Below are 57,671 nucleotides of genomic sequence, written 5' to 3'. Positions count from 1 at the left end.
TTAACGCTTTTATCCCATCTTCTTGACCGACAATATCATCAAACGTTTTTGGACGCACTTTTTCAGCAAGCGGCTCTGTTAATGAAATGGAACGCATTTTCCGAAGTTGCTCCATCTCTTTTCTCGCTTCTTTATCGATCGAAATTTTTTGTGTTCGTTGGCTTTTTAATAAATTTAAAAAGTATAGGCCGATCACGATCCCGAAAAACAACTGAATCATTAATGCGATATTCGTCCAATTCATGCTCGTTCCTCCTGCGTATGTATTGTACGCATAGTATCTCCGAACAAAAACAGAAATAAACAAAAAAACCGCCTTTCTCATCGAAAGGCGATTTTAAACTTAAGCGGACGTTTTTCTTTCATACTCGACGACCGTTCCATCTTGTAAAATGAGAAGCGGCGCTTTTTCTCCGCGTACCGTTTGTGCAGTAATGACACATTTTTTCACATCTTCACGCGACGGTAATTCAAACATAACATCGAGCATAATGCCTTCAATAATTGAACGCAATCCGCGTGCCCCTGTTTTCCGCTCAATCGCGCGTTTGGCAATTTCACGAAGCGCTTCTTCTTCAAATTCAAGTTCAACATCGTCAAGCTCAAGCATTTTTTCATACTGCTTCACGAGCGCATTTTTCGGCTTCACTAAAATATCAACAAGCGCGTCTTCATCAAGCGGCTGCAAGCTTGTAATCACCGGAAGACGACCAACAAACTCTGGAATTAACCCGAACTTTAATAAGTCTTCTGGCAACACTTTCGATAATAAATCTTTTTCTTCAACTTCAGCTTGCACATCAGAGCTAAAACCGATTACTTTTTTACCGAGTCGACGCTTAATAATTGGCTCTAAACCGTCAAACGCTCCCCCGCAAATGAACAAAATGTTTGTCGTGTCAATTTGGATAAACTCTTGATGCGGATGCTTGCGCCCCCCTTGTGGCGGCACACTCGCGATAGTACCTTCCAAAATTTTTAATAATGCTTGCTGTACCCCTTCACCAGATACGTCGCGCGTAATGGAAGGGTTTTCTGATTTCCGCGCAATTTTGTCAATTTCATCGATGTAAATAATTCCTTTTTCTGCTCGCTCAATATCATAATCTGCAGCTTGAATGAGCTTCAACAAAATATTTTCAACGTCTTCACCTACATACCCGGCTTCTGTTAGCGATGTCGCATCAGCGATCGCAAATGGCACATTTAAGATGCGTGCAAGCGTTTGAGCGAGCAACGTTTTTCCACTTCCTGTCGGTCCGATCATTAAAATGTTACTTTTTGCTAATTCAACATCGTCAATTTTACTGTTTGAATTAATGCGTTTGTAATGGTTGTATACTGCCACAGAAAGCGCTTTTTTCGCCTCATCTTGTCCGATGACGTACTCATCTAAAATTTCGCGAATTTCCTTCGGTTTCGGCACATCTTTAAATTCTACTTCTTCTTCCGATCCAAGCTCCTCCTGCACAATTTCAGTACACAATTCAATACATTCATCACATATGTATACGCCTGGGCCAGCAACAAGCTTGCGCACTTGTTCTTGCGTTTTGCCACAAAACGAGCATTTTAAATGCCCTTTTTCATCATTAAATTTAAACATGTTTTCACCCCTTATTCCTTTACGATCATATGTACATAAAAATGAAAAAACGTTATGTATTCGTCATTTTATCATAAATCTTTAAAAGTATGCCAATAAAAATGCAAATGTGCGTGAAAAGTTAGAAAACTTCCATAGTGATTTATATGTGGAAAGAACAAGGCACGTGTGGCACCTTGTTCTTTCTCCTCTCATTATGCAACAACTTTGCTGTTTTCAACAAGGAAATCGATCGCTTTGCGCATCTTCAAATCTTCTTTTAAGCCGTCTACTGTGCCTAAAAGCTCTTTTAACTTATCTACTGATAAGTTATATAAGTTAGCCATTTCTTGCAATTCTTTTTCTACTTCTTCTTCTGTGACGTCGATGTTTTCTGCTTTTACAATCGCTTCAAGCGTCAACGTTACACGAACACGTTTTTCTGCTTCTTCTTTCATTTGTTCACGAAGTGCTGCTTCATCTTGTCCAGAGAATTGGTAGTATAAATCAAGATTTAATCCTTGCATTTGTAAACGTTGTTCAAACTCGCGAATCATGCGATCTGTTTCATTTTTCACCATCACTTCTGGAATGTCCATTTGCGCATTTTCTGTCGCTTTTTGAACAACGGCATCGCGAAGTGCAGCTTCTGCTTCTTCTTTTTTCTCTTTTGTTAAGCGGTCTTTAATTTTTTCTTTTAGGGCATCTAATGTTTCTACTTCTTCATCTGCATCTTTCGCAAATTCATCGTCAAGTGCTGGAAGTTGTTTTGTTTTAATTTCATGCAATTTAATTTTGAACACCGCTGGTTTACCAGCTAATTGCTCTGCATGATATTCTTCTGGGAATGTTACTTCAATATCTTTTTCTTCTCCAGCAGCCATGCCAATTAATTGTTCTTCAAATCCTGGGATAAATGTGCCTGAACCGATGACAAGTGAATAGTTTTCTGCTTTTCCACCTTCAAACGGCTCACCATCAACGAATCCTTCGAAATCGATGACGACTGTATCACCGTTTTCTACCGTTCCTTCTTCTTTCACAACAAGCTCAGCATGACGCTCTTGCAGGCGTTTTAATTCTTGCTCCACATCTTCGTCTGTTACAGTATCGTCCAATTTTTCAACTTCAAGACCTTTATATTGGCCAAGTGTAACCTCTGGCTTCACAGTTACTTTTGCAGTGAAAATTAAGCTTTTTCCTTTTTCTATTTGCTCGATGTCGATTTCTGGACGATCGACTGGCTCGATGCCTGTTTCTTCAACAGCTTTTGCGTATGCCTCTGGCAATAAAATATCTAACGCATCTGCGTATAATGACTCAACGCCGAAACGTTTTTCAAATAGAGAGCGAGGAATTTTTCCTTTACGAAATCCTGGAATTTGTACTTTTTTCACTACTTTTTTAAACGCTTCATCTAATCCTTCATTCACTTTTTCAGCGTCTACTTCAACTGTAAGAACGCCTTGGTTACCTTCAAGTTTTTCCCATTTCGCCGACATGCTCATTTCCCTCCAACTTCAAAAATTCATGTAAATGAACTACATATATGTAGGCATACACGGTTTTATGTGTAATACAACCACTATATTATACCATACAATCATATACTTTCAACAGAAAGCCACAATTTTTCTACCTCATAAAGTTTGGCAACAAGCGGATGTGTACATATCATTTCGCCATTTTCACATTGTTGAACATATATATGTAGGGCATCTGCCCATTGTTGTACCGGCTGTTCTGGTAGAAATGGATATATCATAAACATGTAGCGAATCCATATTTGCTTGCTCCACTCGTACATCGTCGGATTTTGCTTTGCCCACGTTTGATCGACGATGTGAAGCACTTGCTCTGAAAATTGTTCTTGTTTTCGCTCATCGAGATAAGCTGGAACAACAGTCATCGTTTGGCCAAATTTTTTAACAGTCATTTGCTTCGTCACTTGTTCTTTTTTTAACGTCTGCAATATTGTCGTTTTTACAGCGGGATGGTTCGTTTCATCGCGCAAATAGCGAACAAACATAGGAACAAGATGCAACACAACATTCCGCTCCAGTTGCTGAAGGACGTGAAGTTGGGCTGTCCATTGATCGCTTTCGAAAATGGCTTCGTACTGTTTTTTCTTTTGTTCCTGATGTGAGCGAACCATTTTTTCACTAAAATGCAAAAGCGGTAACAATGAGGTGCAGTCGATTCCTTTTTGTTGCAACGTTTGAATAACTGCAATCACTTCATCGTACTGCTGCAAATGGACGAGCATAGAAATGTATATTGTCCAATCCCCTGTTCCACGCGCCAACAGCTGTTCGCACTTTTCTTTCGCCTCTTTGATTCGTCCCATTTCAAACAGGCAAACGACGAGCGCCATGTCCACATCATCGTCGTTCAAATTGAACTGCTGCAATTGTGTAAAATACGTATATGCTTCCTTGTATCGTTTTCCTTTTAACGCATCCATTCCTTCAGCCAACAACCGCTCTTTAATATAGGGGTGCGGAATGACTTTTCGATTTTTCACTTGTACCCACCTTCATGTACATTTATTTTTCAGTTTAACAACATTTGCCTATAAACTCAATAAAAAACGCCCTTGACAACTTGTCAAGAGCGCGATTGTTCATAAGCAACGATATGCGGCTCATACACGAACGTTAAGTCGATTTCGTCCCAACCTTTTAAAAGAAGCTGTTTTCGATACGGGTCAATGTCAAATGCGCTTGTAAATCCTTCGTCATCAAAGACGACTTGCTGCTCAAGCGAAATGGTGAGCTCATAGTCTGACCGTTGCGCCTGTTTCAATAAATACGCAACGTCTTCTTTCGATAGCTTAATAGGGAGTAAGCTATTTTTTAAACAGTTGTTGTAAAAAATATCCGCAAATGAAGGAGCAATAACAGCACGAAAGCCGTAATCAGCAAGCGCCCACGGAGCATGTTCGCGCGATGAACCACAACCGAAATTTTCATTGGCGACTAAAATTGTCGCTCCTTCATTTTCAGGACGGTTTAATTCGAACTGTGGATTTGGCGTACCATCAGGGAGATAACGCCAATCGTAAAAAAGAAATTTACCAAATCCCGTTCGTTCAATTCGTTTTAAAAACTGCTTCGGAATGATTTGATCCGTATCCACGTTGGCACGATCTAACCCCGCTACTTTTCCTTTATGAACAACGAATGGTTCCACTTTTTCCACTCCTATCGTACCGTTTCTTTATATAGCGTACGCACATCGACAAAATGGCCGTAAATGGCCGCGGCTGCCGCCATCGCTGGACTCACTAAATGCGTACGTGCACCTTTTCCTTGACGTCCTTCAAAGTTTCGGTTTGACGTTGAAGCGCAATGCTCGCCTGCTGGTACAGTATCTGGATTCATTCCGAGACACATGCTACAGCCGGAATCACGCCATTCGAAGCCAGCATCAATAAAAATTTGAGCAATTCCTTCTTCCTCCGCCTGCTTTTTCACTTGCTGAGAACCTGGAACGACGAGCGCTCGAACACCTGGGGCAACTTTTTTTCCTTTTACAATTTGCGCCGCTTCCCGTAAATCGCTTAAGCGAGAGTTCGTACATGATCCGATAAATACATGCTGTACAGCAATATCTGTCATTTTTGTTCCCGGCTTTAACCCCATATATTGCAACGCTAACCGTACTGCTTTTTGCTCCGTTTCTGTCGCAAACTGTTCAGGATAAGGAACCGTCCCATCGATCGGAGCGCTCATCGCTGGTGTTGTACCCCATGTGACCGTTGGGGCAATTTCACTTCCATCTATATGAATGACGCGGTCATACACCGCCCCTTCATCTGTACATAACTGTTTCCATCGTTCAACCGCTTGTTCAAACGCCTCACCTTTTGGCGCGTATTTTCTTCCTCGCAAATAAGCAAACGTCACATCATCTGGCGCAATTAATCCCGCCCGTGCTCCCGCTTCGATCGACATATTGCAAATGGTCATTCGCTCTTCCATTGATAGACGACGAATGACGTCACCTGTAAATTCGAGTACATATCCTGTACCGAAATCAACACCGAACTTACCAATAATAGCTAAAATGACATCTTTCGCCGATACACCTGGTGCTAGCGTACCTGTAACATGAACTTGCATCGTTTTTGGACGGTGTTGCCATAGTGTTTGTGTCGCTAACACGTGCTCCACTTCGCTCGTTCCGATGCCAAACGCTAGCGCTCCAAAAGCGCCGTGTGTTGACGTATGGCTATCACCGCAAACGATCGTTTTTCCCGGTTGTGTTAATCCAAGTTCCGGGCCAATGACGTGCACAATCCCTTGCTCTGGGCTGTTTAAATCGGCAAGCGGAATGCCGAACTCACGACAATTTCGCTCTAGTGCTGTCATTTGATTTTTCGCCACTTCATCTTCAACAACAAACCGATTCACCGTCGGCACGTTATGATCCATCGTTGCAAATGTTAAATCTGGGCGGCGCACTTTTCTCCCTTTTTGCCGCAATCCTTCGAACGCTTGTGGAGACGTGACTTCATGAACGAGATGTAAGTCAATATATAATAAGTCCGGTTTTCCTTCTTCACGATACACAACGTGTTCATCCCAAATTTTTTCGATAATCGTCTTTGGCGCCACCACAATCTCCTCCTACACATATACTTGCATAATTCGTTCGATCGCTACATCGTCTAAAATCGCATCTTTTACTTTTTCAACCATTTCCGTCGTTGATAGTACACAATCGCCTTGTTGAGCGATGTCTGTCGTTCGATACCCTGCGTCTAGCACTTGCTTGACCGCCTGTTCAATGATACGCGCCTCTTCTGTCAATCCAAAAGATAAACGAAGCATCATTGCCGCTGACAAAATAGTTGCAAGCGGGTTCGCTTTATTTTGTCCTGCGATGTCCGGAGCAGAACCGTGAATCGGTTCGTATAATGCTGGCCCATTAACAGATAAGCTCGCTGAAGGAAGCATACCGAGAGAACCTGTTAACATGGACGCTTCATCACTTAAAATATCACCGAACATATTTTCTGTTACGATCACGTCGAATTGTTTTGGAGAGCGAACGAGTTGCATCGCTGCATTATCCACGAGCATATGTTCAAGTTGAACATCTGGGAAACGTTTAGCCACTTGTTCAGCCACCTCTCGCCACATGCGGCTTGACTCTAGCACGTTCGCTTTATCAACGGACGTTACTTTCTTTTTCCGCTTTTGCGCTAGTGCAAAAGCAAATGTAATAATCCGTTCGATTTCTTCCCTTTTATAAAACAGTGTATCAACGACCGCTTCCTCCCCTTTTTCGATCCGGCGTTCACTTGGCTTTCCAAAATATAAGCCTCCTGTTAATTCACGAACGATAACAAAATCAGCCCCTTCAATCACATGTGGTTTAAGCGGGGAAGCGCCAGATAGACTGTCATAAAACGTAACTGGTCGAACGTTCGCAAACAAATTCATCTCTTTTCGAATTTGCAACAATCCTTTTTCTGGACGGAGATATGGCGGATTGCTGTCCCATTTCGGCCCCCCGACCGCACCAAGCAATACCGCATCGCTCTGTTTACACATGTGAAGCGTTTGTTCTGGGAGCGGCGTTCCTTCACGGTCAATCGCTTCTCCGCCAATCAAGCCGTATGAAAAATGAAACGTATGCCCAAAACGATCACCAATTGCTTGTAAAACATTGACCGCCCCCTTTGTCACTTCTTTTCCGATACCATCTCCCGGCAAAACAGCGATACGATACATAAAACATCCCCCTTTGTTATTGCGCCGCAAGCGCTTGTTCTTCTCGCATTTTTTCGATGACGAACATGCGATTTACCGCATGAATATATGCTTTTGCAGATGCTTCTAGCACATCTTGTGCCGTCCCACGTCCGCTTGCTTCTTTCCCATCGAGCGATACTTTCACATACACTTGTGCTAAAGCATCCCTTCCGCTTCCTACAGATTCAATGCGATAATCAAGCAACGTAACAGGTAATTGCAGCGCTTTTTCTAATGCGTTATATAACGCCTCGACGCTGCCAGCTCCTGTCGCCGCTTCTTGAATGTCGTTTCCTTCCCCGTTTTTTAATACGACCACTGCTGTCGGAATTTGATTGGTTCCGTATTGTACTTGAATAGAACATAATTGATAAAAGTTTTTATACGTATCTAACTTTTCATCTAAAATGAGTGCAATTAAATCATCATCCGTAATATCTTTCTTTTTATCTGCTAAATCTTTAAAACGGCCAAACAAACGATTGACCTCTTCATCTGTTAATGAATACCCAAGCTCTTGAATGCGTGTTCGAAACGCATGGCGCCCTGAATGTTTCCCAAGTACCATCGCATTCGATTGCACTCCAACAAGTTGCGGAGATATAATTTCGTACGTCGTTTTTTCTTTTAACACACCATCTTGATGAATGCCTGACTCATGAGCAAAAGCGTTTTTACCGACGATCGCTTTATTTGGTGGGACAATCATTCCTGTCAACTTGCTTACTAAGTTGCTCGTACGTTTAATTTCTTGTAAGTTCAAGCGCGTCTCTGCTTGATAGTAATCTCTACGAATATAAAGCGCCACCGCAACTTCTTCAATCGCAGCGTTTCCGGCTCGCTCACCGATCCCGTTCACCGTCCCTTCAATTTGCGTCGCCCCTGCCTCAATGGCTGCGAGCGAGTTAGCAACAGCCATTCCTAAATCATCGTGACAATGCGCAGATAAACTAATTTTTTCAATATTCCGAACATTTTCTTTTAAAAAGGAGAATATGTCGCCATATTGTTTCGGGGTAATATAACCGACTGTATCTGGAATGTTAATGACGTTCGCCCCCGCTTCAATGACGCGTTCAACAATCGTCGCAAGGAACGGAAGATCGCTTCGACATGCATCTTCTGCTGACCATTGTACAATCGGAAAATATTTTTTCGCGTAACGAACAGATTCTACAGCTGTTTCGATGACTTGTTCTGGTGTCATTCGCAATTTATATTGCATATGAATGGGCGATGTCGCGATAAATACGTGTAATCGCGGTTCTGCCCCGTCTTTTAACGCCTCCCATGCCGCGTCAATGTCCGATTGAACAGAACGAGAAAGACCTGTCACTGAACAGTTGCGAACCGTTTGGGCGATCGCTTGAATGGCTTGGAAATCACCTTTCGATGCGGCAGGAAAGCCCGCCTCGATGATATCTACACCGAGGCGTTCTAACTGTCGAGCAATTTCGAGTTTTTCATGCAAGTTTAAGTTGACGCCTGCAGACTGCTCGCCATCACGCAACGTCGTATCAAAAATGTTAATTTTTCGCACCAACCGTCACCACATCTTTCTGTTTAGCGTTGACAAACGGCATCATTTTTCGTAATTCGCGCCCAACAACTTCAATTAAATGTTCGTTTTCCCGACGGTTGATCGCGTTAAACTCTGGACGATTCGCTTCGTTTTCTAAAATCCACCCTTTCGCAAACTTACCCGTTTGAATATCTTCAAGCACTTTTTTCATTTCCACTTTTACTGCATCGTTAATGATGCGTGGCCCTGTCACAAAGTCGCCCCATTGTGCTGTATCAGAGATTGAATAACGCATGCCTGCCAAACCACCTTCATACATTAAATCAACGATCAGCTTTAACTCGTGTAAACATTCAAAGTATGCAATTTCCGGCTGGTATCCAGCTTCAACAAGCGTCTCAAATCCTGCTTTGACAAGGGCAGTTAATCCACCGCAAAGAACGGCCTGTTCACCGAATAAATCTGTCTCTGTTTCTTCTTTAAACGTCGTTTCAATCACGCCCGCTCGGGCTGAACCGATCGCTTTCGCATACGCAAGCGCCGTTTCTTTCGCTTCACCGCTCACATCTTGATATACAGCGATCAATGCAGGTACACCTGCCCCTTCCGTATATGTGCGACGCACTAAATGACCAGGCCCTTTCGGCGCGACTAAAAATACATCCACATCGCTCGGCGGAACAATTTGATTGAAGTGAATATTAAATCCGTGCGCAAACACGAGCGCGTTTCCAGACTGCAAGTTTGGTGCAATTTCTTCTTTATATACTTTCGGTTGATGTTCATCTGGAAGTAAAATCATCACAACGTCAGCTTGTTTTGTCGCTTCACTGACAGGCAAGACGACAAAGCCATCTTGCTCTGCTTTTTCCCACGACTTCCCTTTTCGCAGCCCAATAATCACCTCAACACCGCTATCACGTAAGTTTTGTGCATGCGCATGGCCTTGAGAACCGTATCCGATAATTGCTACTTTTTTCCCTTGAATGTAAGCTTCGTTTGCATCGCCATTGTAATATACTTTTACCATAATAAAATCCTCTCCTTTAAATAATAAATAGTGATTTATTTGTTGATGATGCGCGTTGTGAGCCGCGCGGAAACGCTGTTGTTCCTGTTCTTGCGACTTCCTTTAACCCGTATGGCTTTAATAAGTCGATAAGCGCGTCAATTTTTTCTGGTTCACCTGTCACTTGAACAACGAGACTATCTCGTGCTACATCGACAATCGCTGCGCGAAACGGTTCAATGAGCGTATAAATTTCACCACGTGTCGCTGGGGTAACCGCCACTTTAATTAAAGCAAGCTCTCGAACAATAATCGCTTGATCAGTAATATCAACCACTTTTAATACGTCAATCTGTTTGTTCAGTTGTTTTGTAATTTGTTCAGCAATGCGTTCATCTTCTACATTGACGACGAACGTCATGCGTGAAACACCCTCTGATTCGGTATGACCAACTGTAATGCTTTCAATGTTATAATGCCGCTTCGTAAACAAACCTGTAATACGGTTTAATACGCCTGGACGATTGTTCACCGTCATTGTAATAATTCGTTTCACCATTTCACCCCCACCATTTCATGTAATCCTTTTCCTGGGGCAACCATCGGATATACGTTTTCACCTGGATGCACATGAAAATCAAGCAAAACTGGTGCATTCGTCGCAAATGCTTCTTTCAATACGTATTCCGCTTCTTCTTCGGTCGTTGCACGCATCGCTTTCATCCCATACGCTTCTGCTAAGCGAACGAAATCTGGTTGATTCGGAATGAGGGAATGAGAATATCGTTTTTCGTAAAAAATTTCTTGCCATTGACGAACCATACCAAGCGCCTGATTGTTGACAATGACAATTTTAATTGGCAAATTTAGCTCTTGAATGACAGATAGCTCTTGTAACGTCATTTGGAACCCACCGTCACCAACGATCGATACGACCGTTGCCTCTGGCTGTGCCAATTGCGCTCCGATTGCCGCTGGCAATCCAAATCCCATCGTACCTAGCCCGCCTGATGTAACCCAACGGTGCGGTCGTTTGAATTTATAATATTGAGCGACCCACATTTGATGTTGGCCTACATCTGTCGTTACAACCGCTTCGCCATTTGTATATTCATGAATGAGTTCAATAAGCCGTTGCGGTTTTAATACACCTGGTTCATGTTTGTACATAAGCGGATATTCTCGTTTCCATTCATTCAACTGTTTGAGCCATTCGGATACGTCTGGGCGCTTTCCGTTTTGCTCAATTAGTTGCATGAGCGCTTCTTTTGCATCACCGACAATCGGTATTTTTGTTGGTACATTTTTTCCGATTTCCGCTGGGTCGATATCGATATGAGCAACTGTTGCTTTCGGTGCAAAGTGCGCCAAGTTTCCGGTCACTCGGTCATCAAATCGTGCACCTATATTGATGAGAAGGTCGCATTCATACAACGCCATGTTCGCTGTGTACGTTCCATGCATACCTGCCATCCCAAGAAATAGCGGGTGATCGGCCGGAAAACCACCAAGTCCTAAAAGCGTATGGATAACCGGAATGTTTTGTTGTTCGGCATATTGTTTTAGCTGCTCATGCGCATTCGCGTGAAGAACACCAGCACCAGCCAAAATAACTGGCCGCTTCGCTTGGCTTACTGCCTCAACGAGCTTGCGAATTTGTAAATGATTTGGCTTTGTTGTCGGCTGATACCCTGGCAGCTGTACATCTTGTTCGTAATCAAACTCCGCTTCTGCGACAGACATATCTTTCGGAATATCAATTAACACAGGACCTGGTCGCCCAGTCGTTGCAATATGAAACGCTTCTTTAATAATTTTTGGCAGCTCTTGTACGTCGCGTACTTGGTAACTATGTTTTGTAATTGGCATTGTAATACCTAATACATCCGCTTCTTGAAAGGCATCAGATCCAATGACGCTAGAAGCTACCTGCCCTGTAAAAACAACGAGAGGGATAGAATCCATCATCGCATCCGTTAAACCTGTCACAATATTTGTCGCACCCGGCCCCGATGTAGCGATGACGACACCAGGCTTTCCTGAAATGCGAGCGTATCCTTCTGCCGCATGGATAGCCCCTTGTTCGTGTCGTGTCAATACGTGAAATACTCCCGATTCGTACAACTTGTCATAAATCGGTAATACAGCACCTCCTGGATACCCGAAAATGACTTTCACGTTTTCTGCTTTAAGCGCTTCAATTAACATGAGCGCCCCACATAACGTTTGCTTTTTTGCTACTTTTTCTTTCACTTTCATATTCGCTGCCATTTTTTCACCCCTAAAAAAATGTGAAATAAGAAAAGCCTTCTCGCCCCTCCATCGGTCCATGTAGACCAAAGGGGCGAAAAGGCTTGCATCCTTTCCGCGGTACCACCCTTCTTCGTGGCAAAAGCCACCTCAGGAGCACGCGACTAACATCGCAGCGCTCGTTTTAATAACGAGTGACACGCACCCGTCCGCCCCTACTGAAATGAATTGTTCAGGACGGCGCTCCGAGGGGAGTTCACAAACGGAGACACCACCGGTTTTCAGCTTCCCCGGCTCTCTGTGGATGCCTAACCCGTCAGCTACTTATCCTCTTCAACGCTTTTTCTTTATTGATTTGTTACCCAGCATTGACATTTTGTGAAGCATATACTTTTACACCTTCAGAAACAACACGTTTGCGAAATTCTTCTAACAGTCGTTTCGTATGTTCGCCTGGCACTCCGTCACCGATAACACGACCATCGACCTTAACGACCGCAATGACTTCTGCTGCGGTTCCCGTTAAAAACACTTCATCTGCTGTGTACACATCATGACGAGTAAACGGCTCTTCTTTGACGACATAGCCGAGATCTTTAGCGATGTCGATAATCGCATCGCGCGTAATGCCTTCAAGCGCCCCGACATATCCTGGCGGCGTATATAGCACGCCATTTTTGACGATAAACACGTTGTCGGCTGAGCCTTCTGCCACGTATCCTTGATCGTTGAGCATAAGCGCTTCGCTCACGTTTGCTAAATGTGCTTCAATTCGCACTAATACGTTATTTAAATAATTTAATGATTTGACTTTCGGGCTTAATACATCTGGACGATTTCGTCTCGTCGCTACTGTAACAACTTCGATACCTGTTTCATATAAATGTTTTGGGAAGATTGCTAACGGCTCGACGATGACAACAACTTGCGGTTTCTTGCATTTATATGGATCAAGGCCAAGGTCGCCGACGCCGCGTGACACAACAACACGAATATAAGCATCTTCAAATCCGTTTTTTTGCACCGTCTGGACGATAATATTTGTTAATTCTTCTTTTGTGTACGGAATGTTTAATAAAATGGATTTTGCTGAATTGTATAAACGGTCAATATGTTCTTTCATTCGAAACACGTTGCCGCTATATACTCGAATTCCTTCAAACACCCCATCCCCATAAAGAAAACCGTGATCGTATACAGAGATTTTTGCATTTTCTTTTGTCACAAATTCATCGTTTAGAAAAATCCACTGTTCACTCAATGCTTTTCCCCTCTTCCCCTGCTCGCCGTCTCTTGCCTCTTCTGTTGATTACGACTTTTGTTAGATTTATTTGAAAATTATCATACGCTCATTTACGAGAACAGTCAATACCATTTCATCGAATTTTTTGATTATTTCGATTAGTTAAAACGTTTTGTATCCGCTTACATAATTGATACATCAAGGAAAAGAGTGAAAATAAAAAATTTGAACATTTTTTGACTAAACAAAAAAATCCCCTTGCCTATGCAAGAGGATCGTCAGCGTCCCAGGAGAGATTCGAACTCCCGACCGACGGCTTAGAAGGCTTTGTCGTCCCGCACTCCGTTTCGTTTACTCAAGATGCGGTTCGTGCGGTACGCTGATGTGTATTCAATGAAGAACGCTCAAACATGCTCTATCCAGCTGAGCCATGACATATAAAAATGAAAATCCCCTTGCCTATGCAAGAGGATCGTTAACGTCCCAGGAGAGATTCGAACTCCCGACCGACGGCTTAGAAGGCCGTTGCTCTATCCAGCTGAGCTACTGGGACATATCGTGGTTTGGACAATTGTTATTGTAATGATGTTTATGAAAAATGTCAATAGGGGCGGTGGGATTTTCTTGCCCCTATTGTATTTTATATGTGGTTGTTAGGTCATCCAGCAGTTGTCCGTCTATATTGTAAAAATATACAGTTGTCGTGTTGTCGTTGATATGCAGCATGGCGTATGTTTTTTCGCGACGCATGCGCGGTAAGAAAATGCTTCCTGGATTAATGAAAAGAACGTCATCGATTTGTTCACACCCTGCAATATGGGAATGGCCGAAGCAAACGATGCGTGCCCCGACTTCTTTCGCTTTATAATACGCATTCATCATCGTCATTTTAACGTTATACAAGTGCCCATGTGTAATGAAAAAACGAACACCGTTTCGTTCTTCCACGAGATCGGTTGGGAAACGGCGTTCGTAATCGCAGTTTCCTCGCACAACAAGCATGCCTTGCAACGCCTCATGGTCGCTTGGTAACTCGGAATCACCGCAGTGAATGATTGCATCAACATGTTGTTTGTGACGTGAAACGATCGTCTGTAATTCTTTGGTTAATCCGTGGCTATCGCTTACAATTAATACGTTCACGACTCATTCTCCTTTTCAAACAGCTTGTCCCATATATGCAAAAGATGTTGTAGCGCTTTTGCCCGATGGCTAATTTCATTTTTCTCTTCTTTCGTCAATTGGGCCATTGTCCGTTGTTTTTCAGGAACAAAAAAAATCGGATCGTACCCAAAACCGTTTTCACCAACCGGTTCTTCTGTTATATATCCTTCACATACGCCATCTACTGTCGTCACATCTCCGTTTGGTTTGGCAACAGCGAGCGCACAATGAAAGCGCGCTGTTCGTTGTTCAAAAGGCACACCTTGTAACTTTGTCAGCACTTTTTCCATGTTTGCCTCGTCATTTTTTTCGGCGCCAGCATAGCGTGCCGAGTATACACCCGGCTCGCCATGCAACGCATCAACGATTAACCCAGAATCGTCTGCAATGACCGGTTCATGAAACATGTTCGCTATTGTCGTCGCTTTCAATATAGCGTTTTCTGCAAACGTCTTTCCTGTTTCCTCAACATCTGGCACGTCATCGTAGTCAAGAAGCGAACGAATTTCGACTCCCTTTTTGGCAAACAGTTGCTGAAACTCAGCGATTTTCCCTTTGTTTTTTGTGGCGATAATCATTCGTTTCACTTCGTTTCTTCTCCTTCCGAACGGTTTTGTACAATTTGTTCAGCGAGCGAGCCGAGCGCTTCTTTTTGCAAGGCGATAAGTTCATAAATGCCCTTTTCAGCAACAGTTAGTAAATCGAGCAACTGTTCATATGAAAATGTTGCTTCTTCCCCTGTTCCTTGAATTTCAACAAAGCGACCCGATCCAGTCATGACAATATTCATATCGACATGCGCTTTCGAATCTTCTATGTAGTTTAAATCTAAAATAATGCCATGTTCTTCATCAATGCCTACAGATGTGGCAGCTAAAAAGTCTGTAATAGGGAGCATCGGCAACTTTTTGTTTTCGACCATTTTTCCGAGCGCTAACGCCATCGCAACGAATGCACCAGTTATTGAAGCGGTACGCGTTCCACCATCCGCTTGAATGACATCACAATCAATCCAAATCGTTTTTTCACCTAATTTTTGCAAATCGACAACCGAGCGAAGCACGCGACCAATTAATCGTTGAATTTCCATCGTTCTTCCAGATAGTTTTCCTTTACTTGCTTCGCGAATGTTTCGCTGTTCTGTCGCACGTGGAATCATCGCATACTCCGCAGTAATCCACCCTTTCCCGCCTCCGCGCATAAACGGCGGAACTTTATCTTCAATGCTTGCTGCACAAATGACTTTCGTATCACCAACCGAAATAAGCACAGACCCTTCCGGATGTTTTAAATAGTTCGGTTCAATATGTACGGGACGAAGTTCGTCATTTGTTCTGCCATCTACTCTCACACAAAATCCTCCTCAATATATGATCACGAAATAAGAGGCAGGAACACTGCCTCTCGACGATGAATCTTTATATAGTATAGCAAAAAATTGGTTTCAAAAACTACCTGTGTTCACATTTTGCGGTCTTGTTACCGGTTCTGATAACGGTTTTCCACTTTCATCAACTAATTCTGCTTTTCCGTTTACTGTAATCGCGACGCTCTCTACCCCTGGCTGTTCTGTTAAAGATAAAACTAAACAATTAAGCACATGAGTCGACACAACATTTTTCTCCACGCTACCGTAAATTGCTTCGTTAAAGTTTAACGTCACTTTTCCATTTTCGTATTTCGGTGCTTCTAACAACTTCGCATCTGCTTGCAAATCACTTAACAGCCCTGAGCCGTAGCTTGGCCCTTTAATCAACTCATTCACAACAGCCGCTAACTCATCTTGCTCGCTATTTGGTACGCGGCGTGTAACTGGCACATAATACGTCTGTTTGCCGTCTTGTGCTAAAAAGTAGACGATGATCGGATGCGTATTTGTAATATCAACAACACCGTTCGTTTCAATGTTAATTCCATCGTCTCTGCTCAGTTCGTCGCTAATTGGTGTTCCGTTGACCGGCATAACATTTTGATCATGGCCGTTCATGCGAATTTTTACACGTTTTACATTATCAAATTGTGTTACTGTCCACGTAATAGCTTGTAAAATGCGCTTTTCATCTTCAGGACGATAATTCGCAAATTCTTTTGAAAAATCAACGACGAGCGTACCATCTTGTTTCAAATTGACGCTTAACACTTGCGTGTCAGCCGGTAACACTGCGCGAAACCCGTTCGGAAGCAACTGTGAAATCGGACCGTTTTCTACTAAATATTCGAGCACTTGTTTAGCTGCAGCATTCGTTTTTGGCAACGCAAATGTTTGCGGAACGACAAAACCGTTTTTATCAATCAAATATAATTCGCGTTGTACCGTCTCTGTCGCTTTTTCTTTTTCTGCCGTTTCTTGCTCTTGCAGCTCCTTCTCATCTTCTACGTATGTTACATCTTTTGGTGGATCAATTTCCTTTGTTGCTTTTTCACCTCCAAATAGCCCACATCCTGATAACATAAAGATAAACATTGTTACAATGACCCACGCACGGCGCATGGACTCCCCTCCTCACACGGTTTGTACTACTATGTATACGAGCCGTTCAAAAAAATAGAACAAAAAAGCCCTTCGCTATATGCGAAGGATTTTACGATAATTGGATCGTTTCGACATGTTCAATCGGATGACCAAACCATTTCGATGCAATGTGTTGAAACATTTCTTTTGGTCCGGTTGTTAAAAATATATGCTTTCGACGTTTATTTCCAGTGTACAACAAACCGCTATGATGCAAAATCGTGCTCACTTCCCGCGCCGTTTCATCGCCAGAACAAATGAGCTTCACGTCATCCCCCATATATTGTTGAATAAGTGGGCTGAGTAAAGGATAATGTGTGCACCCTAAAATAAGTGTATCAATTGGCCGATTTTTTAATGGCTCAAGCGATTGAGCAACAATTTGCTTCGCTTCCTCCCCTTCAAACTGTCCACTTTCAACCAAGGGGACGAATTTCGGGCACGCTAAACTCTCCACGTTTACATCGCTATTAATTGACTTTAATGCATGTTCGTATGCTCCGCTCTGTACTGTCCCGATCGTACCAATGACGCCGATATGATAATTTTTCGTCATTTTTAACGCGGTGCGAGCGCCGGGATGGACGACGCCAATGACAGGAATATGAAGCGCATCCCGAATTTCCTCAAGCACAACCGCCGTTGCTGTATTACAGGCGATCACAAGCATTTTGATGTCGTAGCGGAGCAAATAATTGGTCATTTCCCACGTAAACTGTCGAATTTCTTCGCGTGGTCTCGGACCGTACGGACAACGTGCCGTATCTCCTAAATATACAATTTGTTCTTTTGGTAGCTGGCGCATGATTTCACGCGCAACCGTTAATCCACCAACACCCGAATCAATCACTCCAATTGGTCTTTCCAATGTATTCGCCTCATTCTTTGTTGATGTATGACAAAACATTTTTCATTATAGCACACATCAAAGCAATAGAAAACCGGCTGCCTGAGACGACAAGGCAAGCCGGTTCTCGTTATAGTTCAAGCTCCCCCATTCGAAGCAATTCGACAACAGCTTGCGAGCGCCCCTTTACCCCAAGCTTTTGCATCGCATTCGAAATGTGGTTGCGAACTGTTTTTTCGCTAATGAATAGTTCACTAGCAATTTCTTTCGTTGTTTTGTCTTGCAGTAACAATTCAAATACTTCCCGTTCCCTTTTTGTGAGCAGCGGCTTCTGATTCAATTGGATAACCCTCCTTGCTTTTACCAGACCTAAACGGATGGGTATATATTTAGTCAACATATCGTATGCAAGAAAGGGTTGAACGGTTACATGTTTTCTATTAATCGCGCACGGGCACTTTCGTCCCAAGGCACCCCTTTACCTGTCGTTTTCGACATTTGAACCATCGTCCCACGACCTGTAAATGCGATTGCTCCATTTTGTTTTTTTCCAACATAATGTAAATCAACAGAAGAATTCCCAATATGAGCAACCTTCACCCCAATTTTTAGCTGCTCACCAAAGTATACTTGTTGTAAAAAATCACATTGTAAGTTGGCGACGACTGGAATAGCATCTTGTTCTTTTCCAACCCAGTCCCCCATAAAACCGAGATGCTCAAAAAACGCGATGCGCGCTTCTTCAAAATATACAAAAGGGATCGTATTGTTCAAATGACCAAACATATCCGTTTCTGAAAAACGGACACGCACCGGATGAAAAAAAGAAAAACGTTGTTCCCACTCGTTTATGTTATCAATATAAGATATTTTCAATTTTCCTCTCCCCCTCTATAAAAGCGATCGAGCTTATGAAACATAAGGCCGACTCTGTAAGAGCCGACCTTGTATTTACACTTCATCGCTGCCAAAGAAATTGCGGAACATTTGAATCGTTGCCGCCCGGTTTAATGCCGCAATAGATGTTGTAAGCGGAATACCTTTCGGACAAGATTGCACACAGTTTTGTGAATTTCCGCAATTCGCTAGTCCACCATCACCCATAATCGCTTCAAGACGCTCCGCTTTATGCATCGCTCCTGTCGGATGTGCGTTAAATAAGCGCACTTGCGAAAGCGGTGCTGGACCGATAAAATTTGATTTGCTGTTGACGTTTGGACAAGCTTCTAAACATACTCCGCACGTCATACATTTGGACAATTCGTATGCCCACTGGCGTTTACGCTCTGGCATGCGCGGCCCTGGGCCTAAATCGTACGTTCCGTCAATCGGAATCCACGCTTTCACTTTTTTCAACGAATCAAACATGCGGCTGCGATCCACTTGCAAGTCGCGAATGACTGGAAACGTGCGCATCGGTTCTAAGCGAATCGGCTGCTCAAGCTGATCAATAAGCGCTGTACACGACTGTCGCGGCTTCCCGTTAATAACCATCGAACACGCACCGCAAACCTCTTCTAAACAGTTCATTTCCCAAGCAACAGGTGTCGTTTTTTCACCTTTTGCATTGACCGGATTACGGCGAATTTCCATGAGCGCCGAAATGATGTTCATATTCGGACGATACGGAATAACAAATTCTTCGTCATAAGGGGCGGTATCCGGACGGTCTTGTCTTGTGACAATGATCCGAATCGTTTTATTTTCGCTCATGATTTCACTTCCCCTTTCTTTTTCGTATAATCGCGCTTGCGTGGTTTAATGAGTGACGTATCCACATCGCGATAATGGAACGATGGACCATCCGGCGTGAAACTTGCCATTGTTGTTTTTAACCATTCTTCGTCATTCCGCTCAGGAAACTCCGGCTTATAGTGCGCCCCGCGGCTTTCGTTGCGGTTGTACGCTCCAAGCGTAATGACGCGAGCTAACTGCAACATGTTATAAAGCTGGCGCGTAAATGACGCCCCTTGGTTGCTCCATTTGGCTGTGTCGTTAATGTTAATGTTTTTATACCGCTCAAGCAGCTCTTGAATTTTCTCATCTGTTTTTAATAGCTTGTCGTTGTAACGAACGACCGTTACGTTATCTGTCATCCATTCGCCAAGTTCTTTATGCAAGACGTAGGCGTTTTCTGTTCCATCCATCGCCATAATTTGAGCCCATTTTTCTTCTTCTTGTTTTAAGTAGCGATCGTATAAAGAAGAAGGCATCGCATCCGCTGACTTTTCAAGCCCCTTCATATATTCAACCGCTTTTGGCCCTGCGACCATACCGCCATAAATAGCGGAGAGCAACGAGTTGGCACCTAGACGGTTTGCTCCGTGCATGGAGAAGTCGCATTCCCCCGCGGCAAATAGTCCTTTAATATTCGTCATTTGATCATAGTCAACCCATAATCCACCCATCGAATAGTGGACGGCAGGGAAAATTTTCATTGGAACTTTTCTTGGATCTTCACCCATAAACTTTTCATAAATTTCAATAATGCCGCCTAACTTAATATCGAGTTCTTTCGGATCTTTGTGCGACAAGTCTAAATAAACCATGTTTTCGCCATTAATACCGAGCTTTAAGTCGACGCACACATGGAAAATTTCACGCGTTGCAATATCGCGCGGTACGAGATTTCCGTAAGCCGGATATTTTTCTTCTAAGAAATACCAAGGTTTTCCGTCTTTATACGTCCAAACTCGTCCGCCTTCTCCACGTGCCGATTCACTCATTAAGCGAAGCTTATCATCGCCCGGAATCGCTGTCGGGTGAATTTGAATAAATTCCCCGTTTGCATAATACGCACCTTGTTGATAAACGATAGAAGCGGCTGATCCTGTATTAATGATCGAGTTTGTGGACTTCCCAAAAATGATCCCCGGACCACCTGTTGCCATAATGACTGCATCGGCAGGGAACGCTTTAATCTCCATCGTCGTCAAGTTTTGCGCAACGATACCGCGACAAACTTGTTCATCATCTAAAACTGCGCCTAAAAACTCCCAACCCTCATATTTTGTCACAAGCCCAGCGACTTCATGACGACGCACTTGCTCATCGAGCGCATAAAGAAGCTGCTGTCCTGTCGTCGCCCCTGCATACGCTGTTCGGTGATGTTGCGTTCCGCCGAAGCGACGGAAATCAAGCAATCCTTCTGGCGTGCGGTTGAACATAACACCCATGCGATCAAGCAAATGGATAATGCCCGGTGCAGCTTCACACATCGCTTTCACCGGAGGCTGATCAGCTAAAAAGTCTCCCCCATACACCGTATCGTCAAAATGTTCCCACGGCGAGTCGCCTTCCCCTTTTGTGTTGACCGCACCGTTAATGCCACCTTGCGCACAAACAGAGTGAGATCGTTTAACGGGAACTAATGAAAACAAATCTACTTTCACGCCTGCTTCGGCAATTTTAATCGTTGCCATTAAGCCGGCAAGACCTCCACCAACAACAATAATTTTTCCTTTACTCATGTCTCCTCACTCCTCCAATGTTGTGGATTAAACGAATGCTAAAATCGCTCGTATACCGACGATCGAAAGCGCGACAAAAATCCCCATTGTCACGTATGTAGAGATTTGCTGTGAACGAGGAGTCACTGTAATGCCCCAGCTAACGAAAAACGACCATAGCCCGTTCGCAAAGTGAAATACTGCAGAAACAATTCCAACGATATAAAACGCAAGCATAAACGGGTTGGCAACGATGTTTGCCATCATGTCATAGTTTACTTCTGCACCAAATGCAGCTTGGACGCGCGTTTCCCATACATGCCAGACAACGAAAATAAGCGTAATAATCCCCGTTAAGCGTTGCAACATAAACATCCAGTTACGGAAATATCCGTAGCGACTTACATTGTTTTGTGCTGTAAATGCGATGTACAGCCCGTAGATGGCATGGAACAATAACGGAAGAAAAATAATGAAAATCTCCAAAAAATAACGAAACGGTAATTGCTCCATAAATGCTGCCGCTTTGTTGAACGCTTCTGCTCCTCTTGTTGCAAAATGGTTAACTACTAAATGCTGCGTTAAAAATAGCCCGACTGGAATGACTCCAAGCAACGAATGAAGTCGACGGTAAAAAAACTCTCGATTTTGTGCCATACATAACCCCCCTTAAAATGATCATCTTTCGTTTCTACGCGCTCCCATCCGCATTTACTAGACAATGATCAATAGAGGTGTAAACACTTCCATTTCCATTGATTATTGTCACATTCATTGTACTCCCACAATGTAGGAGCGTCAAGAAAAGGTGTTCACAAAATATTCAATCATTTCAAATTTTAAAACAACTATAATTCTAGTGAAATTCGAAATGAAAAAAAAGTCAATACTGTTTTTCACGTCATCATTCGATATAATGAAAAATAGAGAGGAGAATGATCGTGAGCGGATATGAACAATGGAAACAAACGAGCATTTCTGCTTTTAGCGACTTTTTATTTCGGCAGGAACTACTACCAAATTTGTTCGGAAAAGAGACTCCGTTTATTTTGTATTGGGCTGGAAAAGATTTAGCAAGGAAGTATCCGCTAGCTACAATGGATGACGTCATCGCCTTTTTTGAACATGCCGGTTGGGGAAACCTATCGCTGCTTGAGGAGAAAAAGGATAGCTGTGAGTTTCAATTAGATGGGTCGCTTGTCGCCATGCGTTTCGACTATAGTGGAGAATGCACGTTTCAACTCGAGGCTGGCTTTCTTGCTCAACAGTTTGAACAACAAAAAGGATATGTGACAGAAGCATTCGAACAACAAAAGCGACGCACAAAAACCGTTTTGTTTACTGTAAAATGGGATCGAAAAGATAAAAGCTGACCGATGATGGTCAGCTTTCATACGTTTGAAGCGTTTCGTAAATTTTTTGGGCAACATGTTTCGGAATGTTTGCTTCTTGCAATTGCTCCACCGTTGCTTCTTTCATTTTTTTGATTGATCCAAAATGTTGCAGCAACGCTTGTTTTCTTTTTGTTCCGACACCTGGAATTTGATCGAGAATCGAATAAAAGGCAGATTTCGATCGCACTTGACGATGAAATGTAATAGCGAAACGATGTACCTCTTCTTGAATACGTTGCAGCAAATAAAATTCTTGGCTATTTTTCTCTAGCGAAACAACGCCCGGGGGATCGCCAAATAACAAATGAGATGTTCGATGTTTCTCATCTTTCACTAAACCCGCAACAGGGATCGATAGTCCGAGTTCACACTCGAGCACTTCTTTTGCGGCTTGTATTTGCCCCTTCCCGCCATCGACAATGATTAATTGAGGAAGTGTCAACTGTTCGCGCAACACGCGGGTGTACCGTCGACGGATGACTTCGCGCATCGACTCATAATCATCAGCACCTTGGACGGTTTTTATTTTATATTTCCGATATTCTTTCTTTTCTGGCTTTCCGTCAATAAATGTGACCATAGCCGCTACAGCGTCTGTTCCTTGAATATTTGAGTTGTCAAACGCCTCGATTCGTTGCGGTGTTTGAATGCCTAGCACCTCACCTAAACGCTCAACCGCTCGAATCGTTCGTTGTTCATCTCGCTCAATTAAAAAGAACTTCTCTTGTAGCGCCATTTGTGCATTTTTACATGCTAAATCGACAAGCTCTTTCTTTTTTCCACTCTTCGGCTGCGTGACATGCACATGAAGCAAATTCATCGCCATCTCGCCATCAATTTCCCGCGGCAACACAACTTCACGCGGTTTTAAATGATAATCTTTACTGTAAAACTGTCCTAAAAACGTTAAAAATTCTTCCTCAGCCTCTTGGTATAACGGAAACATCGAAACATTTCGCTCAATCAGCTTTCCTTGGCGCACGAAAAATACTTGTACACACATCCATCCTTTATCGTAAGCATATCCAAAAATATCGCGGTCAACAAAATCGTGTAAAATCATTTTTTGTTTTTCCATTAACGATTCAATATACGCAATTTGATCGCGGTATTCTTTTGCTCGCTCAAACTGTAGCTGTTCCGCTGCCTCCATCATCTTTTCCGTCAATTGCTCTTTCACTTCTTTATATCCGCCATTTAAAAAGCGAGTGATCTGCTCGACGATTCGTTTATTTTCTTCGTCTGACACTTCATACTCACATGGCCCTAAACATTGCCCCATGTGATAATATAAACAAACTTTTTTCGGTATTTTTTCGCATTTTCGCAACGGATATAAACGATCGAGCAGTTTTTTCGTTTCGTGTGCCGCGTGGGCGTTCGGATACGGCCCAAAATATTTCCCTTTATCTTTTTTCACCGTACGCGTAATGATGAGGCGCGGATGTTTCTCCCCTGTAATTTTAATAAACGGGTAGCTTTTGTCATCTTTTAACATGACGTTATATTTCGGATCGTATTTTTTAATTAAATTCATTTCTAAAATGAGCGCCTCTAAATCGGAGGACGTCACGATATATTCGAAATCAGCAATTTCGTTCACTAAACGGAGCGTTTTTCCGTCATGTGTACCGGTAAAATACGAGCGAACACGGTTTTTCAACACTTTTGCCTTCCCGACGTAAATAACCGTTCCGTGAACATCTTTCATTAAATAACATCCTGGTTGATCAGGTAAAATCGCTAACTTTTCTTTTAAACGCTCATTCACGTTTTTCCTCCTCTCTCCAACTTGGCGAAAAACTGACGAATTTTTTCAAGGTCACTCATACATGTTATGAGATATATCTTTTTTAAACTATATAAACGATTTCTAACCTAAACTCTATAGAAAATTATATATTTTCTACAATTAATTGTATTATATACAAAAAAAGACCTCGGCATATGATCCGAGGTCGATAAATTATAAATGTTTGCTTAGAAGACCGATAAGCGATTCTTTCGGTTGGAAACCGACTGTTTTATCAACGACTTCACCGTTTTTAAAGACAAACAGTGTTGGAATGCTCATCACACCATATTTTCCTGCAGTTTCAGGGTTATCATCAACGTTTACTTTTACAATTTTTACTTTGTCACCGAGCTCACGATCCACTTCTTCTAATACAGGTGCAATCATTTTGCAAGGTCCGCACCATGGAGCCCAAAAGTCCACGAGCACAACACCATCTTTTACATCATTTACAAAAGTTGAGTCTGTTGCATTTACAATTGCCATTTGTTCATTCCTCCTCACATATTTCAATGCCATGCACATAGTATACCATTGAACGTATTCATCACGCCAATGATTTGCTTCGCTTCTACTATTTCCATCCCACGAAAAAATATGCCGCAAAGAAAAGGCAAAGCATGATGCTCTGCCTTATGCATGTACTTTTATTTTTTTAAATTCTTCAATTAAAAGCGGAACGACTTCGAATAAATCACCGACAATTCCGTAGTCTGCCACTTTAAAAATGTTAGCTTCTGGGTCTTTATTAATCGCTACAATGACTTTTGAGTTCGACATTCCTGCTAAATGTTGAATAGCTCCTGAAATGCCGCATGCGATATATAAATCTGGCGTAACGACTTTTCCTGTTTGACCAATTTGAAGCGAATAATCACAATATCCTGCATCACAAGCCCCACGTGATGCTCCAACCGCACCGCCAAGCACGTTCGCTAATTCTTTCAACGGCTCAAATCCTTCGGCACTTTTCACGCCGCGACCGCCGGCAACGATCACTTTCGCTTCAGATAAATCGACGCCTTCCGCTGTTTTTCTCACAATATCACGAACGATTGTGCGTAAGTCTTTAATGTCTACTTGCACATCGACAACCGCACCTGTGCGACTTTCATCTTTTTCAAGTGGAGCGATATTGTTCGGACGAACAGTCACAAACATAAGACCGTCTGTCACGATTTTCTTTTCAAACGCTTTACCAGAATAAATCGGTCTTGTAAAGACGATATTTCCACCTGTTGCTTCAACAGCGACAACATCAGACACAAGACCAGACTGCCATTTAGCCGCAAGTTTCGGAGATAAATCTTTGCCGAGTGCAGTATGTCCAAATACAATTCCTTCTGGCTTCTCTTGCTCGACAACAGCTTGCAATGCTTGGGCATAACCGTCTGGCGTATACGTCGCCAATTTTTCGTGTTCAACAACAATCACTCGATCCGCACCGTAAGCAATCAGCTCAGGAGCTAATGAGCGAACGCTCGCTCCGACAACGACAGCGACAACTTCCCCGCCTTCAGCGATCGTTTTTGCAGCGGAAATTGCTTCAAATGATACGTTACGCAACGCACCGTCACGCACTTCTGCTAATGTTAATACTTTTCTTGCCATGCTCCCCATCCCCCTATTAAATGACTTTTGCTTCTGTATGAAGAAGTGAAACGAGTTCTTTTACTTGATCGGCAATATCTCCTTGCAAAATTTTTCCCGCTTCTTTTTTCGGTGGTAAAAAGATTTCAATCGTTTTCGTCTTCGCCTCTACATCGTCTTCTTCCAAATCTAAATCATCGAGCTCTAACTCTTCAAGCGGCTTCTTTTTCGCCTTCATAATGCCCGGCAATGACGGATAACGCGGCTCATTTAACCCTTGTTGTGCTGTTACTAATAATGGTAAAGATGTTTCAATAACTTCCTCGTCACCTTCAACATCGCGCACAACTTTCACGTTTGTTCCGTCAATTTCTAACTTCGTAATTGTCGTGACATAAGGAATACCTAGCAATTCAGCAACGCGTGGTCCAACTTGTCCAGACCCGCCGTCAATCGCTACATTTCCAGCTAAAATTAAATCAGCTTCTTTATCTTTTAAATATTCCGCAAGCACTTTTGCTGTTGTATATTGATCGCGATGCTCTACGTCATCTTCAATGTTGATGAGCACTGCCTTATCTGCTCCCATCGCAAGCGCAGTACGAAGCTCTTTTTCCGCATCTTCGTTGCCAATTGTGACAACTGTTACTTCCCCACCATGTTGATCACGTACTTGAATTGCTTCTTCAATCGCATATTCATCGTACGGATTAATAATAAACTCCGCTCCTTCTTCATTTACTTTTCCGTTTTGAATGACAATTTTTTCTTCCGTATCAAATGTACGTTTCATTAATACGAAAATATTCATACGTCTCTCCTCCTTTTATTTTCCTCGGAACTGAGGTGTTCGTTTCTCAATAAATGCCGCAATACCTTCTTTTGCATCATCAGTCACAAACACTTGTCCAAACAGTTGCGCCTCTTTTTCAACACATTCATGGAACGTTTTTGTGCGAGCTTCATTCACAAGTTGCAACACCGCTTGAACAGAAATCGGGCTCTTTTGAGCAATTTTTTGTGCAAGTTGCTTCGCTGTATCAAGCAACTGTTCTTCTGGTACGGCTTTGTTTGCTAGTCCCCATTGAACAGCTTCTGTACCTGTGATCGGTTCGCTTGTCCACATCATTTCTAGCGCTTTTGCCATACCGACATGACGCAATAAGCGTTGTGTTCCTGCAAATCCCGGAATGATGCCGAGCTGCAATTCTGGTAAGCCAAGTTTGGCGTTTTCTGCTACGATGCGCAGATGGCAACTCATAGCTAACTCGAGCCCTCCGCCAAGTGCAGCACCGTGAATCGCTGCAATAATTGGTTTCGGAAACTGTTCAACTTTTTCCATTATTTGTTGACCGGCACGAGCAAGTTCCGCTGCTTGTTCGCTCGTTTCAATCGCTGTAAATTCTTTAATATCGGCGCCAGCGGAAAAAAATCTTCCTTCCCCATGAAGAATAATGACACGTACTTGATCATCTTCCTTAAAGGCATCAAGTCGTTCTGAAAGCTCTTTCAAAACAGAAGATGCTAAAGCGTTTGCTGGTGGACGGTGAAGTGCTAAAATCGCCACATACCCCTCTTGTTGAACGGAAAACATGTTCCCCCTCCTTCGTGTATATCGGAAGGTTGTCGTGTTTACACACAACAACCTTTCGTTAACAATTGATGAACCGGTTTCGCTAATGCAACGAGATCATATTTTTGCTCATTCATTACCCATGTTGTCACCATTTCGTCAATCGTTCCAAAAATCATTTGACGAGCGAGACGTACATCTAAATCTGAACGAAATTCCCCTTTGTCAATTCCTTCTTGCACAATGCGATCGACAACTTTTAAGTATCGTTTCAAAATTTCATTAATTTTCAGACGTAACGATTTATTCGATTGGCGAAGCTCCAATTGGGTAACGATCGCTAAATGTGGATCTGCCGCTAGCATTTCGAAATGCTTTTGAATCAACAAGAACAACTTCTCCGATGGGCTCGAAATTCCTTCTATTTCTTCTTTAATTTTTTCAATAAAGTAGCCCATTTTTTCTTGGAACAATGAGATTAAAATATCTTCTTTATTTTTAAAATACAAGTAAATTGTACCATCAGCTACACCTGCTTGCTTTGCGATTTTCGATACTTGCGCTTGATGGTAGCCGTTTTCAGCAATGACAATCACAGCTGCATCAATAATTTGCTTAAACTTTGGTTTGTCACGTTTCAACTTTGCATTCTCCCTTTCAAAAATATGAATGAATAATCATTCATATTTTTATTTTAAAGAGAGGCAAAAAGCATGTCAAGAAAAAAACAATCGCCGCTCATTTTTGTTTTTCTTTTTCTTCTTCCACAAGCGCACGGCGCAATATTTTACCAACTGCTGTTTTTGGCAATTCTTTTCTAAATTCATAAATGCGCGGCACTTTATAAGCAGCTAATTTACTTCTCATAAATTGGTCAAGTTCTTCTTCTGTACACTGTTCTCCTTCTTTAAGCACAATAAACGCTTTCACCGTCTCACCACGATAAACATCTGGTACACCAATGACGACTGCTTCTTGCACTTTCGGATGCTCATACAACACTTCTTCTACTTCGCGTGGATATACGTTATAACCGCTTGCGATAATCATATCTTTTTTTCGGTCGACGACAAAGAAATAACCTTCTTCATTCATATACCCTAAATCGCCCGTATACAACCAACCGTCACGAAGTGTCGCTGCTGTTTCTTCTGGTCGGTTCCAATATCCTTTCATTACTTGTGGACCACGTACAACGATTTCACCAATTTCATTTATGTTTGCTTTCTCTCCCGTTTCTAACGAGACGATCATCGCCTCTGTGTCTGGCCAAGGCACACCGATACTTCCTTTGATTCGTTTTCCGTCCCAAATAAAGTTGGAATGCGTCACAGGGGATGCTTCGGTTAAGCCGTAACCTTCAATAATCTTCCCACCTGTTACTGTTTCAAATTGTTCTTGCACTTCAACTGGAAGCGGAGCTGAACCGCTAATACATACTTTAATTGACGATAAATCATATTTTTTTAAATTCGGGTGGTTGAGCAGCGCAATATAAATCGTTGGAGCGCCTGGAAATAGCGTTGGTCGTTGTTTTTCAATTGTTTTTAACGTCGTTTCGACATCAAACTTCGGCAATAAAATCATTTTATATCCTTCCATAATGGATAAGTTCATGACAGCCGTCATCCCGTATACGTGGAAAAACGGAAGTACACCAAGAATCGATTCATTCCCGCGTCCACATTTATACATCCATTTCGTGCACATGAGCGTATTGGCTGTTAAATTATGATGTGTCAACATTGCGGCTTTCGGAAATCCAGTTGTTCCGCCTGTATATTGAAGAAGCGCAACGTCTTCTATCGGATCCACATCCGTCTCTTTCACTTTCCCACTCGCAAGCGATAAGGCTTTTGTGAATAAGTGGCAATCTCCCTCATGTTTGACGCGTACACTCATCCCTGTTTGCTTCTTTTGAACGAGCGGATACAATACATTTTTTGGAAAAGGTAAGTAATCCTTTATGCTCGTTATGATCATATGCTCAATTTTTGTATGCGCTTTCACCTTCATGATGCGCGGATAGAGCAAATCGAGAGCAATAATGATTTTTGCACCACTGTCATTTAACTGATATTCCAACTCTCGCTCCGTATATAACGGGTTCGTTTGAACAACGATGCCACCAGCAAACAAAATAGCGTAGTAACTGATGACAGCTTGCGGACAATTCGGCAACATAATGGATACACGATCCCCTTTTTGTAACCCGAGCTGTTGCAAATATGAGGCTAGCTTGATCGCTTGCTCATATATTTCTTTATATGTCAGCTCCTTCCCCAAAAAGTGAATAGCTGTTTTGTGCGGAAACTGTTCCACCGCTTCCCTCAAAAATTGTTGCAACGGCTTGCGCGGATAATCAATGGAATGAGGAACTTGTTGAGGATATAACGCTAGCCATGGCTTCTCCATATCGTTTCCCCCTTTGTTATAAGATTATTTATATTTTATAATATTTTCAGAAATTTTTGTATAAAAAATAAAGAAAGGATGCCTTTTGACACCCTTTTATGCGAAAAACATCAAGTATATGACACCAACAAGCAAAAATACACCGCACAATACGAACAATACTTTCGCTAATTTTTCCATTTTTTTCTCCTCTCAACGTATACTTGCCCCGATTACAAACGATAAACCGATCGAGATGATCATAGAAATAAATCCTACCGCTCGATTATCGTTAGCAATCTCCTCATCAACATTAAATTTCGGAGTTAAAAACTCGTAAATAAAATAGCCAATGAGCAGTAAGACGAAGCCGTAAACTCCCCATCCGATCATCGTTAAAAGCGAATCGTGATGGTCAATCGCGTAACGGAAAATATTTGCAATACCAAATATTTTCCCCCCGGTTGCCATCGCTACTGCCATATTTCCTTTTTTGATTTCTTCCCAATTTTTATATTTCGCCACAAGTTCAAAAATAGCTAAAAATAAAACTAAACATAAAATAACAACGCTAAAATTAGCGGCAATATGAATCATTTCATTTTCCCAAAAAGCGCCCATAGTTCCTCCTGTTATTTTAATTCGACGATGGTGACGCCTGTTCCCCCTTCAGTCGCCTCACCAAAACGAATGCTTTTTACTGAGCGATGGTTTTGTAAATATTGTTGTACCCCTTTCCGAAGCGCGCCTGTTCCCTTTCCGTGAATAATAGAGACGCGTGGATACCCAGCAAGGACCGCATCATCAATATACTTTTCGACACGAAGTAACGCATCTTCATATCGCTCACCTCGCAAATCCAACTCCAGCGGAACGTAGTGATCCCTTCCTTTAATCGTCGCTATCGGCTTCGTTTCGATCGGCGTTGGACTGCTTACGTACTGCAAGTTCTCTTCGTGCACTTTCATTTTTAAAATGCCGATTTGGACGATCCATTCTTTATCCGATACTTTTTCAATAAGCTGCCCTTTTTGATTCAGATGAATGACTTTCACTTCATCACCCGGATGTAAAGGATGGTTAAGTTTTTGCACGGTTTTTTTCTTTTTTGTGTTCAGTTGTGGAATCGCTTCTTCTAACTTTTTACGTGCATGAATAAGTTCGTGTTCTTTTAAGACAGCCGCTTGCTGTTTTTGCATATCGCGCAAATGTTGAATGACTTCGTCCGCTGTTTTCATCGCTTTTTTTACAATTTCTTCAGCTTGCTCTTTCGCTTTTTCCAACAAGCGATCGCGCTGTTCATTCAGCTCGTTCCACTGCCTTTCTAGTTCATTTCTCAATTGCTCTGCTTCGTGGCGGAGCCGCTCAGCCTTCTCCCATTCTTCCTCAGCCCGCTTCTTGCTCTGTTCTAGGGAAGCAATCATATTTTCAACTTCATTGCTTTCGGCGCTAATGTACGTACGGGCACGCGCAATAATATGCTCGTCTAATCCGAGGCGACGAGAAATGTCGAGCGCATTGCTTCGTCCTGGAATGCCGATCAATAGTTTATACGTTGGACTTAACGTTTCGATGTCAAATTCGACACTTGCATTCATCACACCTCGGCGATTGTAACCGTATGCTTTTAATTCTGGATAGTGCGTTGTCGCTACGACGCGCGCGCCTAAGTTGTGCACTTCGTCTAAAATGGCAATCGCTAACGCAGCACCTTCTTGCGGATCTGTTCCTGCTCCAAGCTCGTCAAACAAAACGAGGCTATGCTCATCCACTTGTTTTAAAATGTCGACGATATTGACCATATGTGACGAAAACGTACTTAAACTTTGTTCAATCGACTGTTCGTCTCCAATGTCAGCATATACGGAACGGAATACAGCCAATTGTGATCCGTCTAGCGCTGGAACGTGTAGCCCTGCTTGCGCCATAATCGTAAATAAGCCGATCGTTTTTAAAGTGACCGTTTTTCCCCCTGTATTCGGTCCTGTAATGACCATCGTCGTGTAATCGCTTCCTAGTTCAATATCATTTGGGACAACTTGATCAGGCGAAATGAGCGGATGGCGAGCTTGGATGAGACGAATATATCCGCGCTCGTTCATCGTCGGTTTTGTTGCTTTGATCGCCTTTGCATATTTTGCTTTCGCAAACAAAAAGTCAAGCTGCGCAAGCACTTCAACGTTTTCCATAATTGTTGTCGCTAACTCGCCAACAAAAGCTGACAATTCACTTAAAATTCGCTCCACTTCTTGTTTTTCTTTCATGCGCAATTGTTGGAGCTCGTTGTTTAATTCGACAACCGACTGCGGTTCGATAAACAATGTGGCCCCAGATGACGATTGATCATGTACAATGCCGCCGTACGTATGGCGATATTCTTGCTTTACTGGAATGACGTAGCGATCATTGCGAATAGTGATAATCGCATCCGATAATGTTTTTTGCGCAGATGATGAGCGAATAATGCTCTCTAGTTTATCGCGCACCCTTCCTTCAATCGCACGCAACTGTTGGCGCAATGAACGCAGGCGGTCGCTCGCCCCGTCAAGTATTTCCCCACCTTCATCAATACAGCGGTATATATGTTGCTCAAGCTCAATGAGCGGAACGATTTGCTCGGCATATGCCATCATATACGTAAGTTCTGCCTCTGTTCCTTCTACAAATTTTTTTAATTGTCTCGCCGCTCGCATCGTGCTTGCAACATCAAGTAATTCATGTGGGCTTAACACCCCTCCGATACGTGCGCGCTTCGTTTGTGGCCGCACATCAAATATGCCGCCGAGCGGCACGTGGCCACGTAAACGGAGAACGGTCGCCGCTTCGTCCGTTTCTTCTTGCCAACGCACTACTTCTTCAAAGCATGATGATGGCTTAAGCGCTTCGACTTTCTCTTTTCCTAACGAAGATGATACATGTGAAGCAAGCTGTGCTTTCACTTTATCAAACTCAACAATGTGTAACGTTTTTAAATGCACTGTCAACCCTCCAGCTGTTCATTTTCGCAAAAAAGACTTCAACTGTTCAATATCCCACGTATTAATAACTGTTTCTTTTCGAATCCAACCTTTGCGCGCAAATGCAACCCCGAGCTTCATATCATCGAGCATACGAACGTTGTGCGCATCCGTATTAATGGCGATTTTCACACCAAGCTGTTGAGCCTTTTGTAAATAGGCATACGTTAAATCGAGACGGTGTGGATTCGCATTCAGTTCTAGCACCGTATTTGTTTCTTTCGCAAGTTGAAGCAATTCGTCTATGTTTACATCGTATCCGCTACGTTCACCAATTAACCTCCCAGTTGGATGAGCAATCATGTGCACATACGGATTCAAAAGCGCCTCTTTTAATCGCTTCATAATCGTTTCTTGCGGCTGTGAAAAAGCAGAATGAATCGATGCGATAACAAAGTCTACAGTTTGTAGTACATCATTTGAAAAATCTAACGTACCGTCTGGCAAAATATCCATTTCAATACCAGATAAAATAACAAAGTCATCATATGTTTCGTTCAATCGAGCAATTTCTTCTTGCTGTCGCTTAAGTCGTTCAACAGTCAACCCATTCGCGACTTTCAAAAATTGCGAATGATCCGTAACTGCCATATAGCGGTATCCTTTTTTGCGGCATGCTTCCGCCATTTGTTGAATCGAAAACGCCCCATCGCTCCACGTCGTGTGCACATGCAAGTCTCCACGTATATCGGATAAGGAAATGAGCGGTGTTCCGTCGTACGCATCGACTTCTTTTCCGCTTTCCCGCATTTCTGGCGGAATAAACGGCAAATGAAAGTAAGCAAAAAATTGTTCTTCCGTTTCAAACGTTTTCACTTCACCTGTTTGCACGTTTTCTACGCCATACTCGCTAATTTTTCTCCCCCGCTCCTTCGCTAACTGGCGCATGCGAACGTTATGATCTTTCGAACCAGTAAAATAATGAAGTGTCGTCGCAAAATGTTGGGGCGAAACGAGGCGAAAATCAACGTTGACAATATAATCGTATTGCAGTTGTAGCGATACTTTCGTTTCACCGTTAGCGACAACGTCATGAATGCGTTCTAGCTGCAATAACTGCTTGCGAACGAGGGCATCATCTGTCGTGGCGATAATAAAATCTAAATCTTTTATCGTCTCGCATACACGCCGCAAGCTCCCTGCCCTTGAAAAGCGGACAATGCCATTCATGTTCTCGAGCTGTCGTTCGATATCGGAGGCGACTTCAAGCATAAAGGCAATCGGTAAACGTTCAGGGCGTGCGTCCATATGAGCGAGCGCCGCTAAAATGTTTTCTTCTGTTTTTGCACCAAAACCGCTTAATTGCCGCACACGTTGGGCTAAACAAGCTTCTTTTAACGCTTCTATATCGGTCACGCCTAGCTCATGATACAGTTTGGCAATTTTTTTGCCGCCCAATCCCGGCAATTTTAAAAGCGGAAATAGCCCTGCTGGAATTTCTTTTTTTAACTGTTCAAGCACATCGGACGTACCCGTTTGTAACCATTGTTGCAACACAGCAGCCGTTCCTTTCCCGATACCAGCAATGGACGTAAAATCATCAATGTCGGTCAAAGCACGTTCATCACGTTCTAGCGCTGAAGCTGCTTTACGAAAAGCTGACACTTTAAACGGGTTTTCCCCTTTAATTTCCATATATAAAGCGATTGTTTCAAGCAAACGAATCGCTTCTTTTTTGCTTTTTTCCATTTGATCCCCTTCCTTTTGACGAAAAAACTTCTCGCAAATGGAGAAGTTTTACGCCATATATTGCACGAGCATCTGCTTTACAAAATCCGATAAAATCGGTGTATGTTTGACGATTAAACTTGCGATGAATGAGTCGCGAAGCGGTTGTTGAATCGTAGAAACAGGGACGAGCGCACTGACATATAAAAGCACGAATACAAGCAAATATACTTCAACAAACCCAAGTGCTCCGCCAGCCCAACGGTTTACGCTTTTTAAAAGCGGCAGCTGAGCAACAAAATCTAGCATGGAACCGATAATTTGCATCACTATTTTCGTCACAAAAAACAGCATCGCGAACGCAATCGCACGATAGTATGCTTCATCTAAGTTAGTGCTTTCAATGAGCAATTTCATCGTTTCACCATCTCCAAAGCTTGGATATGGCACCCATAACTTCAGCCTTGGAGCTAGTTCGGCATAATATTTATATGCAACGATAAACGCAATCAAAAAGCCTGTCATATGAATGAATTGCAAAATAAATCCTCGTTTCAACCCGATCATTAGCCCCATAAGAAGGATGAAGCAAATGAGCAAATCAATCATCGCTGTCATCATCCTTTTCTTTATTCATTTTTCGCAAAAGACGTTCGTATTCATCTTTTAGTTTAATATATTCATGAACGATATTCACAGCCGTTAGTACAGCAAGCTTGCTCGTATCAAGCGTTGGATTTTTTGCGCTAATTTCACGCATTTTATCATCAACGATGGAAGCAACGAGCCGAATGTGACTAGAACTTTCTGTTCCAACAATCGAGTATTGCTGTCCGTATATGTCTACTGTGATACGTGTTTTATGCTGATCCTTCAAACCGTTTCCCCCATTCAGCCGATCTCCCGTTTCGGCAAAATTCTACCTTTTATCTTACCACGATTTGCAGATATATGAAAAGATATACGAAAATAAGAGCGGCATGATCCCGCTCTTATTTATAGCCATTCCTTTAATTGTTTGATCGTTCCGTCTTTTTCAGCTACATGTTCCATATATGTGAAATGCAATCGCTCTTTATGAAGAAGAAACATCCTTCTTGCCCATTCACAATCGGAGCTTGATTTCCAATGTACGCAAGCTCGCAAACGGTCTAGTATAATATCTTCAATTCCAATGACATAAACAGACAAACCATCTTCTAACATCAACTCAATTACTTTATCATCATCAGCATCTTCCAACATATCATTTGGAATTTCAACACTAACAAACAATTCATCATGATACCAGTGTCTCCCCGACGGAACAAAACCAAGTTGAGTGAGCAATTGCCCTGCTTTTTCACGATCACTAACAATTAAGTCAATGTCTACGGTCGTATAATCGCCGCGCGTATATATTTCCACAGCAAGCCCCCCAACAATAATCGGGCGTATGCGATACGGCTCTAACAGCTTAGTTAAAATGGCTGTAACTTGAACCATTTTTTCAAAAGATGTTTTCGTTCGAAGGAATTGTAGCTTTTCTTTCGCCTCTTTAATCGAATTCATAATACCACACTCGTTCGTTCAAATATCGAATTTTTCCTTCTTGTTCAGCTTTTTTCCATCGTTTTATGCATAGTTCATCTAATATACGCATTTCTTCTTTGTCGCGTGGGCGCAAACGCACACGTTGTTTTCTTCCGGCTGCTAATATTTCTCGCTCGACGCTTCCTTTGCGTGAAAAAATCCAATCGTTTAGTTCAGACATATTCATTTTTCTCACTTCGTTTCACTCCAACAACTATTTTTCACATTATATCACAAAAGAGCGGGCATGATCCCGCTCTTATTTTATAAATGGCCACCAGTTGGCCCGCCCAAACGTTTTCGCCATTATTGGAATAAATAACGGCAAAACGACAAGGGCGTATAAAAATAACCCTGTTAAAACAATCGTTGCAATTTGTAATAGCGACAAAACCCCGGACGGATACATCGCCGCAAACGTTCCTCCTAAAATGACAGCGGCAGAAATAATGACCGTTCCCATATGGCGCATCGCTTCAAGCATCGCTTCTTGCACCGTTTTGTCACGGTATTCGTTAAAGCGGTCCATTAAGAAAATGCTGTAGTCAATACCGAGCGCCATTAAAATGACGAATGCGAAAAACGGAACAGCCCAGTTTATCCCTTCGTATCCGAGCACATCGACAAACACAAGTTCAGTAAACGCCATCGATGTATAATATGTTAAAATTAGGGATAACATTAAATATACTGGCATAATAAACGAGCGAAGAAGAATGATTAAAATGACAGCAATGCCCGCAAGCATAAATACAGATGTTCGGGCATAATCAGCGGCAGAAATGTCGCGCAAATCGGAATAAATGCTCGTCACGCCACCAACGCCCACTTTCGCATGCTCAAGCTTCGTACCGTTCACCGCCCGAGCGATCGCTTCCTTCACTTGTGCGATTTTTTCCATCGTCGTCGTTTCATACGGATTGGATGAAAAAACAACATCAAACGTTATAACTTTTCCATCTTTCGACATATATTCTTCCTTCGCTTGGGCAAATTCCTTGCTCGTCAACAATTGTGGCGGCATATACCATCCCGCCATTTCTTCATCTGGTGCGTTCGCTAGTTCTGAAACGTACTGTTTCGCCGACTGTAATCCATTTTCTACTTGTTGTAAACCATCGACACTTTGGTTTAATCCCGAAATAAGTTGATCCATTTGGTTGTTCAGTTGCGAAAAGCCAGCTAATAGCTGCTGTTGACCCTCGTTCACCTTCGCTAATCCATTTGTCACTTCTGGCAATCGTTGCACGATTTGACCTTGACCATCCGCTGCTTGCTCTAATCCGTGACGAAGTTTTCCAAGTCCATCGATCAATTGATCCATTCCCGTAATAAGCGCCCGCTGTCCATTCGCTACTGTCGCAAACGATTCGTTTGCTTGCTGTAAGCCGCGTTGAATACGTTGCAGAGCGTCGTTCACTTGAACGAGCGCACTAGATAATGCGTTCATTTGTGTCCCCATTTGTTCAATCGCTTGCTTCACGCTCGCATATTCGGCATCTTCGCGCAAACCGGCATGACGGTCTTCAATGCGATTGAGCGACTGAGAAAGAAGCGGCAGCTGTTGGGAAATAGTGCGCAATCCCCCTTCGATTTGTTCGTATTGTTCGCTCAACTGACGTAGTCCACCAGTTGCTTGTTCATATCCTTTTCGCAACTCGTTTGCCCCATCATGCACTTTTTTCATATTCGCTTGTATCGTCTGTAACCCTTTTTCAAGATCAGCAGCTCCGATCGCTCCGCTTCGCACCCCATCTTCGAGCTGCTTCAATGCTTGCTGCAAGTCGCCCACTCCTGTTTTTAGCTTCATCGTCCCGTTAACAAGTTCGCGAATACCTCCGGTCGCTTGCTCTAGCTTCGGAGCTGACTTCGCCATTTCGCCGCTCGCTTCACTTAAACCAGAACGAATTTGCCCGATGCCGTCCGCTCCTTTTCCAAGTCCATCTTTTAACTGTTCCGCTTGCTTTGTCACAAACAATTGATCAATTGGCTCTCCAAGCGGGCGAGTTACTGAACGAACAGCTTCCACACCATCAATATTTGCCACTTCGCGACTAATTTTTTCAATTAAGTAGTAATATTGTTCATCATCCATCGCTTCATCATTTTTCATGACGATTTTCGTCGGCATCGCTTCCCCTTCACTAAAGTGGGCTGAAATGATGTTAAATGCTTTAACAGACGCGTAACGATCCCCGATTTCCGCCATCGAATTAAAAGAAAGCTTGCCGTCATACGTCAATAAAATCGGCAATGTCATAACTGCCACGATCGCAAGCGCCCATAGTGGACGAGCGAAAGAAAAACGACCTGCGATATCCCATAATTTGCTCGGCTTATGTTCAAGCGCCCCTTTCATCGGCCAAAAAAGTTTTTCACCAAGTGTAGCCATAAAAAATGGTACAAGCGTAATAAGGGCAACAAGCAATACGACGACACCGACTGCTACAGCTGATGCGGACTGATACAGTTTAAATGTTGACAGCCCAATTGATGCAAAGCCGATCATGACCGCCAGTCCGCTGAAAATAACCGTCTTTCCAGCCGTCTTATACGTGGCGATAATCGCTTCTGTTCGGTCTTCTCGTTTCGCTAATTCTTCTTTAAAGCGGCTTAACAATAAAATACAATAATCCGTTCCAATCCCGAACAAAACGGCAACTAAAAATGTTTGCGTAAACGTAGAAAGCGGAAAGTCCACTCGATCGACAAGAAAAGCAACAACAGATTGCGATACGATATACGTCAATCCAACCGTCAGCAACGGCACAAACGGAGCAACGAGCGAACGAAATACAAGAAATAAAACAATTAAAATAAACACGACCGTAATGCCTTCTGTTTTTTTCAATCCTTCTTGTGAACTTTGTACGACATCTTCGTCAATCATCCAGTTGCTCGTATAATAGTGCGGCACTTGAATATGTTTGATTGCATCATAAAGCGCTTTGCTCATTTCTTTTGCTGTCCGCCCATTTCGTTCTAATTGGAGCGAGACAAGGACAGTCGTCCCGTCTTTTGCAACGAGCTTTTCTTTCAATTGATCATTATCGAACGGCGACACAACTTGCGTCACTCCGATCGCCTTTTTGTTCGCTTGCAGCTGTTCAATCGCTTTCTCGATTTCTTTCCAATCTTTTTCTTGTAATCTTTCTTTCCGATGGAAAACGAGGACAGCGCTCATTTCTTCTTCTTTCTTTTCTTGCTTTTGCACTTCTTTTAGCAGTTCGCTTGCGAGCGAAGATGAATAGCCGTCTGGAACCGTAATTTGCCCTTTTTCACGCACAAGTTGCCCCATATTCGGAGCGGTCATCGCAAGCACGACAGCTACTATCATCCAAGCGAGCAAAACGACCCATCTCCCACGAACGATCGCTTTCATTTGTTTTCCTCCATTTCTTGCAAAATAATTGCTAACTTTTCATACGTTTGAATAAACTGCTCAATTTCCTCATACGAAAGCTTCGTCATCATCGTCTGAACAAGTTCGTACACTTTTTGTTCTGTTTCAATAAGCCATATCTTTCCTTTTTCTGTCAGTGTAAGAGAAATGACGCGACGATCGTCTCCATCTTTTCCTCGTTCAATCATTCCTTTTTCAACGAGGCGATTCGTCATCGCAGTAATCGCGCTTTTATTCACCGCAAACACGTCCGCTAATTCCGTCGATGTACACATCCCTCGTTTATATATGTAGCGCAATACATAATATTGATCGTGCGTCACATCGTCTAATTCACATTTCATTAGTGCAGCCCCTCGCTTATTTACGAGAAACGAAACGGATAAATAACGCTCAATAAATTGTTGTATGCTTCGCTCCATCGGTCAATGCCTCCTATCGAAATAGTTCAATTGTTTAACTATTTAGTAATATAACGATAAAACACGGAATGGTCAATGATGAAGTGAGGTGTGATATAATGGTGAAAAAAGTGAGGGATACGCGATGAAGCCAGAATCATCCAAACTGTATACGTATACCGATTATATTCAATGGGACGGGCGTTGGGAGCTCATTAACGGAAAGGCTTACAACATGAGCCCTTCTCCAACATGGGAGCATCAATTTGCTGTCATGGAACTATCGTTTGCGTTTCGTTCGTACTTCCAAAATAAAGATTGCTACGTTGCCATTGCTCCGTTTGATGTTCGTCTCTCTGACAGCGATGACTACATGCATGCAAAACATGTCGTACAACCAGATATTTCTGTTATTTGCAACAAAAACAGCTTAACAACAAACGGTTGTTTAGGCGCACCAACACTTATCGTCGAGGTTCTTTCTCCGTCTACAGCGTTAAAAGATCGAAACGAAAAATTTAAGCTATACGAACAGTTTCATGTGCAAGAGTATTGGATTGTTGATCCTTTGTATAGAACAGTTGAAGTATTTGGATTAGAGGATGGTTTTTTTAAAAAAAGAGAAGCATTTGGAGAAAATGACACGATTACATCTTTCCTATTTACGGATTTTTCTCTCGAAGCGAAGCGATTATTTTTTCAATAAAAAGGCAGCCAGTAACCGCATAACAAGCGAATTGGGCAGCCTTTTTCTTTTTATCGTTTAAGCCGCGACGTCGCGTTTTTGGAACATCCACCATGTCACCGCATTGAACACGACAAAATACACAAGCAGCACCGCAAGCGAAAAGGACATTGCCTCGTGGAGTTCATTTACAGCGCAGCGAAACAAAATATTCCCCTTGATACCGTGAAAAAACAGATCCACGTTGCATAAGGGGTGCCCTGTTTGTTCCTTTTTCAATTGGTAATTATTGTTATAAAAATACTTAACTACAGTAGTTTATTTAAACACGATTTAAATGCGTGTCTTTAAAATGTGTTGGATACTTTAATCCATAACCAATCATCCTATCCATTCCGATATGGGCAGACCATATTAAACCTATCTCTAAAACAACTTCGTTTGATAACAATACTCCTAAGATAACAACTCCAATTGGTAAACTATATGTATGAAATAAATTATAAAGCACTGCACCAACCTTATTATTGAATAAATAACCTATCATTGATATATCTGGAGCTAATAACAAAACGAAAAACAAAAGCCAACTAAATTGATTATAAGAGTAAAAATAAAGACTTAACAATAGGATAGCTACCCCTTCTAGGTGTAAAAGAATTTTATTCATAATACCCTCCTTTCATCTCCATTATATCCCTTCTCTCTTTCTTTTTCACCGCCAACATGGTGTCGAACCCCGCCATTTTTTTGTCGGATACCGACACGAAATGGCGGACTTCAAAAAGAAAATGCCCTCACCGATCCGGTGAAGGCATTCACAACATATGATGCTCTGGAATGAGCCCTAATTGTTTTGCTTTTTCCACTGCTTCTATTCGTGAAGATACGTGCAGCTTTGTGAAGATGCGCGATAAATGTCTTTCTATCGTTCGTTGGCTCGTGTGATGTTTTTCTGCAATATCTTTATTACATAAGCCGTTAGCAACTTCCATTAATAGTTCTTGCTCGAGAGAACTCAGCACAGCCAGTTGTCCGTTTTCATCCATATTTTCTTTTGCTCCACAACGGCACAGCTGACGCAGAACATGTACAGGAATGACCGCCTCATCTCGTAGCGCACAGCGAATCGCTGTCACCAATTGCTCGCTTGATGCGGTTTTACTGACAAAGCCTGTAATGCCTGATTCAATGAAATAATTTAAAAAAGGAACAATATCATATCCGGTATAGATGACAATTTTCGCAGTTGGCTGTTTTTCGAGAATTCGTTTACTCAATTCGATACCGCTCATATCCGACATACACCAGTCAAGTAAACATATATCATACGCACGTTGCTCGATCATTTGTTCTGCTTCGCTCGCAGATGTCGTAATGTCTACTTGAAAATCTCCTTCACGTTCAAGCACATTTCTCGTACCTTCGCAAACAAGGAGATGATCGTCGACGATTAAAATGTGAATCATTCCGTCAATTTCTCCTTTCCGTACGTTTATAATGGAATGGTTACCGTTATCTCTAATCCAGATCCATGCGATGACGCGATTTTGCATGTTCCACCTAATCCTTGCACACGCTCTTTTATTCCAAATAATCCTAAATTACCATGATGATCATTTGATTTTTCCATCTCTATTCCTACTCCATCGTCCACATAACGAAGTTGAACAGCCTCATCTTGTGCATCCAATACGAGGTGGATCGTTGATGCTTGAGAATGTTTTACGGCGTTGTTTAACAATTCTTGTATGATCCGATACATCGCCAGTTCCTGTTCTTCTCCTAATTTAGCTTGTATGTGAACATTCCACTTTACTTTTATATTCGTACGTAAATGAAATCGGTCAATAAGCTGCGAGATTGCTTGTTTTAGTCCCATCTGACTCAAAAACGGCGGTCTTAATTCATGGCATATTTCTCTTGTTACATCAATAACATTGAGGAGCTCCTCGTCGATATCGTTTAGCTGTTTTTGTATATCTTCTACGTACAGAGGTTGAACAAGCAAGTTTTCCACTTTTCTTCTTAACAAAATTAAATCTTGAAGCAATGTATCGTGCAAATCGATCGCCAGTTTTTTTCTTTCCCTTTCTGACCATTGGAACATCAACCGAGTAAACGAAATCGAATGTTCTTTCTCTTTTAATCGATCTAACTCTTTCAATAGATCCTCCACTTTTAACATGTTTTCGATCGTCATGCTCGTATAATAAACAATGGTAGATAGCCAATCTTTTTGCTCGGTGCGAAATGAAAGAGGATGTTTCTTTTTCCCTACTAGCCATAAAGGTGTTTGACGAAATGAACCGATAAACATGACAAATAAGGAGCGATGTTCCATTACGCGACCGATCGAAAGTGGGGCACCATTTATTTTTTTGACGATATTCGCCCAATGTGCTTCATTGTACTCAAAAGAAAGCGGTTCGTTTATGGACTGAATCACCTTTATTTTTTCCACGTCCAAAATTTCTTGCAATTCCTTTTCCAAACAATACATGGCTCCTTCTACTGTACGCTGTTTTTTCAGTTGTTCACTTATGCGATACAAACTCTCTTCATAAAAATGTTTTTGCATCCGTAATTTTGCTCGCCATTTGCGGTCTAACCATTCTTTTATGTAAAAAGCAGCAAGGACGATGATGTAAATGATAGAAAATAAAACAAAAAGTTCAGCCCATTTGCTAGAGCGATGGATCCATTGATTGTACACAATCATTATAAAAAAAGATGGGAATAATGCGAACAAACCGAGATACTTCAACCGCTCGATGGAAAATGGCAGTTGAAACAGTTGATCTGTTGCCATTAAATAAAAGAAAACAGTCGGTAAGGCGAAAAGAAAGATAACCGTTAATTCCGCTGGCAATATCCATTTTTTCATTACTAGCATAGGAAGGCTATAAAAGAAAAGAAACGGGATCGTCGATAAACTAATTGCCAATAACAATCCTTTTATCGTATGTTGCTGTTCATCTTTTTTTAGATCAACGAACCCTTTTCCTAACAAAGCGAGAATGGTAACCGTATTGATAAAAAATGCCGTCAATAACACTTCCACTTCACTTATCGAACGAAACAGTATAGACATCAGTGAAATAATAAACATCACAATGTTAAACCAATAAAGGGAAAAGACGATTTTTTTCGCAAACCATACTTTCTTTTCGTTTTCAAAATAGTTGTAAACAAAATGCAAAAATAGCGGAGGCAGCATGAAAAATGCACCGCTGAATATTTGCCTTCCAAAAGGCGCATGCTTTGCTGATAAGCTGGCACTGATATAACAAAGCCCTGCCGATAACAACAAGTAAATCAGCACGATCGCCGAGTTATTATTTGGTCGCGAACGAAGCAAAAAAACGCTTAAACGAACAGCGAATAGAAAAAAACCCGTCGGCAAAAGAATATAATACAACCACTGTTCCGTTCCATGCGCTAGATAGTCAATCACCAAAGTTTGGATTTGATTTCCTCTTTGAATAGTGATTGCTTTTGCTTGTTCAATCGTTTTGTATTTCTGAACCGTAAAGTGGGACAGCGGAGGCTTTCCATCTATTTTTAACACTTGATCATGAATATGAATCCCATGTTTTTTTGCCCAGCCAAACTCATAAAGATCGTTAACAACCACAGCGCCACTCTTTGCGACTACATCCATGCCGATCAATGGATGTTTCACATTTAAAACGGTTAAATATAGCGCTAAAATCGAAGCAAAAATCATCGCGATGACTGGTCGTTTCATTGTGATCTACATCCAATATCCAAGCGGTCTAGTCGATTCGCTAAACACCTTTATCACCGCTTTTATCTCTAACTCACTTAAACCAATTAAGCTCACCGTACCATTTTGTAATTTTTCGATGACTTCCGGATGTTCTACTAAAAAGCGAATGATTTGTTGCATCGCAATCCCCCTCCAACATTCTTAAATAAATGTTTTCAGCACAGATTTATACGCATCATCTACATCTAGTTTTTCGATTTCTTGCCACGCTTTTTCCTTGTAAATTTGGCTCATCACTTTCGCATAATAAATCGCTCCTTCCTGTTCCATTTGCTGAAGCGCTTTTTCTTTTTGGACATACATCTCGTCATAGTCTATCTCGTTGTTGAAATATTGTTTCCATAAGTTATCGTGCTTGCTTTCTAGCATATACAAAATCGGAAGCGACTTTTTCTTTGCTTGAATATCCGCTTTCTTATCCCAGTTGTATAGCGCATCAAGATCATTATCGATTTGTGCTGCAATACCGATGTAGCGAGCATATGTTTCAATCGCTGCGATGTCCTCTTTTCCTGCTAATAAAGCGCCTATGACACAAGCCATCGCAACAAGAGAGCCTGATTTTTTCTCTACCATCTTTATATATTCTGCTTCTGTCTGTACGTTACACGCCACATCAGTCTGTTGTCCATGTACACTCTGAAGCAAGCAAGACGTAACATATGATAGTGCCTTTAATTTCTTTTCATCAGCAATGTGCAAATGAGCAATTACTTGCTGCCCTAATAACAAAAGCCCAATCGCAGTATGTACAGTAATCGCATCATCTTTTAATCGATCTTGATCAACTACGTCATCAAGTAAATCGCCAGCAAGCACGATTAATTCAACAGCTGCGGCGATATAAATGAAGGGATATCCCTGTTTTGAAAACATGTCATGGTGCAAATTGGCTAATCGACCAAAAACCAAATCGCTCTCTTTCATATGTTCCTCAATTGCCATCAACATGTGCGCCTTTAGTTGTGGTTCCGACATGAATAGTTCCACAATTTCTTTCATCTGTTTCGCTATTTTTCCCTTTTCACTCATCCGATCGCACCTTGCACAAATATTTACAAATAGGGAACATTCGACAAGTTCAATGAAATTCCTTCCTGAAAAATAAAAAGACTTGTCGAAGATTGTGACAAGTCTTTTGTACCACTTGCTATCCGATAGAATGATTAGCATTGCAATAAAACTCTATACTTGTTGAAATCGTATATGTTGCACCATTATAGGAATATTTTCCTGACACTGTAATGACATATGTGCGACCACCATCAATTAATTCCGCATTATATCCTGTCTGTATCCATGTTCCACTACCAGATGCTTTCGAGGAGATCGATTTAACTCCTGAAAACAGTTGTCTTTTGTGAACATCACTATACTGAGTTTCAAAAGTTCCTGTCACATACAAAGTTTGAACGGTTTGTCCAACTTGGATCGTGGTTGTTTTCGTCTTTGATGCAATCGATTGAGGAGTAACCGTCCCCGATTCTTTTATCCCCTTTTGATTGGAATTTGCCAATGAACCTTTTCCTATGCCAAATAAAATTCCTCCAACAAGTATTACCGTTACTGCTATGCTTACAAATTGACGAATCATTTTAAAAATTCCTCCTTTCGTTTTGATAGTTTGATTATACTTCACTTTTTTCCATTCTTCACCGCCAACTTGGTGTCGAACCCCGCCTTCTTTTGGCGGTGTGCACGCCAATTGAGCTGATCGAGTCGCTACCGCAGGGTCGGGGGAGAAAGGCACATGTTGGATCCTCATTGATGCCGAAAAGATATCGTCATGATAATATGCTTCGATATGATCGAAATCCGTTTTTCCTGTGGCAAGCAAGCACATCATCGATCGAATGACGTCGCTATGGGAAATGTGCACCTCTCGACGAACGGTTGGAATCCGAAGCTCGTTTACTCGTTTATCCAGTTTCGTTTGATGGAGTAAGTAGACAATGAAAGCAAGCCTAGGGCTTGGGGTAATCGCTTCATCTGTCAATACAAAACGAATCGGGAAATCTTTCATGACATTCACCTACTTTTGATGCGTCAACGTTGTTTTTCCTTATGGTATCAATGGTTCGCATCTATTGTAAAAATGCTTTGTCACGGATTCAGATATTCAACTACAGAACCTTATTTTTTATCATCCTTCGTTACTTTTGAAAGTTTAAAAATACCAACTAACAGACAAATCATACTTCCTGCCCATAATGCCCCTGATTCACCTAAAAGAAGGGAAATTTCTTCTGACGCCATCGGATGATTAATGTCAAAAGAAATTGCTTTTAATGCCAAATATACAGCAATAAAGAACGATACAAAATGCACGAAAATCCAAAGAAATGCTGCTCTTTGTGTGGTATTCCTTCTCCAAAGAAAAATTAATGTAATAATTGCAATGAACATTATTGTGGAAAAACCACCAATTAACATGTTCATCACTTCTTCTTCCAAAGGCAGATGCCGATGCATGTTAAGAACACCTCACATAATAGATAAATTAACTCGTAGTGCTAGTTAAGAACTAGCACTACGAGTTTGATTAGTTTTTTACAAACATCATATATTTCTGAAAAGATTTTTGACGATCTCGATCATCTTTCACCAGTTTATAGGTTGTAAATTTATGTTGGTAAATTTACTTCAACTACAGTTACTCATTTTTTTCGATAAACCAATAGAAATTAGGGATATTTACATCAATATGGATTTTTTCATTTTTATCTTTTAGTTTTTTGAAATCAATAGAATTTAATACTTCCTCTTCAATAACTTTCTTTGATATATCTGCTAGGAATACATTATTATCTTTACTTAACTGATTAAAAGCTGTTTCATCAGTTGAGATGTTTCCTTCAATTGAGTAGATACCTACAACTTCTGCACCGTTTAAAAATTCTTTCAGCTTATCTTTTGGTACTAAGTCATTTTCGCTTGGAATTCCGCTGATCGTCCCCAAATTGCCGTTTTTGTCGATAGTGCGAATATAAAAACGTTCTACTTCTATGTTTTTATCCTTTACAAACTCTTCAAAGTTGTTTAGTTTCAGTGGAGAATTAAGGGTAATTACTGCAGGTGTTTTTTTGTATCCCTTGTTATGCAAAGATTTTAGATACTGAGTCATTTTTTCACGATATTCTCCCAATGATTCCTGATCTAGTAATTGAGATTGGACAATAAGATTTACCTCTACCTCCGCACTATGTTCTTTTTCTTTCACAACTTCAACCTTAATTTTCCCTGATCTTACGATATTTTTCGATTCTATTAATACTTGATAGTATTGTTTTTTTGCCTCTTTCTTTTCATCATTATTTTCCGATGCGTAAACAGCGCTACCAACAAATCCTGTTACAAGAGCCCCCGTTAAAAGGGCTCTTGAAAACGAAATTCTCATTATAAGTTCCCCCTTTATAGTGACCAATTATAACTATTTAGATAGTCATAATGATATCCTTCCATCTCTCCGCTAAAAGGATTATAGATTGAACGCTGAATAATAAAATCCATTTTCCCTGATTTACCAGATGCACTTTTCCAAGAAGTCTGAAAATAATATGCCTTATCAGCATAAATAGTTGCATCACCTGTTTCATATGCTTCAGCCTCTTCAGCTCTACCATCTCCATCATCGTCATCTGTATCAAAGCCGACATTTGGAAGGTTTGATGAGAACCACCCACTATGCGGAACATTGTCTGTTGTATTGTTAATTTCAAAAGTCAAATAGTATGCAGCATTATGAATTGCTGCCGCCTCGCTGTCAAATTTTACATTATTGAGATAACCTACTACTTGGGAAGAATCACTGGAAGAACGATAGGCACCCAATGACCAAATATAAGGTGACCAAGAAAAATCAGCCCCAGTAGTATAGTCTGTGTCACGTGCTTGTCCAATCTCTGGCGATAATAATGCTACTAATGTTAGACACATAACTCCTAGCCTAGTTATTTTCCTTTTCATAACAGTACCTCCCTCACGAATATTTTTCCTATTCAACCTCATTATACCTCCATTTTCTCCCTCCTTCACCGCAAACTTGCTGTCGAACCCCGCCATTTTTTTGACGGTGCGCCCGCCAATTTTGGCGGACTGGACAAAAAACGCCCTCACCGATCCGACAAGGACATAAAAACCCCCATCCAATGCTTATGCATTAGATGGGGGATTCGTTTTATCCGCGCAATGTGGCGCCGAATTGTTGTTCGACCGCTTTGATGACTTGTTCGTGAACGTTTGTTACTTTTTCGTCCGTTAATGTCCGCGATGGGTCGTAGTAACGAAGCGCGAAGGCGATCGATTTTTTGCCTTCCGGGAGGCGGTCGCCTTTGTAGACGTCGAAAATCGATACATCCTTCAACAGTTCACCGCCTGCCTCGATAATCGCTTTTTGCAACTCACCCGCAACAATATGCTCATCGACGACGAGCGCAATATCGCGCGTAATGGATGGGAAGCGCGGAATCGCTGTATAGCGAATGTCATCTACTTCCGCCTTCAGCAATGCTTCAATGTCTAGTTCAAACACATACGTTTCTTTTAAATCAAATTCTTTTTGCACGACCGGATGTAGCTGACCGACAAAGCCGATTGTCTTATGATCTAATAAAATTTCTGCTGTACGCCCTGGATGAAGGTGCTCGCGTTTTGCTTGCTTATATTCCACGCGGTTCTCTAATCCTAGCAAGGCAAATAAACCATCTAAAATGCCTTTTGCAACGTAGAAGTCAACCGCTTTTTTCTCTCCTTGCCATAAATGCGCATGCCATACTCCTGTCAAGACGCCGGCTAACCGCTCTTTTTCGTTTGGCAACTCGTGTTCATTTGTTGCTAAATATACCGAGCCGATTTCGTATAGCGCTACGTTTTCGACTTGGCGGGCACGGTTGTAGCTTGCCGCTTCTAGCAAGTGCGGCACTAAGCTTTGCCGTAAGACGCTTCGTTCTTCGCTCATTGGAAGAGCAAGACGAATCGGTTCCGCCGTTTCAAGCGCAAACATCATTGCTTTTGCTTCGTTTGTGAGCGAGTACGTAATCGCTTGGAACAAGCCTGCATCTTCTAAATAACGGCGCACGTGACGACGTTTTGCTTGATATGGCGTTAATTTCCCCGGCTTTGCTTCGCCGATCGGCAATGTCGCAGGTAAATGGTCGTAGCCATATAGACGCGCCACTTCTTCAATGATGTCTTCTTCAATTGTAATGTCTGCACGACGCGACGGAACGGTAATCGTAAACGTACCGTCATGTTCTGTAAACGCGAATTGCAAGTTTGTTAAAATATTCACAACTTCTTCTTTCGTAATCGTTGTGCCAAGTACGTTATTGATACGGTCTAATGTAATCGCGACAACAACATCTTTTTGTTGCAGTGTGTTCACTTCCACAACGCCGCCAACGACTTCTCCGCCAGCATATTCCGCCATTAAAGCAGCGGCTCGGTCAAGCGCTTCTTTTGTCCGCGCTGGATCGATTCCTTTTTCAAAACGTGTGCTCGACTCACTGCGCAATCCGTGATCTTTGACCGCTTGGCGAACAACCGAACTTGCGAAATACGCGGACTCAATAAACACGGTCGTTGTGTCATTTTTTACTTCCGAGTTCGCACCGCCCATCACACCAGCTAAAGCGACAGGCTCTTTCCCGTTCGTAATGACGAGATGGTTTTCTGTAAGCGTGCGCTCTACATCATCAAGCGTCACGATCGTTTCACCGTTTTTCGCACGGCGAACGACAATTTCTTTCGAACCGAGGCGATCATAGTCAAACGCATGAAGCGGTTGACCATATTCAAGCAAAATGTAGTTCGTAATATCAACAACGTTATTGTGTGGACGAATGCCAGCTGCCATTAAACGCGCTTGCATCCAAAGAGGGGATGGACCGATTTTCACGTTTTTCACAATGCGTCCCGCATATAACGGATTATCTTCTTGTGCATCGACCCGTACAGAAATGTAGTCATGAACGTTTTCGTCGTTTTCTTTCAACTCAATGGCCGGAAGCTTCACGCTCCGCCCTAAAATCGCTGCCACTTCATAAGCGACGCCGATCATGCTTAAACAATCAGCACGGTTTGGTGTTAAACTAAGCTCCAACACTTCATCATCCAAGTAAAGTAGTTCTAGCGCATCAGCTCCGACCGGCGCATCGTTTGGGAAAACGAAAATACCATCGGCATATTCTTTCGGAACGATTTTCGACTCGACGCCAAGTTCTTGCAGTGAACAAATCATACCGTTTGATTCTTCACCGCGCAGTTTCGCCCGTTTAATTTTAAAGTTGCCAGGCAATACTGCACCCACTTTAGCAACAGCGACTTTTTGTCCTTTTGCCACGTTCGGCGCCCCGCAAATGATTTGCACCGGATTCTCTTCGCCAATATCGACTAAACATTTGCTTAATTTATCAGCGTTCGGATGTTGTTCTCGCTCGAGCACATGCCCGATGACGACACCTTGTACTCCTTTATTCCGTACCTCGACGCTTTCTACTTCAATGCCTGCTTTTGTGATACGATCTGCTAGTTGGTTTGCTGTAATTCCTGTTAAATCGACATATTGTTGTAGCCATTTATATGAAACGAACATCGCCAACCCCTCCCTTTACACCCGATTAAATTGTTGCAAGAAACGAACATCGTTTTGGTAAAAATGGCGAATATCATCAATGCCATATTTAAGCATCGCAATACGCTCTGGACCCATACCGAACGCAAAGCCTGTATATTTTTTCGAATCAAATCCTGCCATCTCCAGCACGTTCGGATGAACCATTCCAGCGCCTAAAATTTCGATCCAACCTGTTCCTTTGCATACGCTACATCCGTGTCCACCGCAATTGGCACATGATACGTCCACTTCAACAGACGGCTCTGTAAATGGGAAAAAACTTGGACGGAAGCGAATGTCGCGGTCTTCTCCAAACATTTTGCGCGCAAATTCGCGCAACGTTCCTTTTAAGTCGCTCATGCGAATGTTTTCGTCCACAACGAGCCCTTCAATTTGCGTAAATTGATGCGAATGTGTCGCATCGTCGTTATCGCGACGATATACTTTTCCCGGGCAAATGATTTTTACTGGACCGCGTCCTTGATGTTTTTCCATCGTGCGCGCTTGCACCGGAGACGTATGTGTACGCAATAAAATTTCCTCTGTAATATAAAATGAATCTTGCATATCGCGCGCTGGATGACCTTTTGGCAAATTGAGCGCTTCAAAGTTGTAATAGTCTTTTTCGACTTCCGGTCCTTCAGCAATCGTATAGCCCATGCCGATAAATAAATCTTCAATTTCTTCAATGACGCGCGTTAACGGATGATGATTGCCACGTTTCACCGGACGCCCAGGAAGCGTCACATCGATCGCTTCAGACGCTAGTTTTTTCTCAACTTCTGCTTGTTCAAGCGTTGCTTGCTTTGCTTCAAGCGCTGTTTGAATCACTTCACGCACTTCGTTCACAAGCGCCCCCATAACTGGACGCTCTTCAGGCGACAGCGCCCCCATGCCGCGCAACACTTCTGTAATTGGGCCTTTTTTGCCGAGATATGCGACGCGCACGTCATTGAGCGCTTTTAAATCGTTTGCCTGTTCAATTTTTTCAAGTGCTTCTTGTTGAAGCTGTTGTAACCGCTCCTTCATAAAAACCCTCCTCTGATCGATATAATAAAAAAACTCGCCCCTAATATAAGGGACGAGTGCACTCGCGGTACCACCCTTGTTAGCTATGCGATCAACATAGCTCACTTCATTGTGATAACGGTCTACACCGGAACGCCTTTACATTTTGCACGCGCAAAATGGTCCAAGCGCCAACTCCCGAGGTGAATTCACTTGCTTGAGCCATAAAAACGCTCGCAGTCTATGGCGTTTTCTCCCTGAATGGCGATCGGCAAGCTACTCTTCTCGATCATCGTTTTTTATATGATGAAATTCTTCATTTATTATAAGCAAATGTACAATGCGGTGCAAGGTCATGATACAAACATGCGTTTATTTTTTGTGCAAATAATATAGTAAAACTCCTGTTGCAACGGCTACATTGAGCGATTCTGCCTTTCCGTAAATCGGCACATATAAGTTCGTTGTCGTCTGTTGTAGCCACCGATCATTCACTCCGCTTCCTTCATTTCCAACAATTAATGCAAACGAGGAGGAAGGGGATACGGAACGATAGTCCACCCCGTTTTGCAGCGCTGTTCCGTAAATAGGAATATGTTTCGTTTGGAAACGGGCTATCCATTCCCCTATGTCCCCTTTGACAACAGGAAAATGAAACAACGAACCTTGCGTGGCGCGAATCACTTTTGCATTGTATATATCTGCACTTCCTTCCCCAACAACGACAACGTCTATTCCTGCAGCATCTGCTGTGCGAATAATCGTCCCTAAGTTTCCGGGATCTTGTACTGCATCAACGAACAACGCTGTTTGCACATCATCCACGTTCCAATGCATTTGTTTACATACCGCTGCAATGCCTTGCGGTGTTTCTGTGTCGCTTATCGCTTTTATCACTTCATCGGTCACGATCGTCATCGGAATATGAGAAATATTCCAACTAGCTGGAATGGCCGCATGCTCAACAACGATCAATTGTTCAATGTGCACACCGCTTTTCACTGCTTCTTCTACTAAATGAAATCCTTCAATGAGAAACAGACCGGTTTTGTCGCGCCCTTTTTTCGTTAAAAGCTTTTTCCATTGTTTCACCCGCTCGTTTTTCGGCGATTCAATTCGCTTCACTCGTTTTTCCCCCAATGTTTCGCAATAAATTCATCACGTCCAGATGCCGCTCGGTCTTCCTTATAATGTTTTGGATTTTTCTTATGGTAGTTTTGATGGTAGTCCTCAGCTGGATAAAATGTCGTCGCCGGTAAAATGTTTGTCACAATCGGTTTTGAAAAACGTCCACTTTCTTCTAATTGTTTTTTTGATTGTTCAGCTAATGCTTTTTGACGTTCATTATGATAAAAAATTGCTGTTCGATATTGTGGACCACGGTCATGAAATTGACCGCCATCATCAGTCGGGTCAATTTGACACCAATACAACTCTAACAATTTTTCGTACGGAAACACATGCGGATCGAACGTAATTTGCACCGCTTCGTAATGCCCTGTCGTTCCCGTTTTCACTTGTTCATACGTCGGATGCTCGACATGGCCGCCTGTGTATCCAGAAACGATACCATAAATGCCATCAAGTTCTTCAAACGGAGTAACCATGCACCAAAAACATCCGCCAGCAAATGTTGCTTTTTCCATGTTTCTCTCTCCTCTTTTATGAATAGTAGTTACCATTATAGCAAAAACTACTTACGCAATACATAAAGAATGGAGTGAAGACGATGGACTTTAATTTACGTGGTGCCGTTATGGCAAACGTGGCAAACAGCTCAAAAGACCAATTAGAACATACGATCGTCGATGCGATTCAACAAGGTGAAGAAAAATATTTACCTGGTCTTGGCGTTTTATTTGAAGCGTTATGGAATCACGCAACAGAGGAACAAAAACAATCGATGCTTGAAACATTAGAAGAAGCCGTAAAAAAATAGCCTTCGCATTGAAGGCTATTTTTTAATCAAACGTAATTTCTTTCACTTTTTCTTCATCGAGACGCTTAATGACTTCGACTAGTAGTTTTACCGTTTGTTCGTAGTCATCGCGGTGAAGAAGGGCAGCGTGAGAGTGAATGTAGCGCGTTGGGATAGAGATCGTTAACGCTGGAACGCCGCGCATCGTCATATGGATCGCACCAGCATCTGTTCCACCGCCTGGCATCGCGTCAAAACGGTATGGAATGTTCATTTCTTCTGCGACACTAATGACAAATTCACGCAATCCTTTATGAGAAACGAGCGTTGCATCGTATAAAACGATATGCGGTCCACCTCCGAGTTTTCCCATCGCATCTTTTTCTGATACACCTGGTGTATCACCAGCAATGCCAACATCAACCGCAAACGCAATATCTGGTTCGATCGCAAAAGCAGATGTTCGCGCACCGCGCAAGCCTACTTCTTCTTGCACTGTACCAACGCCATACACGACATTTGGATGCTCCACATCTTTTAATTGTTTCAACACGTCAATAGCAACAGCGCAACCGATGCGATTATCCCATGCTTTCGCAAGCAACATTTTTTCATTGTTCATCACTGTGAACTCAAAATAAGGAACGATCGCATCGCCAGGGCGCACTCCCCACTCGATCGCTTCGTCACGGCTCGAAGCTCCGATGTCAATAAACATATCTTTTATTTCAACAGGCTTTCTTCTTGCTTCAACTGGTAAAATGTGCGGCGGTTTCGATCCGATGACGCCTGTAATGTCGCCTTTTTGCGTCACGATCGTCACGCGTTGAGCGAGCATGACTTGGCTCCACCAGCCGCCAAGCGGTTGGAAACGAATAAAGCCTTTTTCATCAATTTGCGTCACCATAAAACCAACTTCATCTAAATGACCAGCAATCATCACTTTTGGTCCGTTTTCTTTTCCTGCTTTTTTCGCAATTAAGCTGCCGAGGCGGTCCGTCGTCACTTCATCCGCATACGGAGCGATATACGATCTCATCACTTCACGTACTTCCCGTTCATTCCCTGGAACGCCTTTTGCATCCGTTAACGCCTTCAACATCGTTAACGTTTCATCGAGCTTTTTCACATCTGTCACTCCTCTCTATGTACAACATTCATTATACTAAACATTTCGATAGTTGTTAATAATTGTGACTTTGTCGTTCATGATTTACTTCGTTTTTCGCGATGTACGCACGTTCAATTTGCTGGGCAGTAAAAGAGAGAGCATGAGCAAGCTGAGCGTACGCATATACTAGTTGATTGTATGCTTCTTCATTTAGCTGCCCACCAAACGCGTGAACCGCCTCAAATACGCGTAAAAATTGATCAACAAGCGGTCGGCTTTCTTGTACGTTTGGCCATTGTATACCCTCATGTAAAGAAAGGTCGAGCCCGAGCGATAAAATAAAGTGAAGACCGTCAACATATTCTTCTAAAATCGTTTCGACTGCTGCTGGTGGCTTCGAGCTCCAAAATTTAAAACAACGTGTTTCATTCGCAAGTTCCCCGATTTCAACAAGAAGAGCTAACAATTTCCGTTCAACTAAACGTTCACCACGCAATCCGCGCTCCGTCTCAATTCGTTCGTCCAATTGCCGCTGCATATCGAATAATTTTCTTATATCCATTTTTTCTCCCCCTCTTACAAAAAGGTATTGTCAAAAGTTTTAAAGACATACCCTAAGTTTTTATTGATTTTATGCGGTTTTCGACAAAAAAAGCTTGCCACCCCTGCTGTTTTTGGTACGATTGAGGTAACCACACACCCAATCCAAACAAAGGAGTGACAAGCTTGTTACCTCAATTATTAATCAAATGTCTTCAAATAATCAAGACCCAATATCAAATCATTATTTATTTACTAGGTGTACTTTTTGGAAAGTCCCTCACAGACTGGGATGACGAAGAACCGGTGAATCAATCGTATCAGAAACTCCAAGTCGATGAACTGCCTGTCATCGAAACGCTTCCGCGTTTAGACTATCGTCATCTTCTTGTCGAATACGAACAACAACACGGAAAACCGTTGAAGCCGATCAAGAGGCACGCGAACACGAAAACCACGGTGCCTGATGCATTGACGTGTCCACAGTGCCAAGCGCCATCTAATTATGTGTACGCCAACAACGGAGGTAAAGGGCAGTATCAATGCAAAGTGTGTCGTTGCCGTTTCAACCATCGTAGCCGTTTTGCCAAACAAGTGATTTTTCGGTGCCCACATTGTTTAAAGGCACTCGAGAAAATCAAAGAGCGCAACGATTATTACATCCACAAATGTAAGAATGATGATTGCTCGTTTTACCAAGCAAACTTGCGACAGATGACACCTCAGGAAAAAGAACAGTTTCAACATGCGCCGTATGCCTTTAAAGTTCGATACATTTTCCGTGAGTTTCTCTTTGATTTTCAGCCGTTGGCACCGTCGTCACCGATACAGTCGAAGGTGGATTTGTCGCGTCTTTCCGTGTCTTCGCATACACTCGGACTCATCTTGACGTATCACGTCAACTATGGGCTCTCCGCGCGGAAAACAGCGAGGATCATGAAAGACATTCATGGGTTGTCGATTTCTCATCAGACCGTCATCAACTATGCCAACAGTGTTGCGCTGATCGTCAAACCTTTCATCGATCACTTTCCTTACGAACTGTCTGGTTCTTTTTGCGGCGACGAGACGTATATCCGCGTCAAAGGGTGCTGGCATTACTTGTTTTTTATGTTTGATGCCGTGAAAAAGGTCGTGCTGTCTTACCGGGTCTCTCCACATCGGGATACACTCTCTGCCATCCGTGCGATCGATGATGTTCTCAAGAAACTGCCGTCCATTCCTGAAGATTTGTCTTTTGTCGTCGATGGCAACCCGATCTACTTGTTGGCGCAGCACTTTTTCGCCCAACAAGGGATTTCTTTCGATGTCCGTCAAGTCATCGGGCTGACAAACGAGGATCCTGTGTCCGAGGAATATCGACCACTTAAACAGATCATTGAACGATTCAACCGAACGTTTAAAGGCAACTACCGACCGACTCATGGGTTTGGCGCAGAAGAAGGCTCGGTTTCCTTTGTCACACTCTTTGTGGCGTATTTCAACTTCTTGCGTCCGCATAGCGCGTTAGAAAAACGGGTACCGGTCGTCATCCCAGCATTAGAGAGCCTTCCGCATATGCCGGCACGTTGGGCAAGGCTCATTGTCATGGCTCAAGAGATGTTGACCCAACAAGCTGCATCCTAAGGACGGATTCGGCGGAGCGTACCCTTGACCATCCGAACCTCGCCAAAGGTAAAATCAGGATAGGGCAAGGGCTGCTTTCCTATGCCCTTCTTTTCTGCCCTTGCCCTTACTGACCGTTTTTCTCCTTTGGCGAGTGTTGGTCAAGGGCGAATCCAATTCCACTATCCTCTTTATTTTCCTTCAACAGGTAGACCATGATGACTTTTCATAGATTTTTTGACGCTACC

General features: G+C 42.4%; 56 protein-coding genes, 1 tRNA gene, 1 pseudogene and 2 other annotated features (1 of these 60 running past the window's edge). Of the genes and pseudogenes, 4 read left to right on the top strand and 54 right to left on the bottom strand.

Annotated elements, in window-relative coordinates; translation table 11 throughout:
• The 23 genes from lonB to BM213_RS04550 all read right to left on the bottom strand — a co-directional run.
• Positions 1-244 carry the start of an ATP-dependent protease LonB gene (gene lonB / locus BM213_RS04660; protein WP_091701455.1) on the bottom strand. The gene continues 1,415 nt to the left of window position 1, outside the view, so the window shows 244 of its 1,659 coding nt (coding positions 1-244); its start codon is at positions 242-244; its stop codon lies beyond the left edge, outside the window.
• Positions 245-343: 99 nt separating this feature from the next.
• Positions 344-1,606 (bottom strand): ATP-dependent protease ATP-binding subunit ClpX, encoded by a 1,263-nt coding sequence (gene clpX / locus BM213_RS04655; RefSeq protein ID WP_091701453.1) that lies wholly within the window; start codon positions 1,604-1,606, stop codon positions 344-346.
• Between the two features lie 194 nt (positions 1,607-1,800).
• Positions 1,801-3,087: a trigger factor gene (gene tig / locus BM213_RS04650; protein ID WP_091701450.1), complete on the bottom strand. Its 1,287-nt coding sequence runs from the start codon at positions 3,085-3,087 to the stop codon at positions 1,801-1,803.
• Positions 3,088-3,188: 101 nt separating this feature from the next.
• Entirely contained in the window at positions 3,189-4,109 is a 921-nt protein-coding gene (locus tag BM213_RS04645) for a DUF3196 family protein (RefSeq protein WP_091701447.1), read from the bottom strand.
• Between the two features lie 83 nt (positions 4,110-4,192).
• Positions 4,193-4,777 (bottom strand): 3-isopropylmalate dehydratase small subunit, encoded by a 585-nt coding sequence (gene leuD, locus BM213_RS04640; RefSeq protein ID WP_003396425.1) that lies wholly within the window; start codon positions 4,775-4,777, stop codon positions 4,193-4,195.
• An 11-nt stretch (positions 4,778-4,788) separates the two neighbouring features.
• The gene (leuC, locus tag BM213_RS04635) at positions 4,789-6,204 is read right to left on the bottom strand and encodes a 3-isopropylmalate dehydratase large subunit (RefSeq protein ID WP_091701445.1); all 1,416 of its coding nucleotides are present in this window, start codon (positions 6,202-6,204) and stop codon (positions 4,789-4,791) included.
• 12 nt (positions 6,205-6,216) lie between these two features.
• On the bottom strand, positions 6,217-7,326 hold the full coding sequence (leuB, locus tag BM213_RS04630; protein WP_091701442.1) for a 3-isopropylmalate dehydrogenase: 1,110 nt from the start codon (positions 7,324-7,326) through the stop codon (positions 6,217-6,219).
• Between the two features lie 16 nt (positions 7,327-7,342).
• Positions 7,343-8,887 carry a 2-isopropylmalate synthase gene (locus BM213_RS04625; RefSeq protein WP_091701440.1) on the bottom strand — a complete coding sequence of 515 codons (1,545 nt, stop codon included), beginning with the start codon at positions 8,885-8,887 and terminating at the stop codon, positions 7,343-7,345.
• Positions 8,874-9,899, bottom strand: coding sequence for a ketol-acid reductoisomerase (ilvC, locus tag BM213_RS04620; RefSeq protein ID WP_004889180.1), 1,026 nt, complete (start codon positions 9,897-9,899; stop codon positions 8,874-8,876). The genes BM213_RS04625 and ilvC overlap by 14 nt, the downstream gene beginning before the upstream one ends.
• Positions 9,900-9,915: 16 nt before the next feature.
• Entirely contained in the window at positions 9,916-10,434 is a 519-nt protein-coding gene (gene ilvN, locus BM213_RS04615) for an acetolactate synthase small subunit (protein WP_244149190.1), read from the bottom strand.
• Entirely contained in the window at positions 10,431-12,149 is a 1,719-nt protein-coding gene (gene ilvB, locus BM213_RS04610) for an acetolactate synthase large subunit (protein ID WP_091701437.1), read from the bottom strand. Before ilvB ends, ilvN begins: the two co-directional genes overlap by 4 nt.
• A gap of 66 nt (positions 12,150-12,215) precedes the next feature.
• Positions 12,216-12,474: a binding site (T-box leader), on the bottom strand.
• 12 nt (positions 12,475-12,486) lie between these two features.
• Positions 12,487-13,389, bottom strand: a complete 903-nt coding sequence (gene ilvE, locus BM213_RS04605) for a branched-chain-amino-acid transaminase (protein ID WP_091701435.1) — start codon at positions 13,387-13,389, stop codon at positions 12,487-12,489.
• 461 nt (positions 13,390-13,850) lie between these two features.
• Positions 13,851-13,924: transfer RNA gene (locus BM213_RS04600), tRNA-Arg, on the bottom strand.
• Between the two features lie 77 nt (positions 13,925-14,001).
• Positions 14,002-14,514, bottom strand: coding sequence for a metallophosphoesterase family protein (locus BM213_RS04595; RefSeq protein WP_091701432.1), 513 nt, complete (start codon positions 14,512-14,514; stop codon positions 14,002-14,004).
• Positions 14,511-15,122 (bottom strand): XTP/dITP diphosphatase, encoded by a 612-nt coding sequence (locus BM213_RS04590; RefSeq protein WP_091701430.1) that lies wholly within the window; start codon positions 15,120-15,122, stop codon positions 14,511-14,513. Before BM213_RS04590 ends, BM213_RS04595 begins: the two co-directional genes overlap by 4 nt.
• The gene (gene rph, locus BM213_RS04585) at positions 15,119-15,886 is read right to left on the bottom strand and encodes a ribonuclease PH (RefSeq protein ID WP_091701427.1); all 768 of its coding nucleotides are present in this window, start codon (positions 15,884-15,886) and stop codon (positions 15,119-15,121) included. Before rph ends, BM213_RS04590 begins: the two co-directional genes overlap by 4 nt.
• 93 nt (positions 15,887-15,979) lie before the next feature.
• Positions 15,980-17,026, bottom strand: a complete 1,047-nt coding sequence (locus tag BM213_RS04580; protein WP_091701424.1) for a GerMN domain-containing protein — start codon at positions 17,024-17,026, stop codon at positions 15,980-15,982.
• Between the two features lie 91 nt (positions 17,027-17,117).
• The gene (gene racE / locus BM213_RS04575) at positions 17,118-17,915 is read right to left on the bottom strand and encodes a glutamate racemase (RefSeq protein WP_091701421.1); all 798 of its coding nucleotides are present in this window, start codon (positions 17,913-17,915) and stop codon (positions 17,118-17,120) included.
• A gap of 109 nt (positions 17,916-18,024) precedes the next feature.
• Positions 18,025-18,240 carry a helix-turn-helix domain-containing protein gene (locus BM213_RS04570; protein WP_035044920.1) on the bottom strand — a complete coding sequence of 72 codons (216 nt, stop codon included), beginning with the start codon at positions 18,238-18,240 and terminating at the stop codon, positions 18,025-18,027.
• Positions 18,241-18,320: 80 nt separating this feature from the next.
• Positions 18,321-18,770: an acyl-CoA thioesterase gene (locus BM213_RS04565; RefSeq protein WP_091701417.1), complete on the bottom strand. Its 450-nt coding sequence runs from the start codon at positions 18,768-18,770 to the stop codon at positions 18,321-18,323.
• Positions 18,771-18,845: 75 nt separating this feature from the next.
• Entirely contained in the window at positions 18,846-19,607 is a 762-nt protein-coding gene (gene sdhB / locus BM213_RS04560) for a succinate dehydrogenase iron-sulfur subunit (protein ID WP_091701415.1), read from the bottom strand.
• Entirely contained in the window at positions 19,604-21,364 is a 1,761-nt protein-coding gene (gene sdhA, locus BM213_RS04555) for a succinate dehydrogenase flavoprotein subunit (RefSeq protein ID WP_003396478.1), read from the bottom strand. The genes sdhB and sdhA overlap by 4 nt, the downstream gene beginning before the upstream one ends.
• Positions 21,365-21,391: 27 nt before the next feature.
• Complete coding sequence (locus BM213_RS04550) at positions 21,392-22,000, bottom strand: succinate dehydrogenase cytochrome b558 subunit (RefSeq protein ID WP_091701412.1); 609 nt, start codon at positions 21,998-22,000, stop codon at positions 21,392-21,394.
• A gap of 284 nt (positions 22,001-22,284) precedes the next feature.
• Between BM213_RS04550 and BM213_RS04545 the strand changes: the two genes are divergently transcribed.
• Positions 22,285-22,716: a YslB family protein gene (locus tag BM213_RS04545; protein WP_091701408.1), complete on the top strand. Its 432-nt coding sequence runs from the start codon at positions 22,285-22,287 to the stop codon at positions 22,714-22,716.
• 10 nt (positions 22,717-22,726) lie between these two features.
• On the opposite strand, the gene uvrC is transcribed toward BM213_RS04545, so the two are convergent.
• From uvrC to BM213_RS04460, 16 genes are all read right to left on the bottom strand, one after another.
• Entirely contained in the window at positions 22,727-24,508 is a 1,782-nt protein-coding gene (gene uvrC / locus BM213_RS04540) for an excinuclease ABC subunit UvrC (RefSeq protein ID WP_091701405.1), read from the bottom strand.
• A gap of 195 nt (positions 24,509-24,703) precedes the next feature.
• On the bottom strand, positions 24,704-25,138 hold the full coding sequence (gene trxA, locus BM213_RS04535; protein ID WP_279625316.1) for a thioredoxin: 435 nt from the start codon (positions 25,136-25,138) through the stop codon (positions 24,704-24,706).
• 27 nt (positions 25,139-25,165) lie between these two features.
• Positions 25,166-26,143, bottom strand: a complete 978-nt coding sequence (locus BM213_RS04530; protein WP_091701400.1) for an electron transfer flavoprotein subunit alpha/FixB family protein — start codon at positions 26,141-26,143, stop codon at positions 25,166-25,168.
• A gap of 16 nt (positions 26,144-26,159) precedes the next feature.
• Positions 26,160-26,933, bottom strand: coding sequence for an electron transfer flavoprotein subunit beta/FixA family protein (locus BM213_RS04525; RefSeq protein WP_091701397.1), 774 nt, complete (start codon positions 26,931-26,933; stop codon positions 26,160-26,162).
• Positions 26,934-26,948: 15 nt separating this feature from the next.
• Positions 26,949-27,716: an enoyl-CoA hydratase gene (locus BM213_RS04520; protein ID WP_091701395.1), complete on the bottom strand. Its 768-nt coding sequence runs from the start codon at positions 27,714-27,716 to the stop codon at positions 26,949-26,951.
• A gap of 38 nt (positions 27,717-27,754) precedes the next feature.
• Positions 27,755-28,336: a TetR/AcrR family transcriptional regulator gene (locus tag BM213_RS04515; RefSeq protein WP_091701392.1), complete on the bottom strand. Its 582-nt coding sequence runs from the start codon at positions 28,334-28,336 to the stop codon at positions 27,755-27,757.
• 97 nt (positions 28,337-28,433) lie between these two features.
• Positions 28,434-30,110, bottom strand: coding sequence for a long-chain-fatty-acid--CoA ligase (locus BM213_RS04510; protein ID WP_091701390.1), 1,677 nt, complete (start codon positions 30,108-30,110; stop codon positions 28,434-28,436).
• Positions 30,111-30,302: 192 nt separating this feature from the next.
• Positions 30,303-30,710 (bottom strand): DUF350 domain-containing protein, encoded by a 408-nt coding sequence (locus tag BM213_RS04500; protein WP_091701385.1) that lies wholly within the window; start codon positions 30,708-30,710, stop codon positions 30,303-30,305.
• Positions 30,711-30,721: 11 nt separating this feature from the next.
• Positions 30,722-33,067: an endonuclease MutS2 gene (locus BM213_RS04495; RefSeq protein WP_091701382.1), complete on the bottom strand. Its 2,346-nt coding sequence runs from the start codon at positions 33,065-33,067 to the stop codon at positions 30,722-30,724.
• Positions 33,068-33,085: 18 nt separating this feature from the next.
• Complete coding sequence (gene polX, locus BM213_RS04490; RefSeq protein ID WP_091701380.1) at positions 33,086-34,795, bottom strand: DNA polymerase/3'-5' exonuclease PolX; 1,710 nt, start codon at positions 34,793-34,795, stop codon at positions 33,086-33,088.
• Positions 34,796-34,843: 48 nt separating this feature from the next.
• Positions 34,844-35,383 (bottom strand): CvpA family protein, encoded by a 540-nt coding sequence (locus BM213_RS04485; protein ID WP_091701377.1) that lies wholly within the window; start codon positions 35,381-35,383, stop codon positions 34,844-34,846.
• A complete protein-coding gene (gene zapA / locus BM213_RS04480; RefSeq protein WP_003396526.1) occupies positions 35,376-35,651 on the bottom strand; it encodes a cell division protein ZapA in 276 nt (91 codons plus the stop codon). Before zapA ends, BM213_RS04485 begins: the two co-directional genes overlap by 8 nt.
• Positions 35,652-35,770: 119 nt before the next feature.
• On the bottom strand, positions 35,771-36,325 hold the full coding sequence (locus BM213_RS04475) for a DUF6036 family nucleotidyltransferase (RefSeq protein WP_091701374.1): 555 nt from the start codon (positions 36,323-36,325) through the stop codon (positions 35,771-35,773).
• The gene (locus BM213_RS04470) at positions 36,312-36,533 is read right to left on the bottom strand and encodes a hypothetical protein (protein WP_244149191.1); all 222 of its coding nucleotides are present in this window, start codon (positions 36,531-36,533) and stop codon (positions 36,312-36,314) included. Before BM213_RS04470 ends, BM213_RS04475 begins: the two co-directional genes overlap by 14 nt.
• 72 nt (positions 36,534-36,605) lie before the next feature.
• Positions 36,606-39,728, bottom strand: coding sequence for an efflux RND transporter permease subunit (locus BM213_RS04465; RefSeq protein ID WP_091701369.1), 3,123 nt, complete (start codon positions 39,726-39,728; stop codon positions 36,606-36,608).
• Positions 39,725-40,171 carry a MarR family winged helix-turn-helix transcriptional regulator gene (locus tag BM213_RS04460; RefSeq protein ID WP_091701366.1) on the bottom strand — a complete coding sequence of 149 codons (447 nt, stop codon included), beginning with the start codon at positions 40,169-40,171 and terminating at the stop codon, positions 39,725-39,727. The genes BM213_RS04465 and BM213_RS04460 overlap by 4 nt, the downstream gene beginning before the upstream one ends.
• Positions 40,172-40,295: 124 nt before the next feature.
• Here BM213_RS04460 and BM213_RS04455 point away from each other — a divergent pair, with 124 nt between their 5' ends.
• Positions 40,296-40,856, top strand: a complete 561-nt coding sequence (locus tag BM213_RS04455) for a Uma2 family endonuclease (protein WP_091701364.1) — start codon at positions 40,296-40,298, stop codon at positions 40,854-40,856.
• 301 nt (positions 40,857-41,157) lie between these two features.
• On the opposite strand, the gene BM213_RS04450 is transcribed toward BM213_RS04455, so the two are convergent.
• The 13 genes and pseudogenes from BM213_RS04450 to msrA all read right to left on the bottom strand — a co-directional run bounded on the left by BM213_RS04450 (position 41,158) and on the right by msrA (position 53,895).
• Positions 41,158-41,505, bottom strand: coding sequence for a DUF4260 domain-containing protein (locus BM213_RS04450; RefSeq protein WP_012574240.1), 348 nt, complete (start codon positions 41,503-41,505; stop codon positions 41,158-41,160).
• A gap of 148 nt (positions 41,506-41,653) precedes the next feature.
• Positions 41,654-42,304 carry a response regulator gene (locus BM213_RS04445; RefSeq protein ID WP_091701361.1) on the bottom strand — a complete coding sequence of 217 codons (651 nt, stop codon included), beginning with the start codon at positions 42,302-42,304 and terminating at the stop codon, positions 41,654-41,656.
• 26 nt (positions 42,305-42,330) lie between these two features.
• On the bottom strand, positions 42,331-44,586 hold the full coding sequence (locus BM213_RS04440) for a sensor histidine kinase (protein ID WP_091701358.1): 2,256 nt from the start codon (positions 44,584-44,586) through the stop codon (positions 42,331-42,333).
• Between the two features lie 6 nt (positions 44,587-44,592).
• On the bottom strand, positions 44,593-44,748 hold the full coding sequence (comX, locus tag BM213_RS04435; protein WP_032100291.1) for a competence pheromone ComX: 156 nt from the start codon (positions 44,746-44,748) through the stop codon (positions 44,593-44,595).
• Between the two features lie 21 nt (positions 44,749-44,769).
• Positions 44,770-45,660 (bottom strand): polyprenyl synthetase family protein, encoded by an 891-nt coding sequence (locus BM213_RS04430; protein WP_091701355.1) that lies wholly within the window; start codon positions 45,658-45,660, stop codon positions 44,770-44,772.
• Positions 45,661-46,309: 649 nt separating this feature from the next.
• Positions 46,310-46,651 (bottom strand): annotated as a pseudogene (locus BM213_RS14790) (IS1380 family transposase); the annotation flags it as partial.
• A 110-nt stretch (positions 46,652-46,761) separates the two neighbouring features.
• Positions 46,762-47,100, bottom strand: coding sequence for a hypothetical protein (locus BM213_RS04420; protein ID WP_003396547.1), 339 nt, complete (start codon positions 47,098-47,100; stop codon positions 46,762-46,764).
• Positions 47,101-47,281: 181 nt separating this feature from the next.
• Complete coding sequence (locus BM213_RS04415; RefSeq protein ID WP_091701353.1) at positions 47,282-48,025, bottom strand: hypothetical protein; 744 nt, start codon at positions 48,023-48,025, stop codon at positions 47,282-47,284.
• A 14-nt stretch (positions 48,026-48,039) separates the two neighbouring features.
• Positions 48,040-48,594, bottom strand: coding sequence for a hypothetical protein (locus BM213_RS04410; protein ID WP_143091174.1), 555 nt, complete (start codon positions 48,592-48,594; stop codon positions 48,040-48,042).
• 211 nt (positions 48,595-48,805) lie between these two features.
• Entirely contained in the window at positions 48,806-51,220 is a 2,415-nt protein-coding gene (pheT, locus tag BM213_RS04405) for a phenylalanine--tRNA ligase subunit beta (RefSeq protein WP_091701346.1), read from the bottom strand.
• A gap of 15 nt (positions 51,221-51,235) precedes the next feature.
• Entirely contained in the window at positions 51,236-52,270 is a 1,035-nt protein-coding gene (pheS, locus tag BM213_RS04400) for a phenylalanine--tRNA ligase subunit alpha (protein WP_091701343.1), read from the bottom strand.
• Positions 52,271-52,315: 45 nt separating this feature from the next.
• Positions 52,316-52,551: a binding site (T-box leader), on the bottom strand.
• A 70-nt stretch (positions 52,552-52,621) separates the two neighbouring features.
• Positions 52,622-53,374 carry a TrmH family RNA methyltransferase gene (locus BM213_RS04395; RefSeq protein ID WP_091701340.1) on the bottom strand — a complete coding sequence of 251 codons (753 nt, stop codon included), beginning with the start codon at positions 53,372-53,374 and terminating at the stop codon, positions 52,622-52,624.
• The gene (gene msrA, locus BM213_RS04390; protein WP_091701337.1) at positions 53,371-53,895 is read right to left on the bottom strand and encodes a peptide-methionine (S)-S-oxide reductase MsrA; all 525 of its coding nucleotides are present in this window, start codon (positions 53,893-53,895) and stop codon (positions 53,371-53,373) included. Before msrA ends, BM213_RS04395 begins: the two co-directional genes overlap by 4 nt.
• An 83-nt stretch (positions 53,896-53,978) precedes the next feature.
• On the opposite strand from msrA, the gene sspI reads away from it, so the two are divergent.
• The gene (gene sspI, locus BM213_RS04385; RefSeq protein ID WP_077429330.1) at positions 53,979-54,188 is read left to right on the top strand and encodes a small acid-soluble spore protein SspI; all 210 of its coding nucleotides are present in this window, start codon (positions 53,979-53,981) and stop codon (positions 54,186-54,188) included.
• Positions 54,189-54,210: 22 nt separating this feature from the next.
• On the opposite strand, the gene BM213_RS04380 is transcribed toward sspI, so the two are convergent.
• Both BM213_RS04380 and BM213_RS04375 read right to left on the bottom strand, forming a co-directional pair.
• Positions 54,211-55,296, bottom strand: a complete 1,086-nt coding sequence (locus BM213_RS04380; protein ID WP_091701334.1) for a M42 family metallopeptidase — start codon at positions 55,294-55,296, stop codon at positions 54,211-54,213.
• A gap of 55 nt (positions 55,297-55,351) precedes the next feature.
• Positions 55,352-55,840, bottom strand: a complete 489-nt coding sequence (locus tag BM213_RS04375) for a dUTP diphosphatase (RefSeq protein WP_091701331.1) — start codon at positions 55,838-55,840, stop codon at positions 55,352-55,354.
• A 164-nt stretch (positions 55,841-56,004) separates the two neighbouring features.
• Between BM213_RS04375 and BM213_RS04370 the strand changes: the two genes are divergently transcribed.
• Positions 56,005-57,444, top strand: a complete 1,440-nt coding sequence (locus BM213_RS04370; protein ID WP_064214575.1) for a DDE-type integrase/transposase/recombinase — start codon at positions 56,005-56,007, stop codon at positions 57,442-57,444.
• Positions 57,445-57,671 lie beyond the last annotated feature (227 nt).

Source organism: Anoxybacillus pushchinoensis (genome assembly GCF_900111795.1).
In the GTDB taxonomy this organism is placed as follows: domain Bacteria; phylum Bacillota; class Bacilli; order Bacillales; family Anoxybacillaceae; genus Anoxybacillus; species Anoxybacillus pushchinoensis.
This window is presented reverse-complemented; position numbering and strand designations above follow the sequence as displayed.

Coding starts and splice junctions, on each gene's coding strand:
- clpX (WP_091701453.1), bottom strand. CDS start 1,606: ATGTTTAAATTTAATGATGAAAAAGGGCATTTAAAATGCTCGTTTTGT.
- tig (WP_091701450.1), bottom strand. CDS start 3,087: ATGTCGGCGAAATGGGAAAAACTTGAAGGTAACCAAGGCGTTCTTACA.
- leuB (WP_091701442.1), bottom strand. CDS start 7,326: ATGTATCGTATCGCTGTTTTGCCGGGAGATGGTATCGGAAAAGAAGTG.
- ilvC (WP_004889180.1), bottom strand. CDS start 9,899: ATGGTAAAAGTATATTACAATGGCGATGCAAACGAAGCTTACATTCAA.
- ilvB (WP_091701437.1), bottom strand. CDS start 12,149: ATGGCAGCGAATATGAAAGTGAAAGAAAAAGTAGCAAAAAAGCAAACG.
- BM213_RS04580 (WP_091701424.1), bottom strand. CDS start 17,026: ATGCGCCGTGCGTGGGTCATTGTAACAATGTTTATCTTTATGTTATCA.
- sdhB (WP_091701415.1), bottom strand. CDS start 19,607: ATGAGCGAAAATAAAACGATTCGGATCATTGTCACAAGACAAGACCGT.
- sdhA (WP_003396478.1), bottom strand. CDS start 21,364: ATGAGTAAAGGAAAAATTATTGTTGTTGGTGGAGGTCTTGCCGGCTTA.
- BM213_RS04550 (WP_091701412.1), bottom strand. CDS start 22,000: ATGGCACAAAATCGAGAGTTTTTTTACCGTCGACTTCATTCGTTGCTT.
- BM213_RS04530 (WP_091701400.1), bottom strand. CDS start 26,143: ATGGCAAGAAAAGTATTAACATTAGCAGAAGTGCGTGACGGTGCGTTG.
- BM213_RS04525 (WP_091701397.1), bottom strand. CDS start 26,933: ATGAATATTTTCGTATTAATGAAACGTACATTTGATACGGAAGAAAAA.
- BM213_RS04520 (WP_091701395.1), bottom strand. CDS start 27,716: ATGTTTTCCGTTCAACAAGAGGGGTATGTGGCGATTTTAGCACTTCAC.
- BM213_RS04510 (WP_091701390.1), bottom strand. CDS start 30,110: ATGGAGAAGCCATGGCTAGCGTTATATCCTCAACAAGTTCCTCATTCC.
- BM213_RS04500 (WP_091701385.1), bottom strand. CDS start 30,710: ATGGGCGCTTTTTGGGAAAATGAAATGATTCATATTGCCGCTAATTTT.
- polX (WP_091701380.1), bottom strand. CDS start 34,795: ATGGAAAAAAGCAAAAAAGAAGCGATTCGTTTGCTTGAAACAATCGCT.
- BM213_RS04485 (WP_091701377.1), bottom strand. CDS start 35,383: ATGATTGATTTGCTCATTTGCTTCATCCTTCTTATGGGGCTAATGATC.
- BM213_RS04475 (WP_091701374.1), bottom strand. CDS start 36,325: ATGAATTCGATTAAAGAGGCGAAAGAAAAGCTACAATTCCTTCGAACG.
- BM213_RS04470 (WP_244149191.1), bottom strand. CDS start 36,533: ATGAATATGTCTGAACTAAACGATTGGATTTTTTCACGCAAAGGAAGC.
- BM213_RS04465 (WP_091701369.1), bottom strand. CDS start 39,728: ATGAAAGCGATCGTTCGTGGGAGATGGGTCGTTTTGCTCGCTTGGATG.
- BM213_RS04460 (WP_091701366.1), bottom strand. CDS start 40,171: ATGGAGCGAAGCATACAACAATTTATTGAGCGTTATTTATCCGTTTCG.
- BM213_RS04455 (WP_091701364.1), top strand. CDS start 40,296: ATGAAGCCAGAATCATCCAAACTGTATACGTATACCGATTATATTCAA.
- BM213_RS04450 (WP_012574240.1), bottom strand. CDS start 41,505: ATGAATAAAATTCTTTTACACCTAGAAGGGGTAGCTATCCTATTGTTA.
- BM213_RS04445 (WP_091701361.1), bottom strand. CDS start 42,304: ATGATTCACATTTTAATCGTCGACGATCATCTCCTTGTTTGCGAAGGT.
- BM213_RS04440 (WP_091701358.1), bottom strand. CDS start 44,586: ATGAAACGACCAGTCATCGCGATGATTTTTGCTTCGATTTTAGCGCTA.
- comX (WP_032100291.1), bottom strand. CDS start 44,748: ATGCAACAAATCATTCGCTTTTTAGTAGAACATCCGGAAGTCATCGAA.
- BM213_RS04430 (WP_091701355.1), bottom strand. CDS start 45,660: ATGAGTGAAAAGGGAAAAATAGCGAAACAGATGAAAGAAATTGTGGAA.
- BM213_RS04420 (WP_003396547.1), bottom strand. CDS start 47,100: ATGCATCGGCATCTGCCTTTGGAAGAAGAAGTGATGAACATGTTAATT.
- BM213_RS04415 (WP_091701353.1), bottom strand. CDS start 48,025: ATGAGAATTTCGTTTTCAAGAGCCCTTTTAACGGGGGCTCTTGTAACA.
- BM213_RS04410 (WP_143091174.1), bottom strand. CDS start 48,594: ATGAAAAGGAAAATAACTAGGCTAGGAGTTATGTGTCTAACATTAGTA.
- pheT (WP_091701346.1), bottom strand. CDS start 51,220: ATGTTCGTTTCATATAAATGGCTACAACAATATGTCGATTTAACAGGA.
- pheS (WP_091701343.1), bottom strand. CDS start 52,270: ATGAAGGAGCGGTTACAACAGCTTCAACAAGAAGCACTTGAAAAAATT.
- msrA (WP_091701337.1), bottom strand. CDS start 53,895: ATGGAAAAAGCAACATTTGCTGGCGGATGTTTTTGGTGCATGGTTACT.
- sspI (WP_077429330.1), top strand. CDS start 53,979: ATGGACTTTAATTTACGTGGTGCCGTTATGGCAAACGTGGCAAACAGC.
- BM213_RS04375 (WP_091701331.1), bottom strand. CDS start 55,840: ATGGATATAAGAAAATTATTCGATATGCAGCGGCAATTGGACGAACGA.